The organism is Luteibacter yeojuensis (genome assembly GCF_011742875.1).
GTDB lineage: Bacteria > Pseudomonadota > Gammaproteobacteria > Xanthomonadales > Rhodanobacteraceae > Luteibacter > Luteibacter yeojuensis.
On the sequence record NZ_JAAQTL010000001.1, the window covers coordinates 2,044,435 to 2,102,105 of the forward strand.

Annotated in this window: 47 protein-coding genes and 5 tRNA genes (1 of these 52 running past the window's edge); 10 read left to right on the plus strand and 42 right to left on the minus strand. The window is 64.7% G+C overall.

The features are described 5' to 3' along the window. Positions 1-119 precede the first annotated feature (119 nt). On the plus strand, positions 120-419 hold the full coding sequence (locus HBF32_RS09370; RefSeq protein WP_166699380.1) for a type II toxin-antitoxin system RelB/DinJ family antitoxin: 300 nt from the start codon (positions 120-122) through the stop codon (positions 417-419). 89 nt (positions 420-508) lie between these two features. Here HBF32_RS09370 and HBF32_RS09375 read toward each other — a convergent pair whose 3' ends face one another. From HBF32_RS09375 to HBF32_RS09475, 21 genes are all read right to left on the minus strand, one after another. After that, on the minus strand, positions 509-1,012 hold the full coding sequence (locus tag HBF32_RS09375) for a hypothetical protein (RefSeq protein WP_205287729.1): 504 nt from the start codon (positions 1,010-1,012) through the stop codon (positions 509-511). Positions 1,013-1,032: 20 nt separating this feature from the next. Further along, positions 1,033-1,926 carry a DUF6402 family protein gene (locus HBF32_RS09380; protein WP_166699382.1) on the minus strand — a complete coding sequence of 298 codons (894 nt, stop codon included), beginning with the start codon at positions 1,924-1,926 and terminating at the stop codon, positions 1,033-1,035. A gap of 138 nt (positions 1,927-2,064) precedes the next feature. Further along, complete coding sequence (locus HBF32_RS09385) at positions 2,065-2,340, minus strand: hypothetical protein (RefSeq protein WP_166699383.1); 276 nt, start codon at positions 2,338-2,340, stop codon at positions 2,065-2,067. Between the two features lie 980 nt (positions 2,341-3,320). Continuing rightward, complete coding sequence (gene tuf, locus HBF32_RS09390; protein ID WP_166699384.1) at positions 3,321-4,511, minus strand: elongation factor Tu; 1,191 nt, start codon at positions 4,509-4,511, stop codon at positions 3,321-3,323. Between the two features lie 48 nt (positions 4,512-4,559). Further along, positions 4,560-6,689 (minus strand): elongation factor G, encoded by a 2,130-nt coding sequence (gene fusA / locus HBF32_RS09395; protein ID WP_166699385.1) that lies wholly within the window; start codon positions 6,687-6,689, stop codon positions 4,560-4,562. A 26-nt stretch (positions 6,690-6,715) separates the two neighbouring features. After that, on the minus strand, positions 6,716-7,183 hold the full coding sequence (gene rpsG / locus HBF32_RS09400; protein ID WP_036115503.1) for a 30S ribosomal protein S7: 468 nt from the start codon (positions 7,181-7,183) through the stop codon (positions 6,716-6,718). A gap of 16 nt (positions 7,184-7,199) precedes the next feature. After that, on the minus strand, positions 7,200-7,574 hold the full coding sequence (gene rpsL, locus HBF32_RS09405) for a 30S ribosomal protein S12 (protein ID WP_036115505.1): 375 nt from the start codon (positions 7,572-7,574) through the stop codon (positions 7,200-7,202). Positions 7,575-7,747: 173 nt separating this feature from the next. After that, on the minus strand, positions 7,748-11,959 hold the full coding sequence (rpoC, locus tag HBF32_RS09410; protein WP_166699386.1) for a DNA-directed RNA polymerase subunit beta': 4,212 nt from the start codon (positions 11,957-11,959) through the stop codon (positions 7,748-7,750). A 25-nt stretch (positions 11,960-11,984) separates the two neighbouring features. Next, positions 11,985-16,154 (minus strand): DNA-directed RNA polymerase subunit beta, encoded by a 4,170-nt coding sequence (gene rpoB / locus HBF32_RS09415; protein ID WP_166699387.1) that lies wholly within the window; start codon positions 16,152-16,154, stop codon positions 11,985-11,987. A gap of 242 nt (positions 16,155-16,396) precedes the next feature. Beyond that, complete coding sequence (gene rplL, locus HBF32_RS09420; RefSeq protein ID WP_166699388.1) at positions 16,397-16,771, minus strand: 50S ribosomal protein L7/L12; 375 nt, start codon at positions 16,769-16,771, stop codon at positions 16,397-16,399. 45 nt (positions 16,772-16,816) lie between these two features. Then, positions 16,817-17,341: a 50S ribosomal protein L10 gene (gene rplJ, locus HBF32_RS09425; RefSeq protein WP_166699389.1), complete on the minus strand. Its 525-nt coding sequence runs from the start codon at positions 17,339-17,341 to the stop codon at positions 16,817-16,819. A gap of 348 nt (positions 17,342-17,689) precedes the next feature. Beyond that, a complete protein-coding gene (rplA, locus tag HBF32_RS09430; RefSeq protein ID WP_166699390.1) occupies positions 17,690-18,397 on the minus strand; it encodes a 50S ribosomal protein L1 in 708 nt (235 codons plus the stop codon). 3 nt (positions 18,398-18,400) lie between these two features. Then, the gene (rplK, locus tag HBF32_RS09435) at positions 18,401-18,829 is read right to left on the minus strand and encodes a 50S ribosomal protein L11 (RefSeq protein WP_045829444.1); all 429 of its coding nucleotides are present in this window, start codon (positions 18,827-18,829) and stop codon (positions 18,401-18,403) included. Between the two features lie 205 nt (positions 18,830-19,034). Continuing rightward, positions 19,035-19,595, minus strand: a complete 561-nt coding sequence (nusG, locus tag HBF32_RS09440; protein ID WP_166699391.1) for a transcription termination/antitermination protein NusG — start codon at positions 19,593-19,595, stop codon at positions 19,035-19,037. A gap of 8 nt (positions 19,596-19,603) precedes the next feature. Continuing rightward, positions 19,604-19,999 carry a preprotein translocase subunit SecE gene (gene secE, locus HBF32_RS09445; protein WP_166699392.1) on the minus strand — a complete coding sequence of 132 codons (396 nt, stop codon included), beginning with the start codon at positions 19,997-19,999 and terminating at the stop codon, positions 19,604-19,606. A gap of 13 nt (positions 20,000-20,012) precedes the next feature. Then, positions 20,013-20,088: transfer RNA gene (locus HBF32_RS09450), tRNA-Trp, on the minus strand. Positions 20,089-20,178: 90 nt separating this feature from the next. After that, positions 20,179-21,369: an elongation factor Tu gene (gene tuf, locus HBF32_RS09455; protein ID WP_166699393.1), complete on the minus strand. Its 1,191-nt coding sequence runs from the start codon at positions 21,367-21,369 to the stop codon at positions 20,179-20,181. Between the two features lie 63 nt (positions 21,370-21,432). Further along, positions 21,433-21,508 (minus strand) — tRNA-Thr (locus HBF32_RS09460). A 26-nt stretch (positions 21,509-21,534) separates the two neighbouring features. After that, a tRNA-Gly gene (locus HBF32_RS09465) sits at positions 21,535-21,608 on the minus strand. A 17-nt stretch (positions 21,609-21,625) separates the two neighbouring features. After that, positions 21,626-21,711 (minus strand) — tRNA-Tyr (locus HBF32_RS09470). Between the two features lie 197 nt (positions 21,712-21,908). After that, on the minus strand, positions 21,909-22,394 hold the full coding sequence (locus HBF32_RS09475) for an acyl-CoA thioesterase (protein WP_166699394.1): 486 nt from the start codon (positions 22,392-22,394) through the stop codon (positions 21,909-21,911). Positions 22,395-22,496: 102 nt separating this feature from the next. Here HBF32_RS09475 and HBF32_RS09480 point away from each other — a divergent pair, with 102 nt between their 5' ends. The 3 genes from HBF32_RS09480 to HBF32_RS09490 are packed head-to-tail and all read left to right on the plus strand — an operon-like array spanning position 22,497 to position 25,190. After that, complete coding sequence (locus HBF32_RS09480) at positions 22,497-24,410, plus strand: SpoIIE family protein phosphatase (protein ID WP_166699395.1); 1,914 nt, start codon at positions 22,497-22,499, stop codon at positions 24,408-24,410. Next, positions 24,391-24,810, plus strand: coding sequence for an ATP-binding protein (locus HBF32_RS09485; protein ID WP_166699396.1), 420 nt, complete (start codon positions 24,391-24,393; stop codon positions 24,808-24,810). Before HBF32_RS09480 ends, HBF32_RS09485 begins: the two co-directional genes overlap by 20 nt. Further along, positions 24,807-25,190, plus strand: coding sequence for an STAS domain-containing protein (locus HBF32_RS09490; protein WP_166699397.1), 384 nt, complete (start codon positions 24,807-24,809; stop codon positions 25,188-25,190). The genes HBF32_RS09485 and HBF32_RS09490 overlap by 4 nt, the downstream gene beginning before the upstream one ends. A 453-nt stretch (positions 25,191-25,643) precedes the next feature. Here the strand turns inward: HBF32_RS09490 and HBF32_RS09500 are convergent, their stop codons facing one another. The 14 genes from HBF32_RS09500 to HBF32_RS09565 all read right to left on the minus strand — a co-directional run bounded on the left by HBF32_RS09500 (position 25,644) and on the right by HBF32_RS09565 (position 44,038). After that, complete coding sequence (locus HBF32_RS09500) at positions 25,644-27,722, minus strand: UvrD-helicase domain-containing protein (protein ID WP_166699398.1); 2,079 nt, start codon at positions 27,720-27,722, stop codon at positions 25,644-25,646. Between the two features lie 2 nt (positions 27,723-27,724). Next, a complete protein-coding gene (locus HBF32_RS09505) occupies positions 27,725-28,714 on the minus strand; it encodes a hypothetical protein (RefSeq protein WP_166699399.1) in 990 nt (329 codons plus the stop codon). Beyond that, complete coding sequence (locus tag HBF32_RS09510; RefSeq protein ID WP_166699400.1) at positions 28,714-31,641, minus strand: site-specific DNA-methyltransferase; 2,928 nt, start codon at positions 31,639-31,641, stop codon at positions 28,714-28,716. Before HBF32_RS09510 ends, HBF32_RS09505 begins: the two co-directional genes overlap by 1 nt. A gap of 1 nt (position 31,642) precedes the next feature. Beyond that, positions 31,643-34,747, minus strand: coding sequence for a BPTD_3080 family restriction endonuclease (locus tag HBF32_RS09515; protein ID WP_338039753.1), 3,105 nt, complete (start codon positions 34,745-34,747; stop codon positions 31,643-31,645). After that, the gene (locus HBF32_RS09520) at positions 34,744-34,884 is read right to left on the minus strand and encodes a hypothetical protein (RefSeq protein WP_166699401.1); all 141 of its coding nucleotides are present in this window, start codon (positions 34,882-34,884) and stop codon (positions 34,744-34,746) included. The genes HBF32_RS09515 and HBF32_RS09520 overlap by 4 nt, the downstream gene beginning before the upstream one ends. A 10-nt stretch (positions 34,885-34,894) precedes the next feature. After that, the gene (locus HBF32_RS09525; protein WP_166699402.1) at positions 34,895-35,941 is read right to left on the minus strand and encodes a Fic family protein; all 1,047 of its coding nucleotides are present in this window, start codon (positions 35,939-35,941) and stop codon (positions 34,895-34,897) included. 443 nt (positions 35,942-36,384) lie between these two features. Beyond that, positions 36,385-37,476 carry a redox-regulated ATPase YchF gene (gene ychF, locus HBF32_RS09530; RefSeq protein WP_166699403.1) on the minus strand — a complete coding sequence of 364 codons (1,092 nt, stop codon included), beginning with the start codon at positions 37,474-37,476 and terminating at the stop codon, positions 36,385-36,387. Positions 37,477-37,507: 31 nt separating this feature from the next. Further along, the gene (gene pth, locus HBF32_RS09535; protein WP_166699404.1) at positions 37,508-38,086 is read right to left on the minus strand and encodes an aminoacyl-tRNA hydrolase; all 579 of its coding nucleotides are present in this window, start codon (positions 38,084-38,086) and stop codon (positions 37,508-37,510) included. 92 nt (positions 38,087-38,178) lie between these two features. Further along, on the minus strand, positions 38,179-38,817 hold the full coding sequence (locus tag HBF32_RS09540; RefSeq protein WP_166699405.1) for a 50S ribosomal protein L25/general stress protein Ctc: 639 nt from the start codon (positions 38,815-38,817) through the stop codon (positions 38,179-38,181). 80 nt (positions 38,818-38,897) lie between these two features. Then, entirely contained in the window at positions 38,898-39,854 is a 957-nt protein-coding gene (locus HBF32_RS09545) for a ribose-phosphate diphosphokinase (protein WP_338039754.1), read from the minus strand. 57 nt (positions 39,855-39,911) lie between these two features. Continuing rightward, a tRNA-Gln gene (locus tag HBF32_RS09550) sits at positions 39,912-39,988 on the minus strand. A 21-nt stretch (positions 39,989-40,009) separates the two neighbouring features. Continuing rightward, entirely contained in the window at positions 40,010-41,398 is a 1,389-nt protein-coding gene (gene ispE / locus HBF32_RS09555) for a 4-(cytidine 5'-diphospho)-2-C-methyl-D-erythritol kinase (RefSeq protein ID WP_166699406.1), read from the minus strand. A gap of 166 nt (positions 41,399-41,564) precedes the next feature. Continuing rightward, positions 41,565-42,185, minus strand: a complete 621-nt coding sequence (gene lolB, locus HBF32_RS09560; protein ID WP_166699407.1) for a lipoprotein insertase outer membrane protein LolB — start codon at positions 42,183-42,185, stop codon at positions 41,565-41,567. A 143-nt stretch (positions 42,186-42,328) separates the two neighbouring features. Further along, positions 42,329-44,038, minus strand: coding sequence for a tetratricopeptide repeat protein (locus HBF32_RS09565; RefSeq protein ID WP_338039755.1), 1,710 nt, complete (start codon positions 44,036-44,038; stop codon positions 42,329-42,331). A gap of 147 nt (positions 44,039-44,185) precedes the next feature. Between HBF32_RS09565 and hemA the strand changes: the two genes are divergently transcribed. The 3 genes from hemA to ppk2 all read left to right on the plus strand — a co-directional run bounded on the left by hemA (position 44,186) and on the right by ppk2 (position 47,588). Further along, on the plus strand, positions 44,186-45,457 hold the full coding sequence (gene hemA, locus HBF32_RS09570) for a glutamyl-tRNA reductase (protein WP_166699408.1): 1,272 nt from the start codon (positions 44,186-44,188) through the stop codon (positions 45,455-45,457). A gap of 144 nt (positions 45,458-45,601) precedes the next feature. Then, positions 45,602-46,684: a peptide chain release factor 1 gene (gene prfA / locus HBF32_RS09575; RefSeq protein WP_166699409.1), complete on the plus strand. Its 1,083-nt coding sequence runs from the start codon at positions 45,602-45,604 to the stop codon at positions 46,682-46,684. Positions 46,685-46,817: 133 nt separating this feature from the next. Further along, positions 46,818-47,588: a polyphosphate kinase 2 gene (ppk2, locus tag HBF32_RS09580; protein ID WP_166699410.1), complete on the plus strand. Its 771-nt coding sequence runs from the start codon at positions 46,818-46,820 to the stop codon at positions 47,586-47,588. A gap of 32 nt (positions 47,589-47,620) precedes the next feature. Here ppk2 and HBF32_RS09585 read toward each other — a convergent pair whose 3' ends face one another. The 7 genes from HBF32_RS09585 to HBF32_RS09615 form a co-directional block, all read right to left on the minus strand. After that, complete coding sequence (locus tag HBF32_RS09585) at positions 47,621-48,478, minus strand: cytochrome c oxidase assembly protein (protein WP_166699411.1); 858 nt, start codon at positions 48,476-48,478, stop codon at positions 47,621-47,623. Between the two features lie 4 nt (positions 48,479-48,482). Next, on the minus strand, positions 48,483-50,336 hold the full coding sequence (locus HBF32_RS09590; protein WP_166699412.1) for a GldG family protein: 1,854 nt from the start codon (positions 50,334-50,336) through the stop codon (positions 48,483-48,485). 2 nt (positions 50,337-50,338) lie between these two features. Continuing rightward, on the minus strand, positions 50,339-51,073 hold the full coding sequence (locus tag HBF32_RS09595) for an ABC transporter permease subunit (protein ID WP_166699413.1): 735 nt from the start codon (positions 51,071-51,073) through the stop codon (positions 50,339-50,341). Continuing rightward, positions 51,070-52,002, minus strand: coding sequence for an ABC transporter ATP-binding protein (locus HBF32_RS09600; protein WP_166699414.1), 933 nt, complete (start codon positions 52,000-52,002; stop codon positions 51,070-51,072). Before HBF32_RS09600 ends, HBF32_RS09595 begins: the two co-directional genes overlap by 4 nt. A gap of 121 nt (positions 52,003-52,123) precedes the next feature. Next, entirely contained in the window at positions 52,124-53,506 is a 1,383-nt protein-coding gene (locus tag HBF32_RS09605) for an SRPBCC family protein (protein ID WP_166699415.1), read from the minus strand. Positions 53,507-53,733: 227 nt separating this feature from the next. Continuing rightward, positions 53,734-54,375 carry a response regulator gene (locus HBF32_RS09610; RefSeq protein WP_045829465.1) on the minus strand — a complete coding sequence of 214 codons (642 nt, stop codon included), beginning with the start codon at positions 54,373-54,375 and terminating at the stop codon, positions 53,734-53,736. Further along, positions 54,372-55,643, minus strand: coding sequence for a sensor histidine kinase (locus tag HBF32_RS09615; RefSeq protein WP_166699416.1), 1,272 nt, complete (start codon positions 55,641-55,643; stop codon positions 54,372-54,374). The genes HBF32_RS09610 and HBF32_RS09615 overlap by 4 nt, the downstream gene beginning before the upstream one ends. Before the next feature lie 191 nt (positions 55,644-55,834). On the opposite strand from HBF32_RS09615, the gene HBF32_RS09620 reads away from it, so the two are divergent. The 3 genes in view from HBF32_RS09620 to minD are tightly spaced (at most 30 nt apart) and all read left to right on the plus strand, a layout consistent with a single transcriptional unit that may run on beyond the window. Next, positions 55,835-56,428, plus strand: a complete 594-nt coding sequence (locus HBF32_RS09620; protein WP_166699417.1) for a GNAT family N-acetyltransferase — start codon at positions 55,835-55,837, stop codon at positions 56,426-56,428. After that, entirely contained in the window at positions 56,425-57,195 is a 771-nt protein-coding gene (gene minC / locus HBF32_RS09625) for a septum site-determining protein MinC (RefSeq protein ID WP_166699418.1), read from the plus strand. The genes HBF32_RS09620 and minC overlap by 4 nt, the downstream gene beginning before the upstream one ends. 30 nt (positions 57,196-57,225) lie before the next feature. Next, a protein-coding gene (minD, locus tag HBF32_RS09630; protein WP_166699419.1) for a septum site-determining protein MinD crosses the window boundary here: on the plus strand, positions 57,226-57,671 show its 5' portion. 367 nt of this gene lie beyond the right edge of the window; the window shows 446 of its 813 coding nt (coding positions 1-446); it begins with the start codon at positions 57,226-57,228; its stop codon lies off the right edge, out of view.

Consider the following 57,671-nt stretch of genomic DNA (forward strand, 5'->3'; position numbering starts at 1 on the left):
GACTATAACCTATAGTGGCGGGCAATTGGAAGCCCGTCTGCACAATCTCACGGCTCAGCACTTGATTGTATCTCCATTGAGATACAGCATAGAAACTGAATTCACGCCAGGGGTTCACGATGGCCGCCCAGACCTCCATGCTCCATATCCGCGTAGACGAGAAATTGAAGGCCGATGCGGCTGAGACTCTCGCCAATATCGGCTTGTCCGTCTCGGATGCCGTGCGGATATTCCTGACCCGGGTTACCAAGGAAGGCGGCTTGCCGGCGGGCCTTACCCTCACCCCGGAAGCCCATGACGAGTGGTTCCGTGCCAAGGTGCGCGAGGCATTGGAGGATCGCCGCCCGGTTACGTCTCATCGGCGGGTCATGGATGAGGCGCAAGCACTGATCGACAGGAAGCACCGCGCCGGGGATTGAATGGACGCGATCAGCCCGTTCCGACCTGCTGTCGATCGTCGATTACGATCTTCCCGGCCCTGGCGGCACCAGCGCGTCCCCAACAGCGATCATCGCACCCGCTCATCGAGCCGATAAGCGCTGGTTCCCACCCACGCACCGTTCTCGACCTTGGAGGATACGCCCCCCTTCCATTCGCCTCGCTCATAGGCGGCCTTTAAACGCGATAGCGTTTCCGGATCGGCGCAACGAGTCGTTGTAGCGAGGGCGTATCTGGCCGAGGAGATCACCCGATGACCCGGGGAAGTCGGATCGCCCCAGTCGATGCCGTAATCGGCAAAAGCGGCGTCGAAAACGATCGTCTGCCCGAGCAATTCACCCGTGGATCTCTCGTAGAGGCGTTTAAATACCGGCGAATCCCAATGCGATCCGTAACCCTCGTAGTAGCCATCAGGGTGCGGGACATTGTGAAGAAAGGAAGGGAGCACCCAAAACGGTCGGTAGGTGTCGACACGCAAGCAGCCGTCAGGAGAGTCGAACGACTCGACATACGTTCCCAATGCCCTCTCCCACCATTCCGACGCAGCATACGTGCCGAACGTGAGAACGATCAAAGATATAGCAACGTGCCTTCTCACGACAGATCGATTACCAGATCGACCTTTTTCCAAAGCACGTTCGAATACAGGATGAAGTCACCACCCCACCCCGATTGAGCGCGATACCTTCTAAAGACCGCATTGTCGATCCTGCCTATAGGTTCGCCATGCCAGCCGAAGCCCAGCCCATCAAGAAGAATGTTCGCCAGTGCCTCACTCTTGTTAAGCACCCCGAACTCTGACCACGTTCCGAGGGGTTGATCGCCGTTGAAGTCATATGTGTCGCGGAGGTAGAAGGCAATATCCGATATCGCGAACCGTAGCCGCCGGGTCGATGGATCGACGGTCGCTCTGCCGACGAAAGCCATCTTCATCGCAGCTTTTCCCAGCGCGCCATACATGTCGTCCAGAGTGTCAAAAGGGCCACCGAAACTCACAAAATTGACCTGACACATATCGTCAAGCTGGACGGCCGACATGCCCGTGTGTCCAAGATGCAATACGCCACTGCCGTTCCAGCCGGAATCCCTCAGGCGCCTTTTTAGCTGATCTATGGTGGGAAGCGAGCGGATCTTGTTCATCAGTTCATTGACTGCCACCCGTGCACGCGGAAATCCCATGACCCATGCCATGGAAACGATCCGGGTATCCAGGTGAGCCAAGGAGAGCTGCGAGGCCTTGATATCCGTTCCTTCTTTCCAGCCCCTTGGCAGAACCCACGCGCCATTAGAAAACCAGCGCTCCATAAGGTCGGCAGATACAAACCAGCCCATTTGGCGCATCGCGGCTGGAATGGCCTTGATGTTCGCCCTCGACCGCTGCTCGTTCGGTCGTGACGATTTTTCCGACCCGGTTGAGGCGTGGCTCTTTCCTGGCTCAACCGAGGCATCCGATGATCCATGGACGTGCGAAAAGCTTGATGTCTGCATTACCGGGACTCCATATCTGGCACGCGAGCGCTCACGCACCCACCGACAACAATCAGGCGCCTACGGTAGAGGCTTTCGGCTTGACCTGATATGGGCGGATTCTGAAAATCGCTGGCGCGAGCGCACGGCGGGCTTCCTCTAAGTGGCCGCGGACGTGATCGGTTTCGCCTCCTCCCACACCATGCGCGTGTGTGCGTGCGTAGCGCAGTCGAATGCTTTTTGTGTCATTACATCGAGGGTTTCCAGCGCATACGCCACCTCCTTGCATTTCACCTCGTCGGCTTCGTCGATCAATTCGGACAAAAGCCGGGTGAGGCGTTGCGTGCGTTGCAGCCATTCCATCGTGCCGTTCATCAGGTCGTGCACGCTGGCCTCGGGGTTGATGATGTGGGTACGGTCTATCGTCCCGCTCATGGGTTGCTCCTTGCGTAACGAGTAGGGGAATGGCGGCGCCACCGGTCCTACCAGCCGCCCATGCGTGTACGCGCCGGAAAAGACGGGTGGGCGACTTTTGAGAAACATCTTAGGACTGGCGACGCCGCCGGGGCATCAGGCGGGGCGTCGAGGTCGAGGGACCGCCCGGTCGTGGGCTTGGATGCCGCCGGCGGGGAACCGGCGGGCGTGCGGGTGCCTTATGATGTGCATAGCGCAATCAACTCTCGATCAGTTGGTTGTGTAGCGGCCCAGGGGTGTTTCGAGCACCCTTGGGTCGCGCCTCTCACCGCTTCAAGCGATGGTTGCCTGCGTAGCGCATCGGGCCGATAGCGCAGGTAATGGCCTGACCATATCAAGCCATGCTGATATTGCCTGTAGGGCACAAGCGGAACGACGCGTCACGCGCGCGCATGAAGTATGCGCAAGCCCGATGCACCAGCGTTTTGCACCCTCCCCCGCTCGTCGTCCCTGGTCAGGCATGAACTCAATGCCTTGCTCCGCACCTTTGCGAAAACACTCAGTCCCTGGATGCGATAGCTTTCCAGGAGCATCGCCGACAGGGTCGACTTCCACCGAGCGAAAGTGGCGATCGTGCTGCGGTGTCGCGAGGTTTCCTCGCCGCTGTAGCGGCTCCTACGAGAGCCACTGCCTAGGCTTTTTCCTCATGGCACTGCCACGCCGGGAGGAGACGGCGGCCGTCGTTTTTGGAGCGATTCCGCACGGAGGCGTAGGCCGGAGGAGGACTTAGCGAGAAAAATGGCGGCCGGCGACTCCTTGCCGTCACGCCCAAGTGCGAACGCGATGGCGAAGCCGAGCCTGCCACTGGCGCGGCGAAGCCGCTCAAAACATATGGGCCCGCGTTTGCGGGCCAACCGAAGGGGCCGGGGTAACGTGAGGCGCAAAAAAAGAGGCGAGGGTTTGCGCCCTCGCCTCTTCGATTCCCCTTGGGGAGATGTTGCTTAGACCGTGACCTTCGACACCACGCCGGCGCCGACGGTGCGGCCGCCTTCGCGGATGGCGAAACGCAGGCCCTCGTCCATCGCGATCGGATGGATCAGGGTGACGGCCATCTTCACGTTGTCGCCCGGCATCACCATCTCGACGCCTTCCGGCAGCTTGATGGCGCCCGTGACGTCCGTGGTGCGGAAGTAGAACTGCGGACGATAGTTGTTGAAGAACGGGGTGTGGCGACCGCCCTCGTCCTTCGACAGCACGTACACCTCGGCTTCGAACTGGGTGTGCGGCTTGATCGAACCCGGCTTGGCCAGAACCTGGCCGCGCTGGACGTCGTCACGCTTCAGGCCACGGAGCAGCAGACCGGCGTTGTCGCCCGCCTGGCCCTGGTCGAGCAGCTTGCGGAACATCTCGACGCCCGTGACCACGGTCTTCTGGGTGTCGCGGATGCCGACGACTTCGATTTCGTCACCGACCTTGATGATGCCGCGCTCGATACGACCCGTGACGACGGTACCGCGACCCGAGATCGAGAACACGTCTTCCACCGGCATCAGGAACGACTTGTCGATGTCGCGCTCCGGCGTCGGGATCCAGGTGTCCAGCGCATCGACGAGGTTGATGATCGCCGGCACGCCGATCTCCGACTGGTCGCCTTCCAGCGCCAGACGGGCCGAACCCTTGATGATCGGGGTCTCGTCGCCCGGGAAGTCGTACTTCGACAGCAGTTCGCGGACTTCCATCTCGACGAGCTCCATCAGCTCGGCGTCGTCGACCATGTCGGCCTTGTTCAGGAACACGAGGATGTACGGCACGCCGACCTGACGCGAGAGCAGGATGTGCTCGCGGGTCTGCGGCATCGGACCGTCGGCGGCCGAGCACACCAGGATCGCGCCGTCCATCTGGGCGGCACCGGTGATCATGTTCTTGACGTAGTCGGCGTGGCCCGGGCAATCCACGTGGGCGTAGTGACGGGTGGCCGATTCGTACTCGACGTGGGCGGTCGAGATCGTGATACCGCGCGCCTTCTCTTCCGGCGCCGCGTCGATCGAACCGTAGTCCTTGAATTCGCCACCGAAGCGCTCGGCACCGACCTTCGTCAGCGCAGCCGTCAGCGTGGTCTTGCCATGGTCGACGTGACCGATGGTGCCGACGTTGACGTGCGGCTTGTTGCGCTCGAACTTACCCTTTGCCATGACTCTAAACCTCTAAAAGAACGTTGTGTGTTGAAGAAGAAGCCCTTATCAGGACTTCTTCATGACCTCGTCGGCGATGTTCTTCGGCGCCGGTTCGTAATGGTCGAATTCCATCGTGAACGTGGCGCGGCCCTGGGTCTGCGAACGCAGCGAGGTCGCGTAACCGAACATTTCGCCCAGCGGAATCATCGCGTTGACGGTCTTGCCCGACGGCGTTTCTTCCTGGCCGGTGAGCATGCCGCGACGACGGCTGATGTCGCCCATGACGTCGCCGACATAGTCTTCCGGCGTCACGACCTCGACCTTCATGATCGGCTCGAGCAGCACCGGCTGAGCCTTCGAGAAGCCCTGCTTGAACGCCATCGACGCGGCCAGCTTGAACGCCATTTCCGACGAGTCGACGTCATGGTACGAACCGAACACCAGCTTCACCTTCACGCCCACGACCGGGAAGCCGGCCAGCGGACCGGCGGTGATCGTCTCGCGGAGGCCCTTTTCGACCGACGGGATGAACTCCTTCGGGATCACGCCGCCCGTGATGTCGTTGACGAAGAGGAAGTCGTCCTTGATGGAAGCGGCGATCTTCTCGTCGGCCCGATCGGCATCGCTGATCGGCGACATCTCGATGACGACATGGCCGTACTGACCCTTACCGCCCGACTGCTTGGCGTGCTTGTAGTCCGACTTGACGTCCGAGGCCTGGATCGTTTCGCGGTAAGCCACCTGCGGCTTGCCGACGTTGGCTTCGACGTTGAACTCGCGCTTCATGCGGTCCACCAGGATGTCCAGGTGGAGCTCGCCCATGCCCGAGATGATCGTCTGGCCCGACTCTTCGTCCGTGCGGACGCGGAACGACGGATCTTCCGCGGCCAGGCGGCCGAGGGCGATACCCATCTTTTCCTGGTCCGACTTGGTCTTCGGCTCGACCGCCATCGAGATCACCGGCTCCGGGAACGACATGCGCTCGAGGGTGATGATGTGGTCCTGCGCGCACAGGGTGTCACCGGTCGTGACGTCCTTCAGGCCGACCGCCGCGGCGATATCGCCGGCGCGGACTTCCTTCAGTTCGTGACGCTCGTTGGCGTGCATCTGCAGGATGCGGCCGATGCGCTCCTTCTTCGACTTGACCGGGTTGTACACCTGGTCACCGGCGTTCAGCGTGCCCGAGTAGACACGGAAGAACGTCAGCGCGCCGACGAAGGGGTCGGTCATGATCTTGAACGCGAGCGCCGAGAACGGCGCGTCATCCTTGGCCGGACGGGTATCCGGCTGCTCGTCCTCGTTGACGCCCTCGACCGGCGGACGGTCGATCGGCGACGGCAGCAGGTTCACGACCGCGTCGAGCATCGCCTGGACGCCCTTGTTCTTGAACGCGGTACCGCAGTAGACCGGGATGATCTCGCTCTTAAGCGTGCGCAGGCGCAGGCCCTCGATGATCTCGGCCTCGGTCAGCTCGTCGCCGCCCAGGTACTTGTCCATCATCTCTTCCGTGGCTTCCGCCGCGGCTTCGATCATGGCCGTGCGACCTTCCTCGGCCTTCGCCTGGAGGTCCGCCGGGATGTCGACGTATTCGAACTTCATGCCCTGGGACTCCATGTCCCACTTGATGGCCTTCATCTTGAGGAGGTCGACGACGCCTTCGAAGTTGTCTTCGGCGCCGATCGGCACCTGCATCGGCACCGGATTGGCGGCGAGGCGGGCCTTCAGCTGGTCGACGACCTTGTAGAAGTTCGCGCCGGTGCGGTCCATCTTGTTGACGAACGCGAGGCGCGGAACCTTGTACCGGTTGGCCTGACGCCACACGGTTTCCGACTGCGGCTGCACGCCACCCACGGCGCAGAGCACGAACACCGCACCGTCGAGCACGCGGAGCGAACGCTCCACCTCGATGGTGAAGTCGACGTGTCCCGGGGTGTCGATGATGTTGAAGCGGTGCTCGGGCAGCGAACGATCCATGCCCTTCCAGAACGCCGTGGTGGCGGCGGAAGTGATGGTGATGCCGCGCTCCTGCTCCTGCTCCATCCAGTCCATCGTCGCCGCACCGTCGTGCACCTCGCCAATCTTATGACTGACGCCGGTGTAGAACAGGATGCGCTCCGTGGTCGTGGTCTTGCCGGCATCGATGTGGGCCATGATGCCGAAGTTGCGGTAGCGCTCGATGGGAGTGGTGCGTGCCACGGTCTTTCCTCAATCTGAAGCTGTAATTACCAGCGGTAATGCGAGAAGGCCTTGTTGGCCTCCGCCATGCGGTGCGTTTCTTCGCGCTTCTTGACAGCGCCGCCACGGGACTCCGAGGCCTCGAGCAGTTCGGCGGCCAGCTTGCGCGGCATGGACGTCTCGCCGCGCTTGCGCGCCGCGTCGATCACCCAGCGCATGGCCAGGGCCATGCGACGGCCCGGACGGACTTCGACCGGCACCTGGTAGGTGGCACCGCCCACGCGGCGGGACTTCACCTCGACGGCCGGGGCGATGTTGCCCAGGGCCTTCTCGACGAGCTGCACCGGCTCGGCGTGCTTTTCGCCGATGTGCTGCAGCGCGCCGTAGACGATCGATTCGGCGACGGACTTCTTGCCGGACTTCATCACCATGTTGATGAAGCGGGCGATCAGCTGGCTTCCGTGCTTCGGGTCCGGGAGGACGACACGGGCGGGATGGGAACCTTTACGCGACATAATTCTTGTCCTTTACTCAGCTCTTCGGGCGCTTGGCGCCGTACTTCGAGCGCGACTTGCGACGCTTGGTCACGCCGGCGCAGTCGAGACTGCCGCGAACCGTGTGGTAACGCACACCCGGGAGATCCTTGACGCGACCGCCGCGGATCAGGACCACCGAGTGCTCCTGCAAGTTGTGACCTTCGCCACCGATGTAGCTGATGACTTCGAAACCGTTGGTCAGGCGCACCTTGGCAACCTTACGCAGGGCCGAGTTCGGCTTCTTCGGGGTGGTCGTATAAACGCGCGTGCACACCCCGCGGCGCTGCGGGCTGCTCTGCAGGGCCGGCGAGGCGCTCTTGTACGCCTTCGGGCTGCGGGATTTGCGCACCAACTGGTTGACTGTCGTCATGCGAAGCTATTCCTGAGAAACATAAAGGCAGACCGATAGATCGGCCCGCCAGAGAAGCGTTGTTGACGTGCGTGGCCCGCGAAAGCGGGCTGCGCCCATCGTCCATGAATCCGAACACGAGGCGCTTCCTTGCGCCTCATTTCGTATGTACGAGCAAAACCCGCGTACGGGCCTTACTCGGCGCTATCGTTGGACCCGGCGGGAGCCTCTTCGAACGTGACGGCAGGCGCCGAACCCGACAGGGTTTCGAGCTCCGAGGCCGTCAGGCCGCCCTGGCTACGACGCGAAGCGTGGTATGCCAGGCCCGTACCCGCAGGGATTAGCCGCCCAACAATAACATTTTCCTTCAGGCCACGCAACGTGTCGCGGGTGCCACGGACCGCCGCCTCGGTGAGGACGCGGGTGGTCTCCTGGAACGAGGCCGCCGAGATGAACGATTCGGTGGCCAGCGACGCCTTGGTGATGCCCAGCAGGACCGATTCGAAGTCGGCACGGCGCTCGCCGCGGGCCTCGGCACGGTCGTTCTCCTCGTTGATCCGGACGCGCTCGACCTGCTCGCCGCGGAGGTACGTGCTGTCACCCGACTCGGTGATCTCGACCTTGCGGAGCATCTGGCGAATGATCGCTTCGATGTGCTTGTCGTTGATCTTCACGCCCTGCAGGCGATAGACGTCCTGGATCTCCTTGACCAGGTACGAGGCCAGCGGCTCGACACCCAGCAGGCGCAGGATGTCGTGCGGATTCGGCTCGCCGTCCACCACGGTCTCGCCCTTCTCCACGTGCTCGCCCTCGAACACGATGACCTGACGCCACTTCGGGATCAGCTCTTCGTGCTCGTTGCCGTCCACGTCCTTGATGATCAGGCGCTGCTTGCCCTTGGTGTCCTTGCCGAAGCTGACGATGCCCGAGCGCTCCGCCAGGATCGCCGGCTCCTTCGGCTTGCGGGCTTCGAACAGGTCGGCCACGCGCGGCAGACCACCCGTGATGTCGCGGGTCTTCGAGGTTTCCTGCGGGATACGGGCAACCACGTCGCCCACGCCCACTTCCGCCCCGTTCTGGATCGACACGATGGCGCCGGCCGGCAGGAAGTACTGAGCCGCGATGTCGGTGCCCGGCAGCTTGAGCTCGCGGCCCTTGCTGTCTTCCAGGCGGACGATCGGGCGCAGGTCCTTGGCCTGCGTACCGCGACGCTTCGGATCGGTGACCACCGCCGACTCGAGGCCGGTCAGCTCGTCGGTCTGCGACTGCACGGTCACGCCATCGATGAAGTCGATGAAGCGGACCACGCCGGCCACTTCCGTGACGATCGGGTGGGTGTGCGGATCCCAGTTCGCGACGGTCTGGCCGGCCTTGACCGGGTCGCCGTCCTTCACCGTGATGGTCGCGCCGTAAGGCACCTTGTAACGCTCGCGCTCGCGGCCGTTGGCGTCGATGACGCTCACTTCGCCCGAACGCGAGACCGCCACCAGGTGACCCTGGGCGTGCTCGACCGACTTCAGGTTGTTGAACTTCAGCGCGCCGGTCGTCCGGACCGTCACGTTGTCCACCGCGGCCGCACGGGACGCCGCGCCGCCGATGTGGAAGGTACGCATCGTCAGCTGGGTACCCGGCTCGCCGATCGACTGCGCGGCCACCACGCCCACCGCCTCGCCCATGTTGACGAGGTGGCCACGGGCCAGGTCGCGGCCGTAGCACAGGGCACACACGCCGTGGCTGGCACGGCAGGTGATCGGCGAACGCACCTTGATCAGCTGCACGCCGGCCTTGTCGAGCTTGTCGACCAGGAACTCGTCGAGCAGCGTGTCGCGGGTCACGATCGGCTGGTCGTCGTCGCCCGGGGCATAGACGTCCTCAACCACCACGCGGCCGAGCACGCGCTCGCGCAGCGGCTCGACCACGTCGCCGCCTTCCACGATCGGGGACATCAGGATGCCGTCTTCCGTGCCGCAATCGTGCTCGGTGATGACGACGTCCTGCGCCACGTCGACGAGACGACGGGTCAGGTAGCCGGAGTTCGCCGTCTTCAGCGCGGTATCCGCGAGGCCCTTACGGGCACCGTGGGTCGAGTTGAAGTACTGCAGGACGTTCAGGCCTTCGCGGAAGTTCGCCTTGATGGGCGTCTCGATGATCGAGCCGTCCGGACGGGCCATCAGGCCGCGCATGCCCGCCAGCTGACGGATCTGGGCCGCGCTACCGCGGGCACCGGAGTCCGCCATGATGTACAGCGAGTTCATGGACTTCTGGTTGACCACGTTGCCGTCGGCGTCGGTGACCTTCTCGGTACCGATACCGTCGATCATCGCCTTGGCGACCAGTTCGTTGGTGCGCGACCAGATGTCGACGACCTTGTTGTAACGCTCGCCGGCGGTGACCAGGCCCGACTGGTACTGCTCCTGGATCTCGACGACTTCCTTCTCGGCTTCCTCGAGGATGCCCTTCTTCTCCGCCGGGATCTTCATGTCGTCGATGCCGATGGAGATACCGGCGCGCGTCGCGAAACGGAAGCCGGTGTACATCAGCTTGTCCGCGAACACGACCGATTCCTTCAGGCCGAGCAGGCGATAGCTCTGGTTGATCAGGCGCGAGATGTTCTTCTTGGTCAGCTCGGTGTTGACCAGCGCGAACGGCAGGCCCTCCGGGATGATCTCGGCCAGCAGGGCACGGCCCACCGTGGTCTCGACGAGGGGGTGGCGCTCGACGCGCTCGCCATCGACGGTTTCCACGCTGCGCACGCGCACCTTCACCTTCGCGTGCAGTTCGACCGCACGGTTGTCGTAGGCGCGACGCACTTCACCGATATTCGCGAACACCATGCCGGCGCCCTTCGCGTTGATCAGCTCGCGGGTCATGTAATACAGGCCGAGCACGACGTCCTGCGACGGCACGATGATCGGCTCGCCGTTCGCCGGCGACAGGATGTTGTTCGACGACATCATCAGGGCGCGGGCTTCGAGCTGCGCCTCGATCGACAGCGGCACGTGCACGGCCATCTGGTCACCGTCGAAGTCGGCGTTGAACGCCGTGCAGACGAGCGGATGCAGCTGGATCGCCTTGCCTTCGATGAGCACCGGCTCGAACGCCTGGATACCCAGGCGATGCAGCGTCGGCGCACGGTTGAGCATGACCGGGTGCTCGCGGATCACGTCCTCGAGGATGTCCCAGACCTGCGCTTCCTCGCGCTCGACGAGCTTCTTCGCGGCCTTGATGGTCGTGGCTTCGCCACGGGCCTGCAGCTTGGCGAAGATGAAGGGCTTGAACAGCTCGAGCGCCATCTTCTTCGGCAGGCCGCACTGGTGCAGGCGCAGCGTGGGGCCGACCACGATGACCGAACGGCCCGAGTAGTCGACGCGCTTGCCGAGCAGGTTCTGACGGAAGCGGCCCTGCTTGCCCTTGATCATGTCCGCGAGCGACTTCAGCGCGCGCTTGTTCGTGCCGGTGATGGCACGACCGCGGCGGCCGTTGTCGAGCAGCGCGTCGACCGACTCCTGCAGCATGCGCTTCTCGTTACGCACGATGATGTCGGGCGCGGCGAGTTCGAGCAGACGCTTCAGGCGGTTGTTGCGGTTGATGACGCGGCGGTACAGGTCGTTGAGGTCGGACGTGGCGAAGCGGCCGCCGTCCAGCGGAACGAGCGGACGCAGGTCGGGCGGCAGCACCGGCAGGACGGTCAGGACCATCCACTCCGGCTTGTTGCCCGACTCGAGGAACGCCTCGATCAGCTTCACGCGCTTGGTGAGGCGCTTCAGCTTCGTCTCGGAGTTCGTCGACGCGATCTCTTCCTTCAGGCGGATGACCTCGCCCGGCAGGTCGAGGCTCTTCAGCAGCTCGTAGACGGCCTCGGCACCCATGCGGGCGTCGAACTCGTCGCCGTGCTCCTCGGTGGCTTCCAGGTACTGGTCTTCACTGAGCAGCTGGCCGCGCTCGAGCGCGGTCAGGCCCGGATCGATCACCACGAAGGCCTCGAAGTACAGGATGCGCTCGATGTCGCGCAGGGTCATGTCCAGCATGAGGCCGATGCGCGAAGGCAGCGACTTCAGGAACCAGATGTGCGCGGTCGGGCTGGCCAGTTCGATATGACCCATGCGCTCGCGACGGACCTTGGCCAGGGTGACCTCGGTGCCGCACTTCTCGCAGACGACGCCGCGATGCTTCATGCGCTTGTACTTGCCGCACAGGCACTCGTAGTCCTTGATCGGACCGAAAATGGCCGCGCAGAACAGACCGTCACGCTCAGGCTTGAACGTGCGGTAGTTGATGGTTTCCGGCTTCTTCACTTCGCCGTACGACCACGAACGGATCAGCTCCGGCGAAGCCAGAGCGATCTTGATCGCGTCGAAGTCCAGCGTCTGTCGCTGCTGGTTGAACAGATTGAGCAGGTCTTTCATGCGTAATCTCCGGTAGCCGCGACGATCACTTGATCTCTTCGAGCTCGATGTCGATGCCGAGCGAGCGGATTTCCTTCACGAGCACGTTGAAGGATTCCGGCATGCCAGCGGCCATCTCGTGGTTGCCGTCCACTATGTTCTTGTACATCTGGTTGCGGCCCTGCACGTCGTCCGACTTGACGGTCAGCATTTCCTGCAGGGTGTACGCCGCGCCGTAGGCCTCGAGCGCCCAGACTTCCATTTCGCCGAAGCGCTGGCCGCCGAACTGCGCCTTGCCGCCCAGCGGCTGCTGGGTAACGAGCGAGTACGGACCCGTCGAACGCGCGTGCATCTTGTCGTCGACGAGGTGGTTCAGCTTCAGCATGTGCATGTAACCGACGGTGACCGGGCGGTCGAACGCCTCGCCGGTACGGCCGTCGAAGAGCATGGTCTGGCCGGATTCCGGCAGGCCGGCGAGCTTCAGCATGTGCTTGATCTCGGACTCCTCGGCACCGTCGAACACCGGCGTCGCCATCGGCACGCCGTCGCGCAGGTTGTTCGCCAGCGAGGAGATCTCCTGGTCGGACATCGACTTGAGGTCGACATGGCGCACCGCGCCTTCCGCACCGGCGTTGCCGTGGTTGTAGACCTCGTCCAGGAACTCGCGCAGCTTCGCCGGACGCTCGTTGGCCTCGATCATCGCCTCGATCTTGTGGCCCAGGCCCTTCGCCGCCCAGCCGAGGTGGACCTCGAGGATCTGGCCGATGTTCATACGCGAAGGCACGCCCAGCGGGTTCAGCACGATGTCGACCGGACGGCCGTCGGCGGAGAACGGCATGTCCTCGACCGGCACGATCATCGACACGACGCCCTTATTGCCGTGACGGCCGGCCATCTTGTCGCCCGGCTGGATGCGGCGCTTCACGGCCAGGTAGACCTTGACCATCTTGAGCACGCCCGGAGCGAGGTCGTCGCCCTGGGTGATCTTGCCCTGCTTCTCCTTGAAGCGCTTGTCGAAGCTCTCCTTGTGGCGCTTGACCTGCTCGGCCGCGCGCTCGAGGAACTCGGAGACTTCCTCTTCCTTGACGTTGATCTTGAACCAGTCGTCCTTCTTCAGGCTGTCCAGGTAGGCGTCGTCGATCGTGGCGCCGCGCTTCAGGCCACCCGGGCCGCTCATCGCGGTCTTGCCGACCAGCTGCGAGCGCATACGGGCGTAGATCGCGCCCTCGAGGATGCGGAACTGGTCGTCGAGATCCTTGCGGATCCGCTTCAGCTCGGTCTCTTCGATCTGCTTGGCACGCTTGTCCTTCTCGATGCCGTCGCGGGTGAAGACCTGCACGTCGATGACGTTGCCGTCCATGCCCGGGGGCACGCGCAGCGAGCTGTCCTTCACGTCGGAGGCCTTCTCGCCGAAGATCGCGCGGAGCAGCTTCTCTTCCGGCGTGAGCTGGCTCTCGCCCTTCGGCGTGACCTTGCCGACCAGGATGTCGCCCGCCTTCACTTCCGCACCGATGTACACGATGCCGGATTCGTCGAGGCGCGCGAGCGCCTGCTCGCCCACGTTGGGAATGTCGGCCGTGATTTCCTCGGCACCGAGCTTGGTGTCGCGAGCGATGCAGGTCAGTTCCTCGATGTGGATCGAGGTGTAGCGGTCTTCCTGGACCACGCGCTCGGAGATCAGGATCGAGTCTTCGAAGTTGTAGCCGTTCCAGGGCATGAACGCGACGAGCATGTTCTGGCCGAGCGCGAGCTCGCCGAGGTCGGTCGAGGAACCGTCCGCCAGCGTGTCGCCCACCGCCACCACGTCGCCCACGTTCACCAGCGGACGCTGGTTGAGGTTGGTGTTCTGGTTGGAACGGGTGTACTTGGTCAGCGTGTAGATATCGACGCCGGCATCGTCGTCGCCGACCTCGTTCTCGTTCACGCGCACGACGATACGCGCCGCGTCGACCTGGTCGATCACGCCGCCGCGACGGGCGGACACGGTCACGCCCGAGTCACGCGCCACGGCGCGCTCGATGCCGGTGCCGACGAGCGGCTTCTGGCTGCGCAGGGTCGGAACGGCCTGGCGCTGCATGTTCGCGCCCATGAGCGCGCGGTTCGCGTCGTCGTGCTCGAGGAACGGCACGAGCGCCGCCGCGACCGACACGGTCTGCATCGGCGAGACGTCCATGTAGTTGATCTCGGCCGACGGACGCAGCTCCGATTCGCCACGGAAACGGCAGGACACGAAGTCCTCGATGAACTTGCCGTCCTTCGTGAGCGGCGAGTTCGCCTGCGCGATCACGTGATCGCCCTCTTCGATGGCGGAGAGGTAATCGACCTTGTCGGTGACCTTGCCGTTCTCGACCTTGCGGTACGGCGTCTCGAGGAAGCCGTAGGCGTTGGTGCGGGCGTACACGGCCAGCGAGTTGATCAGGCCGATGTTCGGGCCTTCCGGCGTCTCGATGGTGCAGACGCGACCGTAGTGGGTCGGGTGCACGTCGCGGACTTCGAAGCCGGCGCGCTCGCGGGTCAGGCCGCCCGGTCCGAGCGCCGACACGCGGCGCTTATGGGTCACTTCGGACAGCGGGTTGTTCTGGTCCATGAACTGCGAGAGCTGCGACGAGCCGAAGAACTCCTTCACCGCCGCCGCGACCGGCTTGGCGTTGATGAGCTCCTGCGGGGTCAGGCCCTCGGATTCGGCCAGCGACAGGCGCTCGCGAACCGCGCGCTCGACGCGGACGAGACCGATGCGGAAGGTGTTCTCCGCCATTTCGCCGACCGAGCGCACGCGACGGTTGCCCAGGTGGTCGATGTCGTCGACCGTGCCGGTGCCGTTGCGGATGTCGATGAGCACGCGCAGCACGTCGAGGATGTCCGACGTCTCGCCCTGCTCGGCCACCAGGCGCTGGGACTCTTCTTCCTTGCGCTCGGCAAAGTACTTGTGGTCGTACAGCACGCCCGGGCCGATCACGTCCTTGCGGCCGACGCGACGGTTGAACTTCATGCGGCCCACGGCCGAGAGGTCGTAGCGGTCGAAGGTGAAGAACAGGTTGAAGAACAGGTTCTGCGCGGCATCCTTGGTCGGCGGCTCGCCCGGACGCATCATCCGGTAGATTTCGACCAGGGCCTCGAGCTGCGTACGCGTGTTATCGATGCGCAGCGTGTTCGAGATGTACGCACCGCGGTCGAGGTCGTTCACGTAAAGCGTGGGCACCGTCTCGATGCCGGCCTTGCGGAAGCGCTCGAGGTGCTCGAGGGTCAGCTCGTCGTTGGCCGCGGCGATAATCTCGCCGGTGTCCTTGTCGACCATGTCGATCGCGACGATGCGGCCGACCGGGTAGTCGTCCGGCACTTCCAGCGTGGCGATCTTCTCGTTGGCGAGCTGGCGCACATGGCGCGCGGTGATGCGCTTGCCGGCCTCGACCAGCACCTTGCCGTCGATCACGAGATCGAAGGACAGGGTTTCACCGCGCAGGCGCTCGGCGACGAGGTCGAGCGTGACGGCGCCCTTCTTGCCCAGGTGGAACACGTTGTGCTCGAAGAAGATGCTCAGCATCTCTTCGTTCGTGTAGCCGAGCGCGCGCAGCAGCACGGTCACCGGCAGCTTGCGGCGACGGTCGATGCGGGTGAACAGCGCGTCCTTCGGGTCGAACTCGAAGTCGAGCCACGAACCGCGGTAAGGAATGACGCGGGCCGAGAACAGCAGCTTGCCCGAGCTGTGCGTCTTGCCGCGGTCGTGGTCGAAGAACACGCCCGGGGAACGGTGCAGCTGCGAGACGATGACGCGCTCGGTGCCGTTGATGATGAAGGTGCCGGTCTCGGTCATGAGCGGGATCTCGCCCATGTAGACCTCCTGCTCCTTCACGTACTTCACGGCCTTCTTGGAAGCCGGGCTGTCCTTGTCGTAGATGACCAGGCGGACGGTGGTGCGCAGCGGCGCGCCGAACGTCATGCCGCGGTTGCGGCACTCGCGCTCGTCGAACGCCGGCTCGCCGAGCCGGTAATCCACGTATTCGAGGGCGGCGTTGCCCGAGTAGCTGGAAATCGGGAACACCGACTTCAGGGCGGCGTGCAGGCCCTTGTCCTCGCGCGCCTTGGGGTTCACCTGCTCCTGCAGGAATTCCTTGTACGAGTCGGTCTGGATCGTCAGCAGGTTGGGCACGCCCAGAACGGGGGGCCGCTTGCCGAAGTCCTTACGGATGCGCTTCTTCTCGGTAAACGAGTAGGTCATGGTGGGTACCGCCTCGGTTCTCAGTGGCGCCGGTGATGCACGCACCGGCTAAATGGTGAATCGAAAATCGGAGATCGGGATTCGTACCGCAGGGCATCGATGCCCTCGACTCCCGATGTCCCATTTCCGACGGAACGGAACATGGAACGATGGAACAGGCCCGTGGAACGGCCAAAGCCCGGGGGCTTACGCCCCCAGGCTCGCTTGACGCTATGTCGAACGACTGGCGCGCAAGGCGCCGATTACTTGAGTTCGACCGTGGCGCCGGCAGCTTCGAGGTCCTTCTTGAACTTCTCGGCATCTTCCTTCGAGGCCGCTTCCTTCACGACGCCGCCGGCCTCGGTGAGGTCCTTGGCTTCCTTCAGGCCCAGGCCGGTGATGGCGCGGACGGCCTTGATCACGTCGACCTTCTTGTCGCCGGCGGACTTCAGGATCACGTCGAACTCGGTCTGCGCTTCGGCAGCCGGGCCGGCGGCGGCCGGGCCAGCGGCCACGGCGACCGGAGCGGCGGCGGAGACGCCGAAGGTGTCTTCGATCGACTTCACCAGCTCCATGATTTCCGTCAGGGACTTGGCCTTGATGGCTTCAACGATCTGTTCGGTGGTCAGGGTGGACATTGTTTCTTACCTTCTGAAATGGGGTTTCGAATGGAAAAGTCGAGGTCAGGCTTCGGCCGGGGCTTCGGCGGCGACTTCGCCACCACCCTGCTTGTCCGCCACGGCCTTGACGGCGCGGGCGAACATCGTGACCGGCTCGGCCAGCACGCGGGCCAGCATGGCCAGGGCCTCTTCGCGGGTCGGCAGCGAGGCCAGCACGTCGACGTGCTTGGCATCGAACAGCTTGCCCTCGATGGAGACGACCTTCGGCTTGAGCTTGTCGTTGGTCTTCGCGAATTCCTTGATCAGGCGGCCAGCGGCGCCCGGTTCCTCGGTCGAGAACGCATACAGCAACGGACCGACCAGGGCGTCCTTGACGACCTCGAATTCGGTACCGGCCACGGCGCGAGCGGCGAGCGTGTTCTTGACAACCTTCAGGAACACACCCGACTGACGGGCCTTCTTGCGCATCTCGGTCATCTGAGAGACCGTGGTGCCCGCGTATTCGGCGGCGACCAAGGAGTGAGCCTTCGCGGCGACTTCTGCCAGCTCGGCGACTACTTCTTGCTTCTGGGACAGATTGAGAGCCATTGCACTCCTCCAATTTAACTCCGCTCACGACTCCTGCCGCTTGCGGTCCTGGGCGACATCGTCCTGACGTCGGGGATGCGGGCATCCCGGGTGGTGGCCTTTCCAGATTCGAAACGAATGCCAGAAGGGGCTGCACCATCTACGCAGGCTGGAGCCGTAGGGGCCTCCGATTAAGCGAATCCGCTGCCGACGACGGCGATTCCTTGCCAACACGAGCTCCCTGCTCGTCGTCGTCGCGCGCTATCCGCGCCTACGGTCTTTGACGGCTGCCCCGATGTCGCGCATGCGCAACCGGGGCCGCCCTCAAAAACGTGCCCTCGCCGGCTTGGCCGGCGAGGGTCGTAACACTTACTTGGCCGAGGTGGTCACGGTCGAGGTATCGACCGGCACGCCCACGCCCATGGTGCTCGACAGCGACACCTTCTGGATGTACTGACCCTTCGCCGCAGCCGGCTTGGCCTTCAGCAGGTCGCCGAGCAGCGCATTGAGGTTGTCGGCCAGCTGGGCGGCCTCGAAGCTCGCCTTGCCGATCGTGGCGTGGATGATGCCGCCCTTGTCGTTGCGGAACTTCACCTGGCCAGCCTTGGCGTTCTTGACCGCCGTGGCGACGTCGGCCGTGACCGAGCCGTCCTTCGGGTTCGGCATCAGGCCACGGGGACCGAGCACCTGGCCGAGCTTGCCGACGACGCGCATGGCGTCCGGCGTGGCGATGACGCGGCCGTAGTTCAGGTCGCCCGCCTGCATCTTCTCGGCGAGGTCGTCCATGCCGACGGCATCGGCACCGGCCGCGAGGGCGGCATCGGCCTTTTCACCCGGCGGAACGAACACGGCGACGCGGACGGTCTTGCCGGTGCCATGCGGCAGCAGCGAGGAACCGCGGACGCCCTGGTCCGACTTCTTGGCATCGATGCCGAGGCGGACGGAGACGTCCACCGACTCGGCGAACTTCGCCTTGGCGTTGTCCTTGACGATCTTCAGCGCCTCGTCGAGACCGTAGGTCTTGCCGGGCTGCACGGCGGCCGTGGCGGCCTTCATACGCTTGGTGAGCTTTGCCATGTCTTAACCCTCCACCACCAGACCCATGGAACGCGCGCTGCCGGCGATCGTGCGCACGGCGGCATCCAGATCGGCAGCCGTGAGATCCGGCTCCTTCTGCTTCGCGATTTCCTCGAGCTGGGCGCGGGTGACCTTGCCCACCTTGTCGGTGTTCGGCTTCTGCGAGCCCTTGGCCACGCCCGTGATCTTCTTGAGGAGGATCGAGGCCGGCGGGGTCTTCGTGATGAAGGTGAAGGTACGGTCCGAGTAGGCCGTGATCACGACCGGGATCGGGAGACCCGGCTCGAGCTTCTGCGTGGCGGCGTTGAAGGCCTTGCAGAACTCCATGATGTTCAGGCCACGCTGACCCAGCGCGGGACCGACCGGCGGCGACGGGTTGGCCTGGCCGGCCTTCACCTGCAACTTGATGTAACCAATGACTTTCTTTGCCATTTATCTTTCCTCGCGAGTGCTGGCGCCTTGCGGCTCCTCGCTGTAGACCGTCCGTGGAGTGTGGATGGGCGCGCGCCTGCGAACCCCTGAAACACGGACACGCCGGAGCACAAGGCTCCAGCGTGAACCGGGCATTATAGGCTCCTCACACGGGCTATGCAAACCCTGTGCCGGAGGGCCGGCGAAGCCGGCCAGAAGGCCTGGATCAGGCCTTCTCCACCTGACCGAACTCGAGTTCGACCGGGGTAGAGCGACCGAAAATGAGCACCGCGACGCGCAGGCGGCTCTTTTCGTAGTTGACTTCCTCGACGACGCCGTTGAAGTCGTTGAACGGACCGTCGGTGACCCGGACCATCTCGCCCGGCTCGAAGAGGACCTTCGGGCGGGGCTTTTCCACACCCTCGCGCACGCGGCTCAGGATGTTGTCGGCCTCGCTGTCGCGGATCGGGTGCGGACGATCGGCGGTGCCGCCGATGAAGCCCAGGACCTTCGGGGTCTCCTTGACCAGGTGCCAGCACTCGTCGTCGATACGCGGGGTCTTGCCGCTCGTATCGGTCTCGATCTGGACCAGGACATACCCGGGGAAGAACTTGCGCTCGCTGCGGCGCTTCTGGCCGCCGCGCATCTCGATGACTTCCTCGGTCGGAACCAGGATCTCACCGAACTTCTCTTCCATGCCCTCGCGCTTGACGCGCTCTTCCAGGGCCTTGCGGACCTGCTGCTCGAAACCCGAGTAGGCGTGAACCACGTACCAGCGCTTGCTCATGCCTTACCTCAATGTCCGAGCTTGAGCAGCCAATCGAGCACGATCGACTTCAACAACCAGTCGATCAAGCCCATCAGCAGCGAAAGAATGACAACCACCACCAGGATGACACCCGTGGTCTTCAGCGTTTCGTCGCGCGTCGGCCATACGACCTTGCGCATTTCGAACTGCGACTCGGCGACGAAGCCGCGCAGCTTGCGGCCGGGGGCCGTGAATGCGGCAATGGCCATGGCGGCGGCCACGGCGACGATGACTCCGGCGACGCGCGCGAACGACGGCACGCTCGGGTTATCGCCGAAATAGTAGAAACCGACGATGCCGGCGACGAGCACGACCAGCGCAAGCGCCAGCTTGCCGAGATCGGCCGGGCTCATACCCTTGGCTTCTTGTGCCTTCGTATTCATGCGGACTCGGGAGTGGCACGCCAGGAGGGACTCGAACCCCCAACCTGCGGTTTTGGAGACCGCTGCTCTGCCAATTGAGCTACTGGCGTACAGGTGAAACAGTGGAACCGCGAAGGCGGGCGGTCGATGACCTGCCCGCCTCGCGACCGGCTGCCGGCCCCGAAGGACCGGCATCGTTCTTACTTGATGATCTTCGAGACCACGCCGGCGCCGACGGTACGACCGCCTTCACGGATGGCGAAACGCAGGCCTTCGTCCATCGCGATCGGGAAACCGAGCTCGACGGTGATCTTCACGTTGTCGCCCGGCATCACCATCTCGGTGCCTTCCGGCAGCTTGATGGAGCCCGTGACGTCCGTGGTGCGGAAGTAGAACTGCGGACGGTAGTTGCTGAAGAACGGGGTGTGGCGGCCGCCCTCGTCCTTCGACAGGACGTACACTTCGCCCTCGAAGTTCGTGTGCGGGGTCACCGAACCCGGCTTGGCCAGCACCTGGCCGCGCTCGACGTCTTCACGCTTCAGGCCGCGAACCAGCACGCCGACGTTGTCGCCGGCCTGGCCCTGGTCGAGCAGCTTGCGGAACATCTCGACGCCCGTGACCGTCGTGGTCTGGGTGTCGCGCAGGCCCACGACTTCCGCCGCGTCGCCCACCTTGACGATGCCGCGCTCGACGCGACCGGTCAGCACGGTACCGCGACCGGAGATCGAGAACACGTCTTCGACCGGCAGCAGGAACGGCTTGTCGATGTCGCGCTCCGGCGTCGGGATCCAGGTATCCAGCGCATCGACGAGCTTGATGATCGCCGGCACGCCGATGTCGGACTGGTCGCCGTCGAGAGCCAGACGGGCCGAACCCGAGATGATCGGGGTATCGTCGCCGGGGAACTCGTACTTCGACAGCAGCTCGCGGACTTCCATCTCGACGAGCTCGAGGAGCTCGGCGTCGTCGACCATGTCGGCCTTGTTCAGGAACACCACGATGTACGGCACGCCGACCTGACGCGAGAGCAGGATGTGCTCACGGGTCTGCGGCATCGGGCCGTCGGCGGCCGAGCACACCAGGATCGCGCCGTCCATCTGGGCGGCACCGGTGATCATGTTCTTGACGTAGTCGGCGTGACCCGGGCAATCGACGTGGCCGTAGTGACGGGTCGGCGATTCGTATTCCACGTGGGCCGTGGAGATCGTGATGCCGCGCGCCTTCTCTTCCGGCGCCGCGTCGATCGAGCCGTAATCCTTGAATTCGCCACCGAAGCGCTCGGCACCGACCTTCGTCAGCGCAGCCGTCAGCGTGGTCTTGCCGTGATCGACGTGACCGATGGTGCCGACGTTGACGTGCGGCTTGGTGCGTTCGAACTTACCCTTTGCCATGAGCGTTAAACTCCGCTGGAGCCAATGAGATAGTAAAAAAGGAACCGCCGCGGACGACGAAGATGGTGCTCATGACTGGAATCGAACCAGCGACCTCTTCCTTACCAAGGAAGTGCTCTACCGACTGAGCTACATGAGCACATGACGCAATGCGCGTATGAACAATGGAGCGGGAGACGGGAATCGAACCCGCACAATCAGCTTGGAAGGCTGAAGTTCTACCATTGAACTACTCCCGCACTGCGCGGAACTCGTCTGGTGGAGGAAGGTGGATTCGAACCACCGAAGGCGTAAGCCAGCAGATTTACAGTCTGCCCCCGTTGGCCGCTTGGGTATTCCTCCAACAAAGAACGCCTATTGTCGCGAGCGTCCGCGAACCTGTCAATAACTTCTGCACACAAAATGCAGGGGTCGCAGCGACCATGTAGGAGCCGCTTTAGCGGCGAGGGAACCTGCCTCGCCGCTTCATCGCTCCGTTGGCTTCTCGCCGCTATAGCGGCTCCCACAGTTCCGGCAACTCCCAAGGCCGAGGCCTGGAGTTAAGCCTCCCGGGTCGCCAGGACCAGGGGCTCCATCGCGCGGGACATCTCCATGAGCTTCATCGCGTATTCCTGCAGCCGCTTGTCTTTCTCCTCCACGGGCTTCCACGGCGGAACGGGCGTGGGCTTGCCGCCGTCGGGCTTGTCCAGGGCCACGAAGACCATGACGCAGCTGGTCGCCAGGCGCTGCTCGCCGGAACGCAGGTCGCGGGCCAGCACGTCGACGGCCAGGTGCATGCTCGAGGTGCCGGTGTGGATGAGACGGGCCCGCACGGTCACCAGGTCGCCGATGAGGATGGGCGCGAGGAACTGGATGCCGCTGACCGAAGCGGTGACGCAATAGGCCCCGCTCCAGCCCACCGCGCAGGCGTAGCCGGCCTGGTCGAGCCATTTCATGGCCATGCCGCCATGCACCTTGCCGCCGAAGTTCACATCGGTGGGCTGGGCCAGGAAACGGAATTCGACTTCGCGCTGGGTGCCGGGCATGGCATGACCTTTCTGGGAAAAGTCGCATTATGACGTCACGGCGGCTTGTCGGGCCGGCCGGGGCGGCATAGATTCGAGCCACGAACTCCGGGAGTGTCGCCGATGGTCCTTCGCAGCGTCGCCTCGCGACTCGCCCTGGGCGTGCTCCTGGGGTCGGCGCTTGTCCTGGTCGTCACGGGCGGGCTGATGCTCACCCATACCCGCGAGCAGATCCTCGACCAGACCGAGCAGCAGGCGGCGGCCGTCTCCGGCTGGGCCGCGACGCGGATCCAGGGGCGACTCGACAACGTGTCCCGGGTGGCCCAGGTGCTCGCCGGCATCCTCGCCACGCGGCGCGACGAGGCGCCCGCCGTCATCCGCGACACCCTCGCCGTCAATCCCGAGCTGGTCGACATCACCGCCGCCTTCATCCCCCGGGACACGTCCGCGCCCCGCCCCGTCGACGCCCCGGTCGCGCGCCGCGCCATCGACGGCAGGCTGAGCATGGGAAGCCGCCTCGACGATCCGGAGGTGTACTGGACCTCGCCCTGGTTCGTCCGCGGACTCAACTGCGAACGCGGCTGCTGGCAGGCACCCTTCCATTCCGTGGGGCGCACCGACACCCTCGTGGGCTATTCCGTCGCCATCCCCGGCAAGGACCTGCCCGTGATCGGCGTCGCCGATGCCACCATCAGCATCGACTGGCTGCAGAAACTGCTCGGCGAGTTGAACAAGCCCAAGCACGCCTCGGCCTTCGTCGTGGACGCGGACGGCGTGTTCCTGGCCCACGATTGGGCCTCCTACGTGGGCACCCGCGGCAGCAAGCCGTTCCGCGAGGCGCTTTCCGCCGGGACCAACCCCGTGCGGATCACCCCCGAGATGGGCGGACGGGTCAGCGAGCCCGTCTGGGTCTATTTCGTGAAGATTCCCGGCACCACGTGGACCTTCGGGCTGACCATGCCCGAACGCGAGGTATTCGCCGACCTCCGCCGTACCTATTACGTGGACATCCTCCTGGGCCTGCTGGCCCTGGCCGGCGTGTCGCTGATCGCGCTGGTGATCACGCGCCGGTTGATGGCGCCACTGGGGGTGCTCTCCGACCGCGCGGAGGACGTCGCCCGCGGCCACCTCGACTTCCCTCTGCCCAAGCTGCGGCGCCGGGACGAAGTGGGCCGCCTGACCCGGGCCTTCGACCAGATGCGCCACCAGCTGGCCGGTCACATCGACACCGCCAAGCAGACCGCCCGCGAACAGGAACGCATGGCCAGCGAGCTGGAGATCGCCCGGCAGATCCAGCTCGCCCTGATCCCGGAGCCGCACTGGCTCGCCGCGGATGGCCGGGTCGAAGTGCACGCCGCGCTGCGTCCGGCCAGCGCGGTGGGTGGCGATCTGTATACCTACTTCACGCTCGGCGCGCGGCATGTCTGCGTGATGGTGGGCGACGTCTCCGACAAGGGCATCCCCGCCGCCCTGTTCATGGCCCGAACCATCACCCTCGCCCGCACGCTCGCCACCCACGCGCGTTCGCCCAGCGAGATCCTGGGCGCGCTCAACCTCGAGCTGTGCAAGGGCAACGACACCTGCATGTTCGTCACGCTGCTCTGCGGCGTGGTGGAAACGGAAACCGGCCTGCTCTCGCTCGCCAGCGCGGGACACGAGCAGCCCGTGCTGCACGCGGGCGGCAGCGCCACCCTCGTCGACGTCGAGACCGGCCCGGCGCTCGGACTCGACCGCGAAGCGCGCTACCCTGTACGCGTACTCACGTTGCTTGGGGGCGACACCGTGCTCATGTACACCGACGGCGTCAGCGAGGCGCACGCGGACAACCAGCGCCTTTACGGGACGCACGCCATCCTGGACAGCGTGGCGCGCATCGACGAGGGTGCCGCGCCGGAAGCCTATGTGGAAGGCGTGCTGGGCGATGTCGACGCCTATGTCGACGGTGCGCCCGCCTACGACGATATCGCGCTGCTTGCGCTCACCTGGCACGAGAGTGGCGCCGCGGGGGTCCGCTTCGATGCGGTTGCGCATTCCTAACCGGCTCGAGGACGTGTTCCTCGCGCTGGACAGGGCCGAGGGCACGCTGGATCGCGCCGAAGTGGACCCTTCCTGTCGTGCGGACGTGCGCCTGGTGCTCGAGGAACTCCTCGTGAACACGGTGCGCCACGGCTATCCCGATGGACGGGACGGCAGCATCGACATCCGCCTCGAGGTCCAGGCCGACGTGGTCCACCTCGAGCTGCGCGACGACGCCATGCCTTTCGATCCCTTGCAACACGAACCGCCCGACCTGCCAGGAGACATCGCGCGGCGCGAGATCGGCGGACTCGGCCTGCACCTGGCCCGCAGCATCGCCAGCGATTTCCACTATGCACGCGACGCACACGGCAACCGTGTCGTCATCCGCTTCGATCCTTCCGACGAGCCAGCCCTATGACTCTCATCGTCCGCAGCGAAAGCCCCAACCCCGACCGCAGCACCGTGTGGCTCGAAGGCCGTCTCGATGCAGCGACCTACGCGGCGTTCGACGAGGCCTTGCGCGACGTCATCCCGCTCCTGGACAACGGCGGCACGCTGGTGGTCGACCTTTCGGGCCTGGAATACATCAGCAGCGCCGGACTGCGCAGCCTCGCCCAGCTACGCAAGCAACTGCACGACCGCGATGGCCGCACGCTTCTTCTCAACCCGCAACCGCAGGTGAAGAAGGTTTTCGACATCGTGAAGGCGGTACCGGTCGCGGAAGTGTTCGCCAGCGTGGGCGAACTCGACCAGTACCTGGATCACATGCAGCGGCAGATGACCGCGCCGGGTGGGTGAAGCGCAAGGGACAGCGTTCTCCCAGGCGCTTTGTGTGGGAGCCGGCTACGCCGGCGATCCCGCGGCAGCGGGCACGCTCGCGAGCACCCATCGCCGCTGAAGCGGCTCAAACAAGACCTACATCCAGCAACGGCACGTCTACGATGGACAGTGCAAGGTGGCGGGCTTGAGCAATATGCATGGACTGCGGCATCGGTATGCACAGCTGCGATATGAAACATTGACGGGATGGAAGTCACACCGGCAGCAGGTGGACCGGGCACGGCTCAACTCGACCTATCACAGCGTCTGGCCGACCGACACGTCCGGCAGCAGATCAGCCATGAACTCCGGCACGAGCGGGTGAAGGTGACGACGGTCTATCTCGGAAGCTAAGTCGCACGCTGCGCAAGTACCTGGGGCGACACAGCCAAGGCACGCTGTCACCACCAGGCTCATCCAAGACGCGTGGGGCTACTTCTGCAGTAAGTCCTCCAGAAATTCCGACTCAGGTTTCACTGCTGACACATGCAGTTGGTCGCGGGCACGGGTGCAAGCCACGTACAGCAACTGGCGTTCGGTGTTATAGATTTCGGTCAGCTCAGCCTCGTCAGCAGCAGTGTCGATGCGCACCTGTGAAGGGATGATTTCATCATCGCAGGCCATGACCGCAACCACGCGGAATTCCATACCCTTGGCCAAGTGCATGGTGGTGATACTGACGAAGCCCTCTTCCGTTGCCATGTCCTTACCGAGCACACGCCCCTGCAAGCATGCGGCCTTGACTGCAGCCTGTGCGCGTGACAGTTCGCTGTCGGCTCGAACGAATACGCCGATTTCCTGCGGCAGCACACCGCTGGCACTGCATTGCTGCAACCATACACCGACGGCCTGGCTTTCCGCCTTTGCATCGGCGTAGCTGCAAATGGTCGGCTCCGGCCCGTTGAATACAGAAATTGTGCCCTTGCGGCTTTCGACATTTCCGTCCACATCGGAGACCTCGGGGTCGAGAAGCCGGTCGGCCTGCGAGCGAATCTGGTGCGAGGTGCGGTAGTTGATATTGAGCGTGCGCGAACGGCCTCGCACATCCACGCCAAGAGATCTCCACGAGAACGGAGTCTGAAAGATGCGCTGGCCAAGATCGCCGGCAAAGAACAGGGCATTGGCGCGGTTGCCGGCGATCGCCGCAAGAAAGCGCAATTGCTGCACACCGATGTCCTGCGTCTCATCCACCACGATGTAGTCGAATACCGGATGCTTGCGCTTGGGCATGGCCTCCGCTAGCTTGGCGAACATCTCGGCCGCAGTGATCTTGCCGGCCTGCTTCAATTGCTCCTTCACATTGGCGAACACCTGCCAATACAAGGCGCGTTGTGCCTCCGGCAGGCGCGTCTTGCGGCCCAGCCGCTTGGCGTCGCGGTAAGCCTCCCAGCTTTCCACTTGCCAAGTGTCTACCACGTCTTCCCATTCGGACAGCACAAACGCGACGTTGGCTTTCAGGCCATCGGCCTGCATGGCAGCCGCCTTCAGCAGCGTGGAAATTTCATCACGGCTGGCGAATACCGGTTTGCCGAATTCCGCCGCATACAAGCGGATGCCAAGAGCATCCATGGCGGCCACGTCGATACGTTCGCCGAGCTTGGGAGTGTTCCAGATCAACCGATACAGATTGCCGCGCAAGGCATTGGCCAACGTATCCGAAAACGTGGAAAGCAGAACGCGCGCATCTTCGTCCTGATGCGCCAGATGCACAGCCCGGTGCAAGGCAACCACGGTCTTGCCCGTGCCCGCCGAGCCAGACACACGCGCCGCGCCGTTGTAATGGCGCTCGACCAACTGACGCTGTGCCGGATGGAGGAATACCGTCCACTTGTCCCACGGGTATTCCAGGGCGCGGGCCAGTTCGTCCATATCGGACATGACGCGGAAGCGGCGTTGCGCGTCCGGGTGCTGGAATGGATCCGCCCCCTTGGCTGCCACTTCCGGCAACGCCGGCGCGCCGCCGGTCGCCAGTTCAAGCAGGGCTTCGGCCGCCTCACCGGGCAGGTGGTCAGCCAGTTCCAGCAGCGAATCCTCGTCGGCAGCCTTCACGTCGGCCAGCCACTCTTGCGGCACACCATAGGCCAGCAGTTGGGCGTCGCCATATCTTGCGAACAGTTTCGGCATCTGTTGCGTCGCCGGCCTGCCGTCCTCAACATAATTCGGAACGAGGATCTCCTCGACACGCTCGCGGACCTCGACAAGCTGGGCTGCGCCGGTGGTCGGGTGCACTGCCAGCTTGCGCCGCTCGGCCCATTGATAGGCCTTGTCGTGGTGATCGACATAGCAGAGCAGCAGACTGCCAGCGGTCTTGTGGACGATCAGGCGAATATCGCGGCTGACACGCACCGACCAGAAGTTCGGGTCTTTGGCTCTATCGAGCTTGTGGAAGCTCATGCCGTTGCCGACAGGATCCATCTGCAAATCGAAGGCAGTGGTCTTTGCGGCCTTTTGTTCATCACCTGTCAGGCGGGCAAGACTGGTGGTAAAGGTGTCGGCAATGCGGAATTCCATACTCATGCCTTCCTCTTCGGACCATCGCCGATAGTGGCCGATATTCTTTGGGCGAGTTGGTTTTTCAATGCATCAATATCTTTCCACGCGATATGGTTGTATTGGCGCGTGTCGAAGTGAACATTGTTCAGCGCATCAAAACGGCAAGTGAAAATCACTGGCATATTGAGGCCATGTGCATAACCCGCCTCGTAATAGACCCCGCCGCGCGCACCGCTATCTCCTTGCGTGAAGTCCGCGACAACGAAACGCGACCTCCTTATCTCCGCAATGATTTCGTCGTCAATTTTGTTGTTGTGATTCTTCTTATCTATCCGCATTGGCTCGTAGCCAGCATCTCGAATGGCCGGGGCAATGCCTTTCTCATACGCTTCGCTCATAGACGGGTCGAACCACATGGCAACGAATGCTTGGCTTGATGCTGCACCGCTGCCATCTAGGGCTGCCAGTCGGGCATACCCAGGCGGCCTGAGCATCAGTTCATGAGTGTAGCTAACCTCGCCGAGAGTTCTCGGTTTCTCGACTCGATGCTCAATCCATTTCTCAGTATGGGCATATTCGGCGAGGGTAATCACCTCGGAAAGTTTGCGAGAGGCTGTCCATGCCATCAGTGCATTGCCGTCATCCGGCTTGCTTGCTTTTTCAGGCGCGCAAAACATTACGACAGTGCCCAGTAGCTCGCTCCTGCTTGCAAGATAGCGCAACAGGCCGTCTGCCCTTTCGTGGACGGCTGGGAAGCTCCAGCTCTTCAAGTCTTCAAGAGTTTCGCTGAAAATCTCCGGACGGATGACACCAAGCCGATGTTGCCCGACTAGCCAAGAGGTCAGAAGAACTTTTTCCTTGTCGTCCAGATTGGCAAGCATGGCGTTCGCCGTACCCGAGATGAAGAACTCTCCGCCGGCCCTCGGCGAATCAACGGCGACGCCATCACGCCCGCCCACATCAATAGGTATGGCCGTGGCTCCCCAAATCGGACAAGTAGTATTCACCATCACTGCACCTTAAACACCTTCATCACCTCATCCCCGAGGTGATTGATGACCTTCACCGCAAACCGGCCGTTGCTCGGTTTCGGGAAAGGGCGGGAGGTATCGGAATTGAGTGTCGACCAAGCGTCGGGGTCAACCTCAGCTTTGAGGGTTGTCTTCAGCGCCTTGTACGGGTCGTTCGCGCCGAGGAAGTAGGCATGGCGAACGAAGAAGGACTCCTCGTTGTAGTCAGTGTCCAGGAACCAGCAGGCTATGCCCTCTGCGTCGTCGCTGCGGACTTCGCCGGTGCTGGGATGGAACACGTCCACGCCGTTGATCTTGACCACCAGTTGCCCATCGGCAGGCACGTCGATGACGTCGCGCTTGCCATCGTATCTACGGATGCTACGGCCTTGCGTATCCAGCACATCCACATCCGGCTCACCGAAGATCACGAACAGGTTGCCCTTGCCGGTGTTCTTCAGGTCTTCGGCCATGTGCAGGTCAGCGTTCATGCGAGCCTTGAGCACGTGGATGCGGCCGAGTTTGCTGAATTCGCTGGCCGGCGCGTCGTAGTTGAAGGCGCAGGCGATGAGTACGTCGAAGTTGGCATCGCCGGCTTCGCGGGCGGCATCGACCAAATCAGCTCGGGTGACTGTACCGAACTCAGGGCCGACCAGAATACCTGCTCGTTTCACCTGTTCGTTTTCCAGATAGCGGCCTTCGGCGCAGATCAAGTCACCCGGCCACGGTTCCAGTGAGGTGAATTCGATCTTGTCGGCCTTATGCGCCTGCTGCACACCGGCGGTGCGCAGGTTGGCCAGGATCAGGCTGGCAAAGTCTTGGCCATATTCGGCCTGGGTTTCGGCCACGTGGTCGATCAGCTCATCTTCCTCGTCCACGCCCAGCACGCGGTGCGGGCTGAGGGATTCCACGGTGAAGGGGCCGGCCACGCGCACCTTCTTCCTGTCCTCGTAGGGCTTGTCATAGAGGAACTCGAACTCGGCCTTAGCGGCGATGGACGCGTCGATTTCCTGCTGGCGGGCGGTACGCTGCTGCCACCAGTCGGCGTGGAGCTTCTTGGCTTCCTCGCTCCACTTGACATCGGTTTCGCGCGGAATTTCCCATTCCTGCCACTTCTTGCCGAGCGCCTGGTTCAAATCTGCGCGCAGCGGCTCAAGTACGGCCTGGAACTTGTCCCAGATAACGTCGATCTCGGCATTGTTGGCGATGGATTTGAGGGTGATATGCGGCACGCGCTCATAAACGAAGCCGTGAGCGATGTTGTCGTAAGTGGATTGGCTGGACGGCGCGCTGCGGGTGATTTCGGCTTCCTTCAACTGGCCGTCGCAGGAGTCGGCCAGCAGGTAGAACGGGTAGCGCGCGCCCATGATGCGGGCGCGGGCCAGCGCCAGCGCGACGCGGCTGGTGTCGATAGTGATCCAGCGGCGGCCCCATTGTTCGGCGACATAAGCGGTGGTGCCGGAGCCGCAGGTTGGATCGAGCACTAGATCGCCCGGGTCGGAAGCGATCAGCATGCATCGCTGCACAATCCGCGTATCGGTTTGGACAACGTACGTTCTACTTTCGCCAAATCCACCAGATCGAAGATCGGACCAAACCGTATTAAATGGCCTATATCTCGCTCCATCAAAATATGCTTTCCAACCAACAGAGTTGCCGACCTTGTACATTCGGTTAGATTTTGCGAGTCGAGTAAGGCCGATCTCCGTGGTCTGCCATCCATACTGACCAGGAGGTCTGTACGACACGCCTTGAAATGAGAAAGGAAACCTACTTGATGGACCACCTGTTTGGGAATAAGTGGGATAGATGCGAAGCACCCGCCCCTCAGGCAACGTGTCAAGCCGCATCTTCTGCTTGAGAGATAGATCTATTACTTTACCTTTATCTGTCTCTACACAAAGGTATCGTTCGTTTGGATTCTCAAAGACATCCGTGGGATTCAAAGCATTGCGGTACTTAACTTTATCCTTATCTCTCGCAAACCAGAGTATGAAGTCGTTTGTCGACGGCAGAAGCACTGATGACAAGGCGCTTGCCTTTGAAATTACAATCTCTCGACAGAAATTCTCGTCTCCAAAAACTTCATCCATCAACGCGCGGACGCGATGGACATTCTCATCGCCAATCTGCACAAAGATCGACCCGGACTCCGTCAACAAGTCCCGCGCCACCATCAACCGATCGCGCAAATACGTCAGATACGAATGAATTCCGTCGCGCCAGGTATCGCGGAAGGCCTTCACCTGCTCCGGCTCGCGAGTGATGTGGTCGGCGTTGCCGTCCTTCACGTCGCGGCTGGTGGTTGACCATTGGAAGTTGCTGTTGAATTTGATGCCGTAGGGCGGATCGAAATAGATGCACTGCACCTTGCCGCGCAGCCCCTCGCGCTCAGCCAGAGAGGCCATCACTTGCAAGCTGTCGCCCAGGATCATGCGGTTCTGCCAGTGGCCTTCGTGCTGGTAGAACTCGGTACGATCCGCACCTTCGGGCAGGCCGTTGAAGTCGCCGAACAGGTCCAGTGTGTCCTGTTTCGGCGCTGCGGCCTCGCGCTGGGCTTCAGTCTGGCGTCGCAGATCGTCGATCAGCGCCTTGGGTTTGACCTTCTCCTGGATGTATAGCGGTGGCGCATTGACCACGAGGTCGGACCAGTCCTGCTGGTCCTTGCCGCGCCAGATGAGTTGCGGATCCAGGTCGCGATTGAGCCGCTGCTGGAATTCCGAGGACGTCTTGCCCGTGCCGTGCGGAGCGCATAGTTCCTCCAGCCATTGCCGGTTGGCGCGCGGGTAGGCCACCTTCACCGGCGCCTGCTCATGCTGCTGCATCACCGACTGGTGTTCCACGGTCGGGATGTTCTTGCGTTTGGCCTCGGTATGCGTGATCTGTTCGATACCCTTGCTGGGCATCTGTGTTTTCTTCGTTGCCATCTCAGTGTTCCTTGTTTCCCGGCGCGGGCACAGCCGATTCAATCATTTGGTTGAACTTTGCTTCGACCTCTTTGGCAAAGTCTTCCTGCATTTCGTACACATCGCCAAACTCGGCAAAGGCCCAGCGGCCGTGCGTGCCGAGGTGATTCACGCCGGGAATCCAGTAGGTGTCCATGGTGGACTTTTTTTCTTTCGCATCCTCGCGCCGGTAGCCCTTGATCTCGACGATCAGGTTCAGCGGGTCGTTCTTGCCGTGACCATCGTCCACTTGCACGATGAAGTCTGGGATGTAGATGCGGTTGGCCGAGCCGAAGCGGTATGGCACTTCCAGGCCGAGGTTGTGGTTCTTGGTATAGGCCAGCACACTGGGGTGCGACTCGGCGACGCGGCAGAATTCGGATTCCCAGCCGCTGTCCAGGATCACCCAGTTGACTTGGTTCTTGGGCGGCGGCCCAAGGGTTTCCCAACGGTCTTCGCGAGAGGTGTTGAAGCGCACGTGCGCGGTGCTGCCGGTGGGGTTGAATGGGTCGAGGATGGCCTTGACCTGCTGGCCTTTCTCTAGTTCGCGCTTGACGATGCCGCGAGTAATCTTCTGGCAGGCCAGGTCGGCCAGTTCACGGTGCATCAACTGCGCCGGATAGGTGCCACCCTTACATTCCAGGCACTCCTCCAGCCACTCACGCACGATGCGCTTAAGCTGGCCGAACAGGGCGATCGGTGCATCCTGGCCTTGGTCGCGCCAGTGCTCGAACAGCAGGTGCTTGGTCAGCTCCATCAGCAGCGTGGACTGGCGCACGTCGCCTAGGTACTTGAGGTTCAGTTCCACCGCTTCGCCGATAATGCCGGCGTTGCGGGTTTCCGTGGGGCCGACTTGCTCTGGCGTCAATGTCAGATGATCGTCGGTGCCAAAGGCGGCTTCCAGCCTTTCCTCCGGCAGTTCGACACGATAGCCCTGCACGCGCGGAAATCGGATTTCCTGAGAGTCGCGTTCCGGGCGCAGTGCCTTGACGGTGACGGTTTCGCGCGGCTTGGGCGGGGTGGCAACTACCGGCTTGGCGGTGAAGTCGAAGGGAATGCCGAACACGTCAGCATATTCCACGTCGAACAATCCCTGCTCGTTCAATTCATAGGACTGGCGGCGCAGAGCTCGGCCAATCACCTGTTCGCAAAGCAACTGGGTCCCGAACGCACGCACACCGAGTACGTGGGTAACGGTATTGGCATCCCAGCCCTCGGTGAGCATGGACACCGACACGACGCACCGGATTTGCTCGCCCAGGCGGCCCTGCTTGCCAACGGTGTTCATCACTTCGCGCAGCAATTCGCTGTCACTCAGGTTCTCGGCTTGTCTGCGGTCGCCAGTGCGCTCGATGATTTCGCGCTTGAAACGCTCGATCTCGTCGGCGGCCATACCCCGGAAGTTGTCGTCCAGCGCCTCGCCGGATTCGAGCTGTTCGCTGTCGATCAGCAGGGTATTCGGGCGCGCCAGCGGCTCACCGTGTTCGTCGTAATTGCGGAACAGTTCCAGTCGGCCAGCCTGGTAGCTGACCTTGCCATCGTCATTACGACGATCAAAGCCGGAAATGTAATCGAACACCAGCTTGGAGGTGGCGGTGTTGTTGCACACCACGATGAAGCACGGCGGCACCTTGATGCCGGCCTGCTTCCAAGCTTCGTAGGTTTTGAGGTAGTGGCCGTAAAGCGCGTCCAGCGCGCTTTTCAGCAATTGCGGAATATCTTCTGGATCGGCCTGTGCACCCTTGCCGCGCCCCTTTTTGGGCATCTTCTTGCCTATGTGCTTCCATAGATCGCGGAACATCGGCATGTCGAAGTCGCCGGGCAGGTTCTGTGCAATCGGCACACGCGGCAACTTGACGATGCCGCACTCGATGGCATCCATCAACGAGAAGTCACTCATCGTCCACGGGAACAAGGTGCCTTCCACGTAGCCGGAACCGGCCAGGAAGAATGGCGTGGCCGAGAGGTCGATGACCTGTTGCACGCCCAGCTTGCGGTTCACGGCTTCGAGGCCGGAAATCCACAGGCGCGCGGCTTCGTTCTCGTCCTTGACGTGTTCCTTGGCGGCTTTGAGGTCATCGCCGGTCAGGGGGTTGCCCTTGTCGTCGATGAAATCGTCGTCGGAAGCGGGCTTTTCACGATAGCAATGGTGCGCCTCGTCGTTGATGGCGAGAATGTTCTTCAGCCCCATCAATTCCGGCATGACCCGCTGGAGCATCTGCCCCTCGGTTTCCAGCGTGTCCAGCTCGCTGCCGGTGCGGCCTTGCAGCAAGCGACGGCCGCCCTTGGACAATTCCATGCGTTCGCGCAGCTTGAAGGCGTGGTAGTTGGTGATGACAATCTTGGCCTTGTCCAGATCCGCCAGCATGTCGCGGGGCACGATCTCGCGGCTGGCGTAATAGCTGTCCGCATCATTGGGCAGCAGCACGCGCAGGCGATCCTTGATGGTCAGGCCAGGGGCGACCAGCAGGAAGCCTCGGGTGAATTTCTTGCTCTGCGGATGGCGCACGGCATTGACCGTCTGCCAAGCGATGAGCATGGCCATGACTGTGGTCTTTCCTGCGCCGGTGGCCAGCTTCAGTGCCAGGCGCATCAGGCCGGGGTTGGCATCGTTGCTGACTCTCTTCAGGTGGTCGAGAAAGCGTTCCCCACTTTTGCCGAGCTGCGGGACGACCTCGGTCAGCCAGATCGCGGTTTCGGCCGCTTCTACCTGGCAGAAGAAGGGGCGCACCCCAGCGAACTTGTGGTTGCGCCAGTGCTCCAGCAGACGGGCCGTTTCGGGGGTGACACGCCACTGCGTCGGCGGCAAGCGACGCCACGCATCGACCTCGCGCCGCACCGAATTGATCAGTTCAGAGTGGCGGTAACGCTGCCCGTCGTCAGCCAGGTTCTCGACTTCATCCAGCGCCAGAGTAGCCTGTTCGCCGCGGTGCCGGCGGGGCTTTGGAATCGGACTGATGAAGCTGGACGCTCGGCGTGACTCGACGATTTGCTGCGTAGGTTGTCCGCTGTCGTCCAGCTCCCAGTGCCGCGACGGGTAGTCGTAAGGCGAATTGAGGATTGGCTGGTTGAAAAACTGGTCACTCACTTCTTTGCCCCCTGATTTTTGGGCTGTTTCGGGGCCGGTCGAAGCACAAGGCTCCGATCTGCAGCCGTGCCTCCTGGCCGAATGACTTGCTTGAGGTCATCACCCAACAAGCGGCTGATGTTGTCGATCAGTTCCATCGTGTTCCCCTTAGGCCCGCTTGGCCCATTTCGCCCCTCGCCCCTTGCCCATTGACTCGATCAACCCCTCTGATTTCATCGCCCGCAGCACCAGCCGCACCATGTCCCTGCTTACGCCTGGGCAGGCTTCCTCGATCTCGGAAATCGAGAACGGCAGGGTGCGCCCCAGAACTTCCGTCCGCACTCGGTCGCCTTTGCTGCCACGTCCCCGTTCGATGGTGCCGACACGCTCCTCGAACTCACGGTAGGCCCGTAGCAAGGCACCCCAGAAGTAGTCTAGCCAGGGCTTTACGTCGTGCTGCCCCTCGTGCCAGCCCCGCGAGCTGGCTTCCAGCGTCTCGTAATAGCCTTCCTTGGTTTCCTCGAAGATGCGTTCCAAACTGATGTAGCGCCCCACGGCATAGTCGAAGTGGTAGAGCAGCAGCAGAGTCAGCAAGCGGGACATGCGACCGTTGCCGTCGGGGAAGGGGTGAATGCACAGGAAATCGAGCATCGCCAGCGGCACTAGTACGAGGGGGTCGGCCAGGTGCTGATCCAGCGCGGTGGCGTAACGCCCGGCCAGATCGGTCATAGCCATGGGTGTGAGGTGCGCAGCGACGGGCTGGAAGCGTAGACGTGACGTGCCGTCCGGGTGACGCTCGATGATGTCGTTATTGGTAGCCTTCCAGCGCCCGCCCGCCTGCGGCATATAGCGGTACAGCAGGGTGTGGAGTTGCAGCACTACGCCCTCGCTGAAGGGCATGTGCGCGGCCGATTCGTAGATCAGCGCCAGGGCGTCACGGTAGCCGGCGATCTCCTGTTCGGAACGGCTCTTTGGCGTTGCGTTGCGGATGACCAGAGACTTCAACCGCGAGGGCGCTACGACAACACCTTCCAGCCGGTTGGACGACTCGGTGGATTCCACCACCGCGATCTGGCGTAGCCCCTTGAGGGCTTCGGGCGACTGTGCGGTGTAGAGTTGCTGCTTGCCCTGGTACTCCCCCAGCGTGCGCAATGTGGCCGCCTGGGTGCCATCAAAGCGGAGCGCGGCAAGGTACTCGGGTGTGAGCGAGTGCATGAAATGTAAGCCCGGGCTATCTAAACGGGGTAATCATAGCCATTAAATGGGGTATTGTCTCTAAAAATACCTCATTAATAGGGTCTAACTACCCCATTTTCCGAACACTGGACTGGCCGTGGGGCTGGCATGGGCGACCAAAAGAGAACGAGCGACATGAAATAAAGAGGCAATCAAGCAAGAATTACCCTATTTAATCCATTGTTTACCCCGTTCCCAGCGCCCAGCCTAGGACAAAGGCGAATGGCAAGGGAAGGGCACTCAAGGGGGCACCAGCCTTACCCAGAAAAGGAAAAGGTCGCCCCCTGTCCGTTCGTTCCGCAACATCCGCCCGACTCTGCAAGGACAACGGGCTGGCATGGTCACGCCGCGCTTTCATCTTTGCCGCGGGCAGACGCCACACTGCATCCTCGAAGTCGAACTCGTCCCACCAGCAAAAATCGTCAAACGTTGAAGCGGAAATGCAGCACGTCGCCTTCCTTGACGAGGTAATCCTTGCCTTCCAGGCGGAGACGGCCGGCTTCCTTCGCGCCCTGCTCGCCCTTGAACTTGATGTAGTCGTCGTACGCCACCGTTTCGGCGCGGATGAAGCCGCGCTCGAAGTCGGTGTGGATGACGCCCGCGGCCTGCGGCGCCGTGGAACCGGCACGAACCTGCCACGCGCGCACTTCCTGCACGCCGGCGGTGAAGTAGGTCTGCAGGCCAAGCAGACGGTAGCCGGCGCGGATGACGCGGTTGAGGCCCGGCTCGTCGAAACCGAGGTCCTTCAGGAACTCGTCGCGGTCGGCGTCTTCGAGCTGCGCGAGCTCTTCCTCGATGGCGGCGCACACCGGCACCACTTCCGCGCCCTCTTCCACCGCGCGGGCACGTACGGCGTCGAGGTGCGGGTTGTTCTCGAAACCGTCTTCCGCCACGTTGGCGATGTACATGATCGGCTTCAGCGTGATGAGGAACATGTCGCGGACGAGTGCCTTCTCTTCCGCGTCGAGCCCGGCGGTGCGCGCCGACTTGCCCTGGTCGAGCACCTTGGCGAGCTTCTCCAGCACCGGCTTGCGGGCGAGCGCGTCCTTGTCGTTGGCCTTGGCCGCACGCGTGGCGCGATCCAGTGCCTTCAGCACGGACTCCAGGTCGGCCAGGGCCAGCTCGGTGTCGATGGTTTCGATGTCGGCGATCGGGTCGACCTTGTTCGCCACGTGGATGACGTTGCCGTCCTCGAAGCAACGCACGACGTGCGCGATGGCGTCGGTCTCGCGGATGTGCGCGAGGAACTTGTTGCCCAGCCCTTCGCCCTTCGACGCGCCGGCGACGAGACCCGCGATGTCGACGAATTCCATGGTGGTGGGAATGATGCGCTGCGGCTTCACGATGGCCGCGAGCTCGTTCAGGCGCGGATCGGGCACCGGCACGATGCCGGTGTTCGGCTCGATCGTGCAGAACGGGAAGTTGGCGGCGGCGATGCCGGCCTTGGTCAGCGCGTTGAACAGGGTGGACTTGCCGACGTTAGGCAAGCCGACGATGCCGCATTTGATGCCCATGGCGAATCTGTGTCCGGTTGGTGTGAGGGAGTCAGGCGACCGTGTGCAGGCGTTTCATCGCCTCGTCGAACTTGCCGTCCAGCGCCAGCGGCAGCACGTCGAACGCGCGCCCGATGGCGTGCATGATGGCGTCCTCGTCGGCCGCGTTCGGGCGGCCCAGCACCCAGGGGGTGACCTTGTCCTTGTGCCCCGGGTGGCCGATGCCGACCCGCAGGCGGTGGAACTTGCCGTGGCCCAGGTGGGCCATGATGTCGCGCAGTCCGTTCTGGCCGCCGTGGCCGCCGTCGAACTTCATGCGGACGGTGCCGGGCGGGAGGTCCAGTTCGTCGTGGGCGACGAGGCACTCCTCCGGCGCAATCTTGTAGTAGCGCAGCGCCGAGGCGACGGCGATGCCGCTCTTGTTCATGAACGTGGCCGGCTTGAGCAGCCAGACGGTCTCTCCGCCGATACGCAGCTTGCAGGTCTCGCCATGCAGCTTGCCGTCGAAGGTCCAGCGCTCCCCCTGGTCCATGGCCAGGGCGTCGACACACCAGAACCCGGCGTTGTGCCGGGTCCTGACGTATTCGGCCCCGGGGTTGCCGAGGCCGACGATAAGACGAAGTGTCGCCATGACTTCATGTAGGAGCCGCCATGGCGGCGAGGAAACCTCGCGAAACAGTCACAAGGCTGCCCTCGCCGCTATAGCGGCTCCTACAGGGTTCCTTACTTCTTCTCTTCGGTCGGGGCTTCGCCGCCCTCGGCGGCCGTCGGGTCGACTTCTTCCTGGATCGAGGCCACGGTGACCACGGCCACGTCGTGCTCCTTGCCCAGGCCCAGCTCCGGGATTTCCACGCCGGCCGGCAGCTTGAGGTCGGACAGGTGGACGATGTCGCCGGACTTCAGGTCCGCCAGGTCGAGTTCGATGAACTCCGGCAGGTTCTTCGGCAGGCAGGAGACCGTCACTTCCGTCAGGTTGTGCGAGATCACCAGACCGGCGGTCTTGCCGGCCGGGGACTTCTCCTGGTTCAGGAAGTGCACCGGAACGGCGACGCGGATGGCCTCGTTCTCATTAACGCGCTGGAAGTCCATGTGCAGCATGAGCTGCTTGAACGGGTGCTTCTGCCAGTCCTTGATCAGGACCTTCTGGAGCTTGCCGTCGACGGTCAGGTCGATCACGGACGAGTAGAACGACTCGTAGCGCGAGCCGAGCAGCACGTCGTTGTGGAGGACCTGGATCGCCTGCGGGGCTTCGCCCGCGCCGTACACGATCGCCGGCACGTAGCCCGCGGTGCGAAGGCGGCGGCTCGCACCCTTCCCTTCCACACTGCGGCTCGTGGCCGTGAGCTGATGATTGGTAGCCATTGGTGTTGCCTCAAGTAAACCGCCTCGCGGCGGTGGGTAAAGGACTCCCCCGCGACCAGGGGAGCCCGAAAACGGTGCATTCAGTCGATGTAGAGGGAGCTCACCGACTCGCCGAAGGCGATGCGGCGGATCGTCTCCGCGAGCAGTTCCGCGACCGACAACTGGCGGATTTTCGCACAGTTACGGGCGTTGTCGCGCAACGGCAGCGTATTGGTCACCACCAGCTCGTCGAGCTGGGAGTGCTCCAGGTTGTCGATCGCGGCCCCCGAGAGCACCGGGTGCACGCAGTAGGCGACGACCTTGCGGGCGCCCTTTTCCTTCAGGGCGGCCGCGGCGGCGCAGAGCGTGCCGGCGGTGTCCACGATGTCGTCCACCAGCACGCAGGTCTTGCCTTCCACGTCGCCGATGATGTTCATGACCGTGGCCACGTTCGCCTTCGGGCGGCGCTTGTCGATGATCGCGAGGTCGGCGTCGTCGAGGCGCTTGGCGAGCGCACGCGCACGCACCACGCCGCCGACATCCGGGCTGACCACGATCAGGTCGTCCATGCTGTGGTGACGCCAGATGTCGGCCAGGAGCACCGGCGAGGCGTACACGTTGTCCACCGGGATGTCGAAGAAGCCCTGGATCTGGTCCGCGTGCAGGTCGATGGTGAGCACGCGGTCGGCACCGGCGGTGGCGATCATCTTCGCCGCCAGCTTCGCCGTGATCGGCACGCGGGCCGAGCGCGGACGGCGGTCCTGCCGGGCGTAGCCGAAGTAAGGCATCACCGCGGTGACGGTGCCCGCCGAGGCGCGCTTGAGCGCGTCGATCAGCACCAGCAGGTCGAACAGGTTTTCCGCGCTGGGCGCGCCCGTCGGCTGGATGACGAACACCTCCTGCTTGCGGACGTTCTCCTCGATCTCGATCTGCGCCTCGCCGTCGCTGAATCGGCCGACGAGAGCCTTGCCCAATGGAATGCCGAGGCGGGCGGCGACATCGTCGGCGAGCGCGCGGTGCGCGTTGCCGCTGAACAGCATCGGGGTGGACGTATCCACGAAGGAGCTCCTGGCGTCTGGCTAGAGTGGGTGGTGCGTCTACGCCACCGCGAACGGTGGCTGGGGCGGCAGGATTCGAACCTGCGCATGCGGGAATCAAAATCCCGTGCCTTAACCAGCTTGGCGACGCCCCAACAATTCGTTCCGGCGAGTCCTTACGACACGATGCCCCTTGCCTCGATCCGGTACCGCGCCAGCAGCAGCGGCGAGGGATCGACACCCGCCGCCACGTGGGCCGTGAAGCCCCCGGGACAGCGCGAGGCGACGCCAAGCGCCGCCTCGTGGGTTCTCGTCTCCAGGAACACGCAGCCACCGCTGCCGGAAAGGCGGGCATGGCCGAAGCCGCCCAGCCAGTCCAGCGCCGCGGCCACCCGAGGGTGCCGCGCACGGACCACCGGCTCGAAGGCGTTTTCCGCCGAATCCCCGGAAACAAAGGATGAAATTGTCGCCCGAGGGGCGTTACGTGTCAATTCGGAGGCGGCGAACAGCGCGGCCGTCGGGACGTGTTCGTGAGGGTCCACGACCACGTACCAGCGACGCGGGAGACGCGTGGGCACGAGGCGCTCGCCCACGCCTTCCGCCCAGGCGGAGCGGCCACGGACGAATACCGGCACGTCGGCGCCCAGCCTGAGGCCCAGCGCGGCCAGCGCGTCCTCGGACAGGCCCGTCCTCCAGAGCGTATTGAGGCCCACCAGGACGCTGGCGGCGTCCGAGCTGCCACCACCCAGCCCGCCGCCCATGGGGATGCGCTTGGAGACGGCGATCTCCGCGCCCAGCGCCGTGCCCGTCTCGGCGGCCAGCAGGCGCGCCGCGCGGACGGCCAGGTCCGCCTCCTCGGGAACGCCGGCGACCGGCGTGGGACGCGTCACGACCCCGTCCGCCCGCACGCGCAGGCGGACCTCGTCGCCCCAGTCGAGCAGGCGGAACACGGTCTGCAGCTCGTGGTAGCCGTCCTCGCGACGGCCGACGATGCGCAGGAAGAGGTTCAGCTTGGCCGGCGCCGGCCAGGCGGTCCAGTCGCCGTCGGCCAGCGGCGCCAGTCGGCGCGTCATGAACACACGCAGGTGGTCGGGGAAGCCGTTCTCGCGATCGCGCGCCAGGGCGGCGGCGAACTCCGGGGCGTGCTTGTCGGCCACCGTGAAACCGTGCTTCGCATAAAACGGCGCGTTCCAGGGCACGTCGGCCAGGGTGCCCAGGTCGACCCGTGCGTAGCCCGCCTCGCGGGCCCAGGCGCAGGCGTGCTCGAGCAGCGCGGCACCGATGCCTTTTCCACCGAAGGCCGGCAGGACGTCGATCTCGGCAATGCCGATGGCGTCGGCCGATCCTTCGGTGTCCAGGCACACGAAGCCGACCACCTCCCCGTCCACCACGGCGACCCAGACGAGGCCGCGCGCGATCAGCTCGCGGACGGTGTCCACCGGCAGCGACATGCCCGAATACGACGGCCAGGCCTCGTGCCCGCGGAAGAGCTCCACCGCGGCGCGCTCGATGGCGCAAAGCCGCTCGGCGTCGTCGTCGCGGGCGCGGGTGAGGGTGTAGTGCATCGGGGAAGCCGTGGTCCGCGGAGCACGGAAGTATACGGGGCTTCTGGCACAGCCCGCTTTGCGTAGGAGCCGCCATGGCGGCGAGAAGCCCACGGAGCGATGAAGCGGTGAGGCAGATTCCCCTCGCCGCTATAGCGGCTCCTACAACGGCGGCAAAGGACAGGTGCTAGTTGCCGAAGCTCCAGTCTTCGATGGACAGGCGCACCTTGTACGGCGCTTTTTCCGCGAACACCCGTGAAGGCATCGGCGGTTGCCGGGCGGCGTCCCACTGGCGGTAATCCACCGTCCAGCCGTCCTGCACGATCCGCGACGGCAGCTTGTCCGTACCGAAGGCGATGTCGGCCGGACCGCCGTCCGCCCGCAGCCCCAGGACCCAGCGCTTCAGCTCGCTCATGGGAATCTGCCAGCCCACCGTGCTCGCCATCAGCGATTCCGCATCCGGCCCATGCCGGGGCCCGCCGTCCAGGCCCTCGAGTTCGGCCCCGTCGGGGCCACCCGTGAGGCGGAAGCTGCGTCCGGTGACCGGGGCGCGCACGGTGAATTCGTAATGCTCCCCATCCTGGCGCCAGGTCAGCCCCCCGGAACCGGAGTCCTTGCCGTCGGAGACGGAAAGCCGGCCTTCCAGGGTCCAGTGATCGGTGTCGCCGAGCGCGCGTTCGCGCTGCTCCTGCAGGCCTAGCGTGACCGCGTCGCCGGGCTGGCGAACCGGCGGGCGGGTGGTGGCGCAGGCGGCGAGCAGACAAACGGCGAGCGCCGGAACGATTCGGGCAAAACGGGAAAGGTGCATGCGGATTCCAGGCACGCCGATACGGAAAGCTTGTGTGGGAGCCGCTTCGGCGGCGATGGGTGCTCGCCGCGAGCTTGCCCGCTGCCGCGGGATCGCCGCTGGAGCGGCTCCCACAAAAAAGCGCGCCCGCCCGGGAGAACGTATCAAGGACGCAGCTTCCGCTCGGTCTTTTCCAGCGCGGCGTTCTTCGGATCGATCCGGCGCACCTCGTTGAGGAGCTTGCGTGCCTCGTCGTGACGGCCGCGCGTCCACAGCACCTCGGCGAGGTGCACGCCGATGTCGGCGTCCTTGCGCTGGGCCCAGGCACTGCGCAGCGTGCTCTCGGCCTGGTCGAGCTCGCCCTGGCGGAATTTCAGCCAACCCCAGGAATCGGCCACGGACGGATCGTCGGGCCGCGCCGCGCGGGCGGCCTGGATGAGGTTCTGCGCCTCGCCCAGGTCGCGGTCGTTGTCCGCGAGCGTGTAACCCAGCGCGTTGCTGGTCTCGATGTCGCCGGGCTTGAGTTCGAGGATCTTGCGGAAGTCGGCCACGGCATCGTCGACCCGGCCCGCTTCCGCGTACGCGAGGCCGCGCCCGTACAGCATGTCGGTGTCGTCGGGCTTCACCCGCAACGCCTTGCCGTATGCGTCGGCGGCGGCGTCGAAGCGACGTGCGTCCATGTACAGCTCGCCGTCCACCGCGAAGGCCTTGAGCAACTGCTCCGGGCGCTCGGCATACGTGGTCTGGAGCTCGGCCACGATCTCGTGGGCGTCGTCGTCCTTGCCCTGCATGTGCAGCACCACGGCGCTGCGCACGGAGGCGTCGAAGATGCGCGGATCGTCGTCGCCCACCGCGGCGTACCAGTCGAGCGCGTCTTCCTGCTTGCCCAGCAGCTCGGCCAGCTGCCCGAGGGTGAACGCGTTCTCCGTCTGCACGTCGTCGGACTGCCTGCGGATGTCGTCGTAGAGCTTGCGGATGGCCGCCTTGTCGTTGGCCCGGGCGGCGAGGCTCAAGCGCATCGCGTAGGTATCGGGGTTCTGCGCACCGGTGGAAAGCAGCCGGGTGGCGGCCTTCCTGTCGCCCAGCTGGACCAGGAGGGTGGCGTAGGCCATGCGCAGCCGGGCGTTCGTCGGCTCGCGCTCCACGGCCTTGGCGAACAGCTTCCTCGCGGCGGCCTTGTCGCCGGCCCGGAAGGCCTGCTGGCCCGCCCACGCATAGGTGGTTCCGTTGTGGAAACGGGCCAGCGCCGCCTCGCCGATCGTCTTGGCGTAATCGTGGCGGCCGAGGTTTTCGCCCAGCTCGGCCATGGCCAGCCAGGCCGTCGAATCGTTCGGCAGGCGCTGGGGGGTGGCGATCCGCTCGAGCAGCACGCCGGCCTGGGCGGCGTCGCGGCCGCTGACGAGGATCCTGCCGAACTCGCGCCAGGCGTCCGGATCGCCGGTGGCTACCAGGGCGTCGAGCTGCCGCTGCGCTTCCGCCGTGTCGCCCCGATCCAGGGCCATGCGAGCGCGGGCCGATGCCAGTTCGGCGGGCTTCGCGCCGAGGGTGGCCCAGCGCGCCACCGCCTTGCCGGCGGCCGCCTGGTCGTGCACGGCCAGGGCGAGTTCGGTGGCCCGGGCGGCGACCTTGGGATCGTCGCTCAGGAGCGTGGCCTTGGCGTAGGCGTCCGAGGCGCCCTTGAGGTCCGTGGCGGCCAGCGCGAAATCGCCGGCCATCAGCAAGGCCTGGAGGTCGCGCTCGGGCGGCACGATGGCCACGTTCAACCGGTCCAGTGGCTGCACGCCGGTGCGGGTGGCCTTGGGTGGCTCCGCCGGTGGCGCCGTGACGCAGCCCGCCAGGGCCGCCATCGCCGCCAGGACTGCAAAATGCCGCACTTGCTTGAACTTGGACCGACCGCTCAGCACACTACTCTCCGTCATTCCCGTTAGGCACCTGCAAGCGCCGACGCCTTGGTAGGGGCACAATGCGCCCTTAGCTTAGCCGACGCCACCCAAGCCGACCCAAGCCGACCCAAGCCCGTCATGCCACTCATCGCCCTCGGGCTCAATCACCTCACCGCGCCGGTCAGCCTGCGCGAGCAGGTGGCCTTCGACGCCACGGTGGCACCCGAGGCGCTGGGCGACCTCACCCGCCAACCCGGGGTCGAGGAGGCGATGATCCTCTCCACCTGCAACCGTACCGAGCTGTACTGCAGCGTGGCCGAGGGTTTCGAGACGGTGCCGGGCCAGTGGCTGTCGCGTCAGCACCGATTGACCCCGCAACGCCTCGACGAGTTCCTCTATCGGCACGACGAGCAGGACGCCGTGCGCCACATGTTCCGCGTGGCGACGGGCCTGGATTCCATGGTGCTGGGCGAACCGCAGATCCTCGGCCAGGTGAAGGAGGCCTACCAGCAGGCCCGCTCGGCGCAAAGCCTGCGCGCGCCGATGGAGCGCCTGCTGCAGCACACCTTCGCGGTGGCGAAGCGCGTGCGCACGGATACCCGCATCGGCGAGCATACCGTGTCGGTCGCGTACACCGCCGTGCGGCTGGCCGAGCAGGTCTTCACCGACCTGCGCCAGGCCTGCGTGTTGCTGATCGGCGCGGGGGAAACGATCGAGCTCGCGGCCCGCCACCTGGCCGACAAGAACGTGCGCCGCCTCATCGTCGCCAACCGCACGCTGGAGAACGCGCACGAACTGGCCGGCCGCTACGCCGGCTATGCCATCTCCCTGGCCGACCTGCCCCGCCACCTCGCCGAGGCGGACATCGTCATCACCTCCACGGCCTCGCGCCTGCCGGTGGTGACGCGGGCGATGGTCTCGGACGCGATCGCCGAGCGCCGCCGCCGGCCCATGTTCATGGTCGATATCGCCGTGCCCCGCGACATCGAGCCGGACGTCGCCACACTCGACGACGTCTATCTCTACGGCATCGATGACCTGAAGCAGGTCATCGACGAGAACCGTCGCTCCCGCGAGCTGGCCGCGCGCGAGGCGGGCGCCATCATCGACCTGCAGGTCGAGCGCTACATGGCCTGGCGCCGCGCGCTCAACCTGCGCAATCCCGCCGTGGACCTGCGCATCGCCGCCGAGGCGCAGCGCGACGAGGTCCTGGCCAAGGCCCAGGCCATGCTGGCCAGGGGCCGGTCGCCCGAGGAAGCCCTCGCCTTCCTCGCCAACACCCTCACCAACAAGCTGCTGCACGCACCCAGCGCGCGCCTGCGCGATGCCGCCATGGCGGGCGATCTCGACCTGCTCCATGCCGCCGGCCGCCTGTATGGGCTAGACCCGGACGACGACGTTTCCGCATGATGTGCCGGATCTTGTAGGAGCCGCTAGCGGCGAGGGACCCACCGCGCCGCTCCATCGCTCCGTGGGCTTCTCGCCGCTATAGCGGCTCCTACATTGTCGGCTGGCTTCTCGCCGCTCTAGCGGCTCCCACAGTTTAGTGACCGAATGACTCCCTCGATCCGCCGCAAACTCGAAGCCCTCGCCGAACGCCACGAGGAGATCGGCTTGCTGCTCGCGCAGCCGGACGTACTGGGCGACAGCCAGCGTTTCCGCGACCTCTCGCGCGAATACGCGCAACTGGAGCCCGTCGCGGCGTCGCTGAAGGAACACGACGAAGCCGAACGCGAGCTGGCCGATACGCGTGCCATGCTCGACGACCCCGAGATGCGCGACATGGCGGCGGACGACATCGACCGCATCGAGTCGCACCTGGCCCGCCTGGACGGCGAGTTGCAGATCCTCCTCCTGCCGAAGGACCCGCGCGACGAAGGCAACCTGTTCCTCGAGGTGCGCGCGGGCACCGGCGGTGACGAGGCGGCGATCTTCGCCGGTGATCTGTTCCGGATGTATGCGCGCTACGCCGAACGCCAGCGCTGGCACCTCGAGATACTCAACGCCAACGAGGGCGAGCACGGCGGTTACAAGGAAATCGTGGCGCGCATCGAGGGACGGGGCGCCTATTCGAAGCTGAAGTTCGAATCCGGTACGCACCGCGTGCAGCGCGTGCCCGAAACCGAATCGCAGGGTCGCATCCACACCTCCGCCGCGACGGTGGCGATCCTGCCCGAACAGGACGAGGTGGGCGACATCGAACTGCGCGACGCGGACCTGAAGGTGGACACGTTCCGTGCTTCCGGCGCGGGCGGCCAGCACGTCAACAAGACCGATTCGGCCATCCGCATCACCCACCTGCCCACGGGCACCGTGGTGGAATGCCAGGACGAGCGCAGCCAGCACAAGAACCGCGCCCGTGCGATGAGCCTGCTGAAGGCGCGCCTGCTCGACGCGGAGCGAAGCAAGCAGAGCGCGGCCCAGGCGGAATCGCGCCGTCTCCAGGTCGGGTCCGGCGACCGCAGCCAGCGCATCCGCACCTACAACTTCCCGCAGGGCCGCATCACCGACCACCGCATCAACCTCACCCTCTACCGCCTGACCGAGGTCATGCAGGGCGACCTTGACGAGTTGATCGACACCCTCACCCGCGAAAACCAGGCCGACGAGCTGCAAACCCTGACGGCCGGGGGGTGAGCCCCTACCCTGTAGGAGCCGCTATAGCGGCGAGGGAAGCTGCCTTATCGCTTCATCGCTCCGTTGGCTTCTCGCCGCTATAGCGGCTCCCACAAATAAGGCACACTAGGAACCTGGTCCGAGGAGCCGTCGCATGGGCAAGAAGAAACACTACGAAAAGGCGCTCGAAGACCTGCAGATCGAACTGATCGGCCTCACCCGCTGGCTGCGCCACACCGGCAAGCGCATGCTGGTGATCTTCGAGGGCCGCGATGCCGCCGGCAAGGGCGGCACGATCAAGGCGATCACCGACAAGCTCGACACGCGCGCCGCCCGCGTCGTGGCGCTGGGCAAGCCCAGTGCGACCGAGGAAACCCAATGGTACTTCCAGCGCTATGTGGCCCACCTGCCCTGCGCCGGCGAACTCGTCCTCTTCGATCGCAGCTGGTACAACCGTGCGGTGGTCGAGCCGGCCATGGGCTTCTGCACCGACGAGCAATACCAGCGCTTCATGAAGGCCTGCCCGGTGTTCGAGAAGATGCTGGTCGACGACGGCATCATCCTCATCAAGTACTGGCTCTCGGTCGACCAGGCGGAGCAGGAAAAACGCTTCGCCGAACGCGCCGCCGATCCGCTCAAGCGCTGGAAGCTCTCGCCGGTGGACGTCAAGGCCCGGGAAAAATACGCGGAGATGGGCGATCTGCGCGATGCCATGATCCAGCACACGCACACCGCCGACGCACCCTGGTTCGTGGCGGACTTCGACGACCAGAAGACGGGTCGCCTGAACGTGATCCGGCACCTCCTCGACCAGGTGCCCGACAAGCTGACGCCCGACAAGGAATTCAATCTTCCGCCGTTGAAGGGCAAGCCGAAGAAAGACAAGGTCACCGCGAAAGCGGAGCGCGTGCCCGAGGTTTATTGAGTCGTTCCACGGTGCGAAGGAAACCGCGGAGGCTAAGGGTGCGCGATGGTCGGGCGGCGCGGCCGCACCGCGCGGCGTGGCAAGCGCCCGTTGCGCGAGAGGTGCAGCCACTGGCGCAGCGCCAGCAGGCCGCCGATCGATTCGATCATCGCGGCGGGCACCCACATGATGACGCCACCGATCAGCTGGCCGGTCAGAACGTTCAGGGTGAAGGCGCGCCCGCAGATCTCGAAGATCGGGTAGAGGTCGGTCTTCGAGAACGTGACGATGGCGCCGGCCACGATCTGCGGCGTCATCGTGATCGCCGGCGACAGCACGCGCCAGCCGGGTGACATGCGACCCGGCGGCTTCGGCCGATGGTCGAGCACCAGCCACCAGTAAGCCAGGCCGGACACGATCATCGACCAGTTCATCGCGCGGTAGATGCGCCAGTCCAGCATCGCCAGCGTCTGCATGTCCGGGATCAGCCAGACCAGGATCAGGGCCACGAAGAACAATGTGACGAAGGCCGGATTGAAGGCCATGGCCGCGAACGTCCGCCACGCAAGCGAGCGCCCTGCCCGCCGCACGCGCACGCGCCAGGCCAGCGGAAGGCCTGCACGCAGCGCCGTACCTGGATACGCCGCGACGATCAGCAGCGGCGCCAGGTGGTGGAGGAGCACCTGCTGGATGCGGTGCATGAAGAATTCGTGCTCGGCGAAATAGTCGAAGTACGTGTGCAGCGACACATAGACCATCGCCATGCCCGCCCAGAACACCACCTGCCGCCTCCCCGGCACGCGCAGGCGCCGCGAGCCGCGCGCATACAACCATGCGGTGCCGGCGAAGGCGAGCAGGAATACCCAGGAGAACTCCCAGGGCACGATCCATTTCAGCACGACGTCGAGCATGACCTCAGACCACGCGGCGGCTGCGGCGCGTGCGCCGCCAGCCGTAGATCAGGCCGATCAGGGCGACGATGCCGGGCACCAGCACGATGTTGATGAACTTCAGGCGCAGGCCGAGCGCGTCGATCTCCGCGTTCAGCTGGTGCTGCACGTCGCGCAACTCCTTGCCGATGGCGAGCTTGCGCTGCAGGTACTGCTCCACCTCGCGGCGTTGCTCCACGGTGGCGGTCGCGGCCGCCGGCGAGTTCTTCGCCGGCTGCAGTTCGGCGAGACGGCGCTGCGTCTCGTACAGTTCGTTCTCCAACTCGCGCTTCTTCACGAGGAACTTGCGGTCGGCGGCGGCCTGCAGCGCACGCACCTTCGTGAAGGGCCGCTGGGAATTCACACGGCCGCGAATGGACAGCAGCGCCGTCGAGCCGCCGAGGTTGTCGACGATGTTCGCCACGAAGTCGCCGTTGTTCGCGAACGGCGTGAGCTGCTGCTGGCCGAGCAGCGGCTGCACGTCGATCCAGAGCCGGTCCGACAGCAGGTCGGTGTCGCCCACCAGCACCACCTCGCCCGGCGCCGCGGCCTGCGAGAGGTGGCCTTTCTCCTCGCGCTCGGGGAAGGCGGAGTGGAACGTGTCGCGCAGGCGCGCCGCGAGCACGTAGCGCTCGTGCGTGGGCGCGTAGTTGTCGAGCAGGGTCGACGGGTCCGACGCGGCGTCGCGCACGCGCTGTGCGGAAACCACCTCGGCTTCGTCCGAGGTCTGCACCAGCGGCACCAGGCGGGCCTTCGTGTCCGGGGCGAGTTCGAAGAACCCGGCGGTGGAGAAGTTCACCCGCTGGAGGCTGGCGGTCACCACGTCCTCGTGGTTGAGGTCCTGCGGACCCACGCCGAGCATCGCCGGATGCGCGAGGCTGCTGCCGTTCAATTCGATGCTCAGCGCGGCCGACCGGTCGAGTACCACCTTGGTCGGGTCGTACTCGACGCCCCATGCCTCGAACAGGCGGCGCAGGTCGGAGTCGTGGTCGTCCACCACGCCATGCGAGTCGACCAGCGGCGAGTTGTCCATTTCGGCATCGGGATCGACGAAGACGACGAGATGGCCGCCGCGCAACACGTACTGGTCGATCGCGTAGAGCGCGTCGTCGGACAGGTGCTTGGGATGGATCAGGAGGAGGACCTTCACCGCGTCGTCGATGTGCGTGAGGCCGTCGGGATCGATGGTGGTCACATCGGCCAGCTGGTCGAGCTGGCGCAGCACCGTCCAGGCGGGTTCGCCGATCACGAGGTTGCCTTCCACCGGCAAGGTGCTGATCACGCCAAGCCGCGGCTTCGTGGGCATGCCCAGTTCGTAGAGCAGCTTCACGATGTCGTACTCGACGAAGGCCTCGCGCGCGGGATCGAAGAAGGGAATGGCCTGCGGCGGCACGTCGCCGGTACCGCCCATGCCGACCAGCCCGAAGAACACCCGCTCGCCGTTGCTGCCGCCCGTGGCGGGCGACAGGCCATAGCTTTCCGCCGCATCCTCGTCGTCGGAATACGGCACCGGATCGATCACCCTGAAGCGAATGCGTCCGTGCGCGCGCACGGCGATCTCGCGCAGCATCTCGTGCACGCGTTGCTCATAGCTGCGCAGCTGCGGAAGGTCGCGGGTCGCGTGCTCGGAGAAATACAGGGTCAGGGTCAGCGGCTTGTGCAGGCCGTCGACGATCTTCTGCGTGCCGGGGGTCAGCGTGTACACGCGGTCCGCCGTGAGGTCCATGCGCGCGGTGCGCAGCGACATCGAGCTGATCGCGATCGCCACGAGGAACAGCGCGGCGATGCCGAGCAGGCTCAGGCGCAGCAGGAAGGAGCGGGAGAGCGTCAGGCTGCGCATGGTCAGCGCGTCCGCTTCAGGTCGAGCACGACGACGCTGGCGGCCAGCCAGGCGACGATCGTGGCGAAGAAGTACACCAGGTCGCGCAGGTCGAGCACGCCGCGGGCGATCGCGTTCGCGTGGCGGGTGATGCTCAACTGGCCCATCGCGCCGAGCAGCTTCGGCGGTATCGAGTCCTGGAAGAAGTCCAGTACCTGCGGCTGGCCGACGAGCAGCAGCAGGAAGCACACGGCCGCCGTGAGGATGAACGCGACGATCTGGCTGCGAGTGCTGGTCGACATGCAGGTGCCGATGGCGAGGAACGCGCCGGCCATCAGCCAGCTTCCTACGTATCCGGCCAGCACGACGCCGTTGTCCGGATCGCCGAGGTAGTTCACGGTGACCCAGATGGGAAAGGTCAGGGCCAGGCAGATGCCGATGAAGCCCCAGGCCGCGAGGAACTTGCCCAGGACGGCCTGCGAGATCGTCACCGGCAGTGAGAACAGCAATTCCAGCGTCCCGGAAGCCCGCTCCTCCGCCCAGGTGGACATCGTCACCGCCGGCACCAGCACGAGGTACAGCCAGGGATGCATGTCGAAGAACGGCTGCAGGTCGGCGAGGCCGCGGTCGTAGAAATCGCCGGTATAGAAGGTCAGCAGCCCCGCCAGCACCAGGAAGATCACCATGAACACGTAAGCCACGGGGGTGACGAAGTACGACCAGAGTTCGCGGCGCGCGATCGCCATCACCGCCTTCATGCCTGCGCCCCGCGCTGGGTGGTGATCTGGCGGAACACCTCGTCGAGGCGGCCGCGCTCGAGCTGGATTTCCGAGACCTCCAGGTTCTGCGTGCGCAGCAGGGCCTGCACGTCGTCGAGGATCGGCTGGCCCGCGCGCGGGAACACCGTTACCCGGCCATCCAGCGGATCGACCTCCACCATCGCCACGCCGGGGATGCGCGCCAGCATCTCGCGGGACACGCCGCTGCCCGCCGCGCTGAACGACACCGCGCCGTGGTAGCGCGAGCGCGCCTCGAGCTCCGCGGGGGTCGCATCCGCCAGCAGCCTGCCGTTGGCGATGATCGCGACGCGGTTGCACAGCGCGTGCACCTCTTCGAGGAGGTGCGTGGAAATGAGGATGGTGCGCTCGCGCGCCATCGCATCGATCAGCATGCGCACGGAATGCTTCTGGTTCGGGTCGAGGCCATCGGTGGGTTCGTCGAGCATGAGCACCGGCGGGTCGTGCAGGATCGCCTGCGCGAGGCCCACACGACGGCGCAGGCCCTTCGAGAGCGTACCGATCGTCTGCTCCAGCACCTCGTCCAGCTCCAGCCGCATCACCACCTCGTCGAAGCGGCGGAAGGCCACGTCGCGCTCCAGCCCGCGCACGCGGATCATGAAGACGAGGAACTCGCGGATCGTCATCTCGCCGTAGCTCGGCGCGCCCTCCGGCAGGTAGCCGAGCGCGCGCTTCGCCGCCAGCGGCTCCCTGCGCACGTCGTGTCCGCACACGCGCGCGGTGCCGGAGGTGGGCGTGAGGAAACCCGCGATCATGCGCATGGCGGTGGACTTGCCGGCACCGTTGGGACCGAGCAGGCCCAGCACCTGGCCGGGCTCGGCACGCAGGCTCAGCGAGTCGACCGCAGTCAGCGGGCCGTAGCAGCGGGTGAGTCGGTCGGTTTCGATCATCGCAGGCCAGTGTAGCCAAGGACGGGCGACGAATGGGGTGTTGCTTGCCCGGGCGAGAGGCACCTCCAAACGAAAAGAGCCCCGGGCGATGCCGGGGCTCTTCCTTACCTGGGTGCGAGGCTTACTGCGCCGCGGTGCCGGCCGGGGCCGGGGTGGTACCGGCCGGAGCCGGTGCCGTGCCCGCCGGCGCGGGAGCCGTCGACGAACCGGCCGGAGCCGACTCCTCGAGGCCGGGCTGCTTCATGCCCGCTTCCTGTTCCGGCGTCTGGTCGGGAATGTTGTCGCCCTGCAGCGGCAGGTAGATCTCGAACTTCTGCTCGTCGTAACCCTCGATGGTGCCCTTGTTGTTCACCGGGGCCTTCACCTGGATGTCGTACGCGCGGTAGGTCACGTCGTCGAACTTGTAGCCGTGGGTCTGCGAGTAGGCCTCGAGCATCTGGCGGGTCTGCGGCAGACCGGCGCCGGTGCCGTTCCACTCGGCCGTCAGGGCCTTGCCACCGAAGGCGAGCACGGCCTTGACGTTGCCGTCGACGATCACGCGGCCGAACCTGTCCTTGCTGCCCGGCGTGGCGGTGGCGGCCGCAGCGGCGGGAGCGGCGGCGGTCGAGGCCTCGGCCGGTGCGGCGTCGAGCGACGGACGCTGGGCGGCGGTGATCTCGACGTCCTGGCCGTCGATCTTCAGCGTGGTGGTGTCGATCTCGGCAGCCACGTCGAAGGTGTAGTTCTGGTCGCCCCAGTTCGTCGTGAAGGTGATGCGCGGGCTGACGATGTTCACGCCCAGCTTCTTCGCCGCCGCCTGGATCTCGGCCATCGCCTTGTCCGACGCGGTGTCGACGTCGTCGAGCGTGCGCGGAGCGGTGGTCGACACGAACAGCACCGGCTTGGCAGGCTGTTCGACGATCGAGGGAACCATCTTGCTGTAGTCGATGTTGGGGATCGACGCCATCAGGTTCTGCAGGTTGGACAGGCTGAACTGGATCAGCGCGTCCGGATCGCCGTGGATGTAGAGGTTCGAGAAGCGGCTGATGAGGTTGAAGCCGTAATCGACGTCGTACGACCAGTTCACCTTCACGAGCTTCTGGCTACGGCCGGCACGCTCGAGCTTGATGGTGAACTTCTTGTTCTCGCCGCGCCAACCGTTCTCCAGGTTCCAGACGATCGTGCCCTTGCCGGCATCGGAGATCTCGGCGAAGTTCGGATCGATCGAGGCGATTTCCAGCGAGCCGTCGCCCACCTTCTCGTCGCTGGCCTTCCAGGCGATCTTGGCGCCCGGGCCATAGGCCTTGCCGGACAGTTCGAACTGCACCTTCGGATCGAACGACCGCAGGACGGTGTAGTCCGGGAAGCGGCGGAAGTTGCTGAAAACGTCGTAAACCTGGCGCAAATCCTTGCTGATAAGCATTTCGCGCTCGACATGTCCGGTCGAGGGCATGGCCACGCCGACCACGACACCGAGCACGGCGACGATGACGAGGGCGACAATAAATTCTAACAGACGCGTCATTCCACGGATCTCCGAACGTCTTACGAACAGGCTCCACGCGCGGCCATGGACGCCGTGCGGTCACCCCTGAAGAATCGGCCCGTGGCAGGGGTTCGCCCGCGCCGAAAGAGCCGATGGTACTTGCTAGCGGCGGCGAACGCCATTGGGTGGCCTGCACTTTTTCTCAAGCCCGCACAAGCCGATTTTCGGCAGGTGCGGCCTTCCCCTGTCGCCCGGTCAGCCTGTGGTCAGACGATGCCCAGCTCCAGCGCCTTCAGGACCGCCCGCGTACGGTCGCGGACACCCAGCTTGGAGAGGATGTTGGACACGTGGTTCTTCACCGTACCCTCCGCGACGCGCAGGGAATTGGCGATTTCCTTGTTGCTGTAGCCGCCCGACAGCAGGCGCAGGATCTCCGTCTCACGCTCGGTGAGCGGGTCCGGCTGCTCCAGGCTGGAAAACTGGTTCTGGATCCGACCCACGCCCGCCAGCAGGCGCTGCGTGACCATCGGGGCGACCAGGGACCCGCCCGCGGCGACGGTCCGGACGGCCTCGACGAGCTGGTCGAGCGAGACGTCCTTCAGCAGGTAGCCGCGCGCGCCCGCCTTCAGGCCCGACAGCACCAGCTGGTCGTCGTCGAAGGTGGTCAGGATGATCGTGGGCGGCAGTTCGTTGCGGCCGCCGAGCGCCTGGAGTACCTCCAGTCCGCTCATGTTCGGCATGCGCAGGTCCAGCAGCACCACGTCCGGACGCACCTGGGGAATGGTCTGTACCGCCTGCGCGCCATCGGCGCATTCGGCCACGACACGGATGTCGCCGGCCAGGTCGAGCAGGGAGCGGATGCCCTGGCGGACCAGGTTCTGATCGTCAACGAGGCAGACGGAGATCATGGAAGATCCTCGGAAGGAACGGAGAGTTTGGCACGCGGCACGTCCTCGGGCTCGTCGCCCAGGGGCGGACCGAATATCTGGCGGGGCGGTGCGTGGGCCAGCGAGGGCTCCTCGCCCAGCGGCAGGCGGGCGGTCAGGGCGAATCCGCCGGCCGGGTCGGTGCGGAACGTCACCGTGCCGCCGAACTCGGCAAGCCGCTCGCGCATGCCGGTGAGGCCGTTCCCCGGACGGAACGTCCCGCTCCCGCCGCCGCGGCCGTCGTCGCGGGCGTCGAGGCAGAGCTCGTCCGGCCCGGTGTGGCGGAAGGTCAGCCAGAGATGGCGGGCGTTGGCGTGCCGCACGGTATTGGTAAGGATTTCCTGCACGCAGCGCAGCAGCACCTGGGCCCGGCGCGGGTCCTCGACGCCGAAGCGGGGTGGGACGGTCAGGCGCACCTCGAGCCCCGGCACGCCCTCGGTGAGGCTGCGCAGGGCCTGGGTCAGGTCGATGGCATCGTCCTGGCGCAGTTCGCTCACTACCTCGCGCACGTCGGAGAGCAGCTGTTTCGCCGTGCTCTGGGCCTTCAGCACGTGCTCGCGGGCCACGTCGTTGGTGAGGTGGCTGGCCACTTCCAGGTTGAGGCTCAGGGCCGTGAGGTGGTGTCCGACAAGGTCGTGCAGGTCGCGCGCGATGCGCATGCGCTCGGCGATACGGGTGGATTCGGCCAGCAGGGCCCGCGTGGCGCGGAGCTCCGAATTCAGGCGACGCAGCTCCTCGCGCTCCTCCGCCTGCTGGCTGGCGACCATGGAGGCGACGAAGACCAGCGCCGAGAAACCGAAATACAGGCAGGCCTGCATGAGAGCGCTGATGACGCTCCATCCGGGCACCTCGGCGAACACCGGCACCAGGGCCACGTGGGCCACCACCATCCAGGCGATGCCCAGGGGCAGGCTGACCAGCCAGGGCACCACCGTGGCCACGATGATCAGCAGCAGCGCGCCCACGCCGCTCTTGCTCAGCGCGCCGATCGCCAGCGCCGTGCCGGTCAGGATCACCAGCACCGCGACGCGCGTGGCGCCGTTCAGGCGGGCCCCCAGCTGGTTGGTCAGCAGCCAGTGGACCAGGCCGAAGACAAGGTAGCAGGCGGTCCAGGCCAGGAGCGCGACATCGCCGATCGCGCCCGGCCCGCTGCCGGCGCGCTGCATCGACAGGGGAAGACCCGCACAGAGGAACACGAAGTACGTCGCGTAGCGGAGCAGGCGGACGTGGTTGAACTGGACCTTGGACATGTTCGCATCATAGGGCTTCGCGAGCCCCGCACCACCTGACTGAAGTCACGTGCGCGCAAGCGGCAAGCATCGGCTTTACAACGGTTTTACAAGCCCGGATCGCCCCCCGGCGCGATCCGGGCATGCCATAATGCCGCGCATCGCGGCGGCCCGGGGGTCGCCTTTCCACGAACACACAAGCGGAGCAACGAATGGCCCTTGCCATCCGCGACGTGCGCGAGCACGACCTGGATGCCGTGCTGGCACTCAACAATGCCGCAGGCACGGGCATCCTCGCCACGGACCTCGACCGGCTGCGTCACCTGTACGAGATCGCCCACTATTTCCGCGTAGCCGAGCAGGACGGTCGCATCCTCGGCTTCCTCATCGCGATGCGCCAGGACGCCGATTACGCCAGCCAGAATTTCCGCTGGTTCCAGGCCCATTACGAAAGCTTCGTGTATATCGATCGCATCGTGATCGCGTCGCAGTCGCGCGGCCACGGCCTGGGCCGGATCTTTTATTGCGATGTACAGAGCTATGCAGAGGTACGCGTGCCGCTTTTGACCTGCGAGGTGTTCCTCGAACCCCGCAACGACCAGACCGTGCTCTTCCACGGCACCATGGGTTTCCAGGAAGTGGGCCAGCAGAAGATGGAAGAAGGCCCCAAGGTGAGCCTGCTCGCCCGCGAGCTGCCCAGCTTCCCCTTCGTTCGCGAGCGTTACCTCGAGCACGGCGGCCTGCCGAAGGTCGAGTGGCTGGCCGAACGCCAACGTCCCATCGACGGTGTGGGAGCCGCCGCATGAGCGCCCGCGCCGAATCCCTCGAGGCCGCCTGCGACCTGCGCTTCGGCCAGGTGGGCATCGCCTGCGTGCGCCTGCGCCGGGTCGATGCCGCCGCGCTGGTGGAAGAACTGGAGCGCCGCGTGCGCTCCGCCCCGCAGATGTTCACGCGCGCGGCGGTGGTGCTCGACCTCTCGCACCTCCCGAAGCTGCCCGACGACGGCATGGTCGACGCACTGCTCGAAGCCATCCGCAGCGCCGGCATGCTGCCGGTCGGCCTCGCCTACGGCACCAGCGAAACCGAAGCCCTCGCCGAACGCATGGGCCTGCCCCTCATCGCCAAGTTCCGCGCCCAGTACGAACCGGCGCAGGGCGAGGCCGCCGCACCGGCGCCCGCGCGGGAACCCGCGTCGGCGCGCGCAGCCGCGCCGCTCGCCGACGACACTGCCGGCAACGGCATCGCGACCGCCCAGCATCACTCGGGCAGCACCGTGCGCTCGGGCCAGCAGGTGTATGCGCGCGACCGCGACCTCGTCGTCACGGCCGGCGTCGCCAATGGCGCCGAGGTCATCGCCGACGGCTCGATCCACGTTTACGGAAGCCTGCGCGGCCGCGCCATGGCCGGCGCGCAGGGTGACGAATCGGCACGCATCTTCTGCTCCGACTTCCGCGCCGAACTCGTCGCGATCGCCGGGCACTACCGCGTGTTCGAAGACATGCCCAGGGAATTCGAAGGCCAGCCCGTACAGTGCTGGCTCGACAATGGAAAACTCATGATCGCGCGACTCTAACCAGCGCATTGCAGCACTCGGAGACATCACTTGACTGAAATCATCGTCGTCACCTCCGGCAAAGGCGGAGTCGGCAAGACCACCACCAGCGCCTCCCTCGCGACCGGCCTCGCCATGCAGGGCAAGAAGGTCGCCGTCATCGACTTCGACGTCGGCCTGCGCAACCTCGACCTCATCATGGGGTGCGAGCGGCGCGTGGTGTACGACTTCGTCAACGTCGTGCACGGCGAAGCCGCGCTCAAGCAGGCGCTGATCAAGGACAAGCGGCACGAAAACCTGTTCGTGCTCGCCGCCTCGCAAACCCGCGACAAGGATGCCCTCACCCAGGAAGGCGTCGAGAAGGTACTCGACGATCTGGTGAAGGAAGGTTTCGACTACGTTGTCTGCGACTCCCCCGCCGGCATCGAGAAGGGCGCACACCTGGCGATGTACTTCGCCGACCATGCCGTGGTCGTGGTGAACCCGGAGGTGTCCTC

Coding starts and splice junctions, on each gene's coding strand:
- rplL (WP_166699388.1), bottom strand. CDS start 16,771: ATGTCCACCCTGACCACCGAACAGATCGTTGAAGCCATCAAGGCCAAG.
- HBF32_RS09595 (WP_166699413.1), bottom strand. CDS start 51,073: ATGAAGGCGGTGATGGCGATCGCGCGCCGCGAACTCTGGTCGTACTTC.
- HBF32_RS09620 (WP_166699417.1), top strand. CDS start 55,835: ATGGCCCTTGCCATCCGCGACGTGCGCGAGCACGACCTGGATGCCGTG.
- HBF32_RS09585 (WP_166699411.1), bottom strand. CDS start 48,478: ATGCTCGACGTCGTGCTGAAATGGATCGTGCCCTGGGAGTTCTCCTGG.
- minC (WP_166699418.1), top strand. CDS start 56,425: ATGAGCGCCCGCGCCGAATCCCTCGAGGCCGCCTGCGACCTGCGCTTC.
- HBF32_RS09480 (WP_166699395.1), top strand. CDS start 22,497: ATGGTCCTTCGCAGCGTCGCCTCGCGACTCGCCCTGGGCGTGCTCCTG.
- secE (WP_166699392.1), bottom strand. CDS start 19,999: ATGAATACGAAGGCACAAGAAGCCAAGGGTATGAGCCCGGCCGATCTC.
- HBF32_RS09505 (WP_166699399.1), bottom strand. CDS start 28,714: ATGGTGAATACTACTTGTCCGATTTGGGGAGCCACGGCCATACCTATT.
- HBF32_RS09370 (WP_166699380.1), top strand. CDS start 120: ATGGCCGCCCAGACCTCCATGCTCCATATCCGCGTAGACGAGAAATTG.
- HBF32_RS09525 (WP_166699402.1), bottom strand. CDS start 35,941: ATGCACTCGCTCACACCCGAGTACCTTGCCGCGCTCCGCTTTGATGGC.
- rpsG (WP_036115503.1), bottom strand. CDS start 7,183: ATGTCGCGTAAAGGTTCCCATCCCGCCCGTGTCGTCCTCCCGGACCCG.
- ppk2 (WP_166699410.1), top strand. CDS start 46,818: ATGGGCAAGAAGAAACACTACGAAAAGGCGCTCGAAGACCTGCAGATC.
- pth (WP_166699404.1), bottom strand. CDS start 38,086: ATGGCGACACTTCGTCTTATCGTCGGCCTCGGCAACCCCGGGGCCGAA.
- HBF32_RS09490 (WP_166699397.1), top strand. CDS start 24,807: ATGACTCTCATCGTCCGCAGCGAAAGCCCCAACCCCGACCGCAGCACC.
- HBF32_RS09510 (WP_166699400.1), bottom strand. CDS start 31,641: ATGGCAACGAAGAAAACACAGATGCCCAGCAAGGGTATCGAACAGATC.
- HBF32_RS09610 (WP_045829465.1), bottom strand. CDS start 54,375: ATGATCTCCGTCTGCCTCGTTGACGATCAGAACCTGGTCCGCCAGGGC.
- nusG (WP_166699391.1), bottom strand. CDS start 19,595: ATGAGCAAGCGCTGGTACGTGGTTCACGCCTACTCGGGTTTCGAGCAG.
- rpoC (WP_166699386.1), bottom strand. CDS start 11,959: ATGAAAGACCTGCTCAATCTGTTCAACCAGCAGCGACAGACGCTGGAC.
- ychF (WP_166699403.1), bottom strand. CDS start 37,476: ATGGGCATCAAATGCGGCATCGTCGGCTTGCCTAACGTCGGCAAGTCC.
- lolB (WP_166699407.1), bottom strand. CDS start 42,185: ATGCACCTTTCCCGTTTTGCCCGAATCGTTCCGGCGCTCGCCGTTTGT.
- tuf (WP_166699393.1), bottom strand. CDS start 21,369: ATGGCAAAGGGTAAGTTCGAACGCACCAAGCCGCACGTCAACGTCGGC.
- HBF32_RS09605 (WP_166699415.1), bottom strand. CDS start 53,506: ATGACGCGTCTGTTAGAATTTATTGTCGCCCTCGTCATCGTCGCCGTG.
- rpoB (WP_166699387.1), bottom strand. CDS start 16,154: ATGACCTACTCGTTTACCGAGAAGAAGCGCATCCGTAAGGACTTCGGC.
- HBF32_RS09475 (WP_166699394.1), bottom strand. CDS start 22,394: ATGCCCGGCACCCAGCGCGAAGTCGAATTCCGTTTCCTGGCCCAGCCC.
- HBF32_RS09600 (WP_166699414.1), bottom strand. CDS start 52,002: ATGATCGAAACCGACCGACTCACCCGCTGCTACGGCCCGCTGACTGCG.
- HBF32_RS09590 (WP_166699412.1), bottom strand. CDS start 50,336: ATGCGCAGCCTGACGCTCTCCCGCTCCTTCCTGCTGCGCCTGAGCCTG.
- rplJ (WP_166699389.1), bottom strand. CDS start 17,341: ATGGCTCTCAATCTGTCCCAGAAGCAAGAAGTAGTCGCCGAGCTGGCA.
- HBF32_RS09380 (WP_166699382.1), bottom strand. CDS start 1,926: ATGCAGACATCAAGCTTTTCGCACGTCCATGGATCATCGGATGCCTCG.
- rpsL (WP_036115505.1), bottom strand. CDS start 7,574: ATGACGACAGTCAACCAGTTGGTGCGCAAATCCCGCAGCCCGAAGGCG.
- HBF32_RS09615 (WP_166699416.1), bottom strand. CDS start 55,643: ATGTCCAAGGTCCAGTTCAACCACGTCCGCCTGCTCCGCTACGCGACG.
- tuf (WP_166699384.1), bottom strand. CDS start 4,511: ATGGCAAAGGGTAAGTTCGAGCGCAACAAGCCGCACGTCAACGTCGGC.
- HBF32_RS09540 (WP_166699405.1), bottom strand. CDS start 38,817: ATGGCTACCAATCATCAGCTCACGGCCACGAGCCGCAGTGTGGAAGGG.
- HBF32_RS09520 (WP_166699401.1), bottom strand. CDS start 34,884: ATGGAACTGATCGACAACATCAGCCGCTTGTTGGGTGATGACCTCAAG.
- rplA (WP_166699390.1), bottom strand. CDS start 18,397: ATGGCAAAGCTCACCAAGCGTATGAAGGCCGCCACGGCCGCCGTGCAG.
- prfA (WP_166699409.1), top strand. CDS start 45,602: ATGACTCCCTCGATCCGCCGCAAACTCGAAGCCCTCGCCGAACGCCAC.
- HBF32_RS09385 (WP_166699383.1), bottom strand. CDS start 2,340: ATGAGCGGGACGATAGACCGTACCCACATCATCAACCCCGAGGCCAGC.
- HBF32_RS09500 (WP_166699398.1), bottom strand. CDS start 27,722: ATGGAATTCCGCATTGCCGACACCTTTACCACCAGTCTTGCCCGCCTG.
- rplK (WP_045829444.1), bottom strand. CDS start 18,829: ATGGCAAAGAAAGTCATTGGTTACATCAAGTTGCAGGTGAAGGCCGGC.
- ispE (WP_166699406.1), bottom strand. CDS start 41,398: ATGCACTACACCCTCACCCGCGCCCGCGACGACGACGCCGAGCGGCTT.
- hemA (WP_166699408.1), top strand. CDS start 44,186: ATGCCACTCATCGCCCTCGGGCTCAATCACCTCACCGCGCCGGTCAGC.
- HBF32_RS09485 (WP_166699396.1), top strand. CDS start 24,391: ATGCGGTTGCGCATTCCTAACCGGCTCGAGGACGTGTTCCTCGCGCTG.